Below are 57,671 nucleotides of genomic sequence, written 5' to 3'. Positions count from 1 at the left end.
TGCACATTCTCGGTGATCTGGGCGACGACAAGGCCGGGCAGATCGGAATTGATGCCGGTGATCAGGCTTGCAGCGATCACGCTACCGGCCATGATCTGATAGGGCGAAGCCGGCGTCTGCAGTGCATGCGGGTTGTAGATCCCGCCGGTGTTCCGTTGATCGATGAAATCGAGCTTGCGCTGTTGATTGTTCTGGTCGCCCTCGGCCGGCGCGACGGAAGCTCGCTGGCCTTCGGTATCTGGCTGCGGAGACGCCGTCTCGAAAGGCGAACGTCCGCCCTGCCCGTTGCCAAAAGCTTCCGTCTGCTGGGGCCGGTTTTCGATGCGGAAGAGGACTTGCGACTCGCGCGCCTCAATCGCTTGTTGTGCAAGCCGCTGCGCCTCGGCGGAAACGTCTTGCCCAGGTGCGATGCCAAGCTGGCGCTGGTGCTCGAGAATAGGACGGCCGAGATCCCCGGGCAGCGGCGGTCCAAGCACCGGAGCCTTCGGCTTGCTCCCGGAATAGTCCTTGGGCAGCGATTCAAGTCCCTCGGCGGTCGGGTTGCGGTCGGTGCTGTAAAGCTCTTCAGCCTGCTGCTTCAGGCGCAGTGCCGGCCCCTGCAGCGCCATCATCGTGACGCCAAAGATGGTGGCGGAGCCAACAGCTGCGATCGCGACGATTATGCCGCGCTTGAAGCGCACGGCCCGGCGCGGTGAGGCCCGCAGCTGCAGCTGTTCGGGATCGAGTTTGGGCGGAACATTTGGGCGGGACGTGTCGGTCATGAGCCTCCCCTCACCTGCCAAAACGCGAAAAGAGCGATATCCGCCGCGGCAGTTGCCGTCCGTCGGTCCTGGTGATGCGCACCACCTGCTGCTGCTTGGCGCCGAGACGGAGTTCAGCCGCGGCAAAGAGGCGCTCGACGATGTAGTAGTTGCCGTGCATCCGATAGTTGACGAGCTGGTTGTCCCCGTCAGCACCGACGATGAAGAGCGGTGGCGCCTCGCCCTGATCAATGCGCTTCGGGAACTCTATGTAGACCTTGCTGCCATCATCGAAGGCGCGCGTCGGTCTCCACGGCGGCGTGTCGCCGGTGATCGAATAGCGGAAGCGGATGTTTTCGAGTGCTACGTTCGAGGCCGCGGGCATTTCAGCCTCTGCCTGAGCATTGCGCCGCCGAAGCGCCACGAGTTGGTCTTCGCTGTAAATCCAGGAGAGCGCCGCCATGGCAGTTTTCTCAGTGCTTTGAAGCTGCAGGTGATAGGATCGCCTGTCCGTCGTGATGACCAGATTGGTGGCAAGCCCCGGCGCGAATGGCTTCACCAGCACATGAGTGCGCTGGTCATCGCCTGAGCCACTAACGGTGTCACCGATCACCCAACGGACCGTATCGCCGGCTGAGACCGAGGTCAGCTTCTCGCCCCGCTGCAATGAGATATCGGTGACGCGCTCCGGCGCGGCGTAGAGCTGGTAGAGCGCGCCGTCGGCAAAGGGGTAAACCTGCACCGCATTGACATAGCCAAACTTGGTGGGTTGTTGCGTCGCCGCCTTGTTGGCATCGGCGACCTGTTCTTCCGGCGAGCGCTTATCTGGGGCGGGCTTGCCGGGTGCGGGCATCAACTGACCAGGCAACGGTAACGGTTTCGGCACTTCCACGACCTTGACCGGCTTCTCCGGCGCCTTCTCGATCGCGGCTGGTTTGAAGTCCTCGTGGTCATAGGAAATCTGAGGCGGCGGCACTGGCTTCGAGGCACAGGCCGAAAGAACCGCAGCAGACGCCGACAGGATCAAGGCAGCACGAAGCAATGGGGCTCTATTTGTCATTGGCGGGCTCCTTAGGGGAAACGGGGGTTGGCGCGGCGCTGTCGAGCTCGCGCGACCAGTCGATGGCGTTGATGAAGACGCCGAGCGGGTTCTTGCGCAGCTGCTCGGTTGTCCTAGGCGGGCGGATGAGGATGGTGAGGATCCCGATCCAGCGCGTCGTGCTGGCGAGGCTGCCGCGCTCGAACACCTGCTCGGTCCATTTGACCTGGAACGAGCTGTCGGAAGCCCTGACCACGCTGGTCACCTGCACTGACACGCTGCGCGTGCCGATTTGGCCGAAAGGGTCGTTCGCCTTGGCATATTCGTTGAGGAAGAGCGCCGCTCGGTCGGTGGCAAAGTCGTAGGCCGACAGCCAATTCTGCCGCACCAGAACCGCATCGGTGGAAACCGAACGGACATTCTGGATGAAGCGGCTGAGATGCCAGGCGATCTGGGCATCGTCGGGCTGGTAGTTTTGGACTGCCGGCGCGACCGCGTGCGCCTCGCCAAAGCGGTCGACCTCGACGACATAAGGCACGACGCGGCCCTGCATCGACTGCCACAGAAGCCCACCGGAAAGCCCCGTCGTCAGAGCCAGGCAGCCAAAGGCCATGAAGCGCCAGTTCTTGGCCTGGACGCGCGCCGTGCCGATGCGCTCATCCCAGAGTTGGCTGGCCTTCTGGTAGGGTGTTACGGGTTCGGGCGTCTTTCCATAACGCTGAACGGGTCGCTTGAAGAGCATCTAGTCTTCCTTGTCATTGAGGGAGGGATTGGCGCCGCTTCCGCCCCGATCTCCATCGCGCACCGCCTGCGTGGCAGCATTGCGATGGGCGCGTGCGGTCTGTTCGGAACGCAGACGCCTTGCCCAGACCGGCGCGGGGTCAGAGGCTGCAGCGGGCGAGGTTCCTGTCTTTGACGCGGTCGGCATGCCGCCGGTCGCGGTCCAGCCGGCATCGCGACCGGCGTCGGCACTACGGCGGAATGGTTCTGCTGCGGATCGCATTCCCCGCATCGCGGCGCCGCTAGCGGCACTCGCAACCCCATGCAGCCCAGCAGCTACCCCGGACAGCCCGGACTCGGGCGATGTCGCGCGCCCCGTTTGCCAAGCGACGGTGGCAGCGGACCCCATGGCGGCGCCGGCACGGACTGCGGCGAGGCCGCCGCCTGTTGCCATGCGCGCGCCGGCAAACGCAGCGCCTCCGGCAACGAGCGTTGATCCAGCTGCGGCCGCCGTTGTTCCAAGTGCCGCGCCGGCGCCAAGCTGCGGCGCGCCGGAAACAAGACCCGAGGCAATCCCGGGGCCGAAAATGCCGAGCCCAAGCAGCGCCAGCGCACCCAGTACCTGAGACATGGCCGCCGCCAGGTCCGGCTCCTGGCCCTGCAGGGCGGAAGCGAACTCGCCAAAGAGCGTGGAGCCGATGCCGACGATGACGGCAAGCACCATCACCTTGATGCCCGACGAAATCACATTGCCGAGCACGCGCTCGGCCAGAAACGCCGAGCGGTTCCAGAGCGCGAAGGGCACCAGGACGAAGCCGGCCAGCGTGGTGAGCTTGAACTCGAGGATGGTGATGAAGAGCTGGATGGAAAGAATGAAGAAGGCGATGAGGACCAGGAACCAGGCCAGAAGCAGCACGAAGATGGTGAGCGCGTTACCGAAGATCTCGGGGAAGCCTACTAGCTGGCTCGCTTGATCGAGGAGCGGCCAGGCGCCCTCGAAGCCGGCCGCGGCAATGCGGCCTGGCCGCAGGAGACTGTCGGCGGACAGGTTGCCGGGCGATGCGTTGATGCCGAGACCGGCAAAGGAGCGGTAAATTATGTCGGCGAGGTTCTTGAAATTGTTCAGGACGAAGGCGAAGGCGCCGACATAGAGCACTTTGCGAACAAGCCGGCCGAGAATGTTGGGCTCGCCGCCGAACGCCCAGACCAAGCCCGCGAGCGTGATGTCAATGCCGATCAGAATGGTGGTGAGAAAGGCGACGTCGCCCGAAAGCAGACCGAACCCACTGTCAATGTAGCGGGTAAAGGTCTCCATGAAGCGATCGATGACTCCGAGGTCGTTCATGTCGCCGCCTTCCTCGTTGTCTTGAAGAACTGCCGCTCAGTTGCCGGGATAAGCCGTGCCGGTGCCCAGGAAACGCTTCGTCGTCTCGCGAGCGGCTTCCTCAGACTGCGCCTTGCGCGCCGCATCCTCGGCTTCGGCCCGGAACTGGGTCGCAAGCAGCGTCTGGATCTGCATCTGCTGCTTGGTCGAAAGCGCGATCAGCTGATTGGTAGCCTGGCTTGCCTCGAGGGCACCTGCCGCGCCCTGACTGCGATTGACGAGATCGGTAAGCAGGTCGCCATCGGCCTGCACGTTCTCGACGATCTGCGACTGCGCGCTCATGGTCTGGCGGAACGCCTGCATGGCGCTCTGCCAGCGCTCGCGCGCGGCGCTCGCCACATCGCTGACCTTGATGGTGGCGTCGTAGCTTTCCGGATATTGCTGGCGCCACTGGTCCTGCAGCTTGTCGAGATCGAAGCTCAGGCCGCTCGCCTGGGTCATCAGACCGTCAATCCGTTGGAGCGAGCCGGTAAGCTGGCCCACGGAAGAGAAATCCAGGCGCTGAAGGTTGCGCGCCATGTTCTGCAGCATGGTCGCCTGGTTCTGAAGCGACTGGATTTGGTTGTTGATCTGCTCCAATGCGCGTGCTGCCGACAGCACATTCTGCGTATAGTTGGACGGGTCAAACACGATGAGCGCATAGGCCGGCTGGACGTAGTCAGCCATCGGTTTGGCAATCAGGGAAACGGTGACCAGGCTAGTAAAAAGGCGGCGTCCGATCATGACGATTGCTCCTTGTTAGGTTGAGGAAATTGCTGGAGAAGCTCGGCAGCCCAATCCAGGCCGCGCGCACTGAAGAAACGGGCGGCAAAGCTGCCCTGCCCCTCTTCGGAAAGAATATTGTCGATCAGGGTCTGCGCGGCCGGGTCGGAGGCGCCGCAAAGCGCAAGAGCGATCGGGCCTAGCCCGAGCTCGAAGAGGCGATTGCCGCGGCGCGACTGCAGATAGTAGTGGCGCTTCGGCGTGGCGCGGGCGACCAATTCGATCTGTCGCTCATTAAGACCGAAGCGCTCATAGGCTGCCCGTGCCTGCGGCTCCACCGCACGATCATTGGGGAGAAAAATGCGCTGCGGGCAGCTCTCGATGATTGCGGGTGCGATAGAAGAGCCGGCGATGTCGGCAAGCGACTGCGTCGCGAAGATGACGGAGACGTTTTTCTTACGCAGCACCTTAAGCCATTCGCGGATGCGGGCGGCAAAGAGCGGGTTGTCGAGATAGACCCAGGCCTCGTCGAGCATGAGCAGCGTCGGCCGCCCGTCAAACCGGTCCTCAAGACGATGGAACAGATAGGTGAGCACAGGCAGCACAGCGCCTTGGCTGTGCATCAGCTCCTGGGTCTCGAAACACTGCACATCCGAGATGGCCAGCCGGTCGTCATCGGCATCGAGCAGGCGGCCGAATGGTCCGTCGAGCGTGTAGGGCATCAATGCCGATTTGAGCGCATTGGACTGAAGCAGGACCGACAGGCCAGTCAGCGTGCGTTCCTGCGCCGGCGCGGTGGCGAGGCTGGTGAGCGCCGACCAGATTGCCTCCTTCACCTCCGGGGTGACTGTGACATTCTCGTGGGCAATGAGGCCGGCTATCCATTCGGCAGCCCAGCTCTGTGTGGCCGGGTCGTCGATGTGGCGCAGCGGCTGGAAACCAAGCGCACCATTCGCACCCAACGCATGGTGGTCGCCGCCCATGGCAAGCGCGGCGGCGCGGGCCGAATTGCCTTTGTCGAAGACATAGATTTGCGCGCCAGCGTAGCGCCGGAACTGCAAAGCGATCAGGGCAAGCAGAACCGACTTGCCGGCACCGGTCGGCCCGACAATCAGCATGTGGCCGACATCGCCGATATGGGTCGAAAGCCGAAACGGCGTCGAGCCGCTGGTTTCGGCGAAAAGAAGCGGCGGAGCGTAATCGCCGGTGACCTCGGCAAGGTGCTCGTTCTCCGCTGGACCTGCCCACACGGACGACAGCGGCACGAGATGGGCAAGGTTAAGCGTGTGAACGAGCGGCTGGCGAACGTTGGCGTAGACATGACCCGGCAATGAACCAAGCCACGCTTCGACGGCATTGATGCTTTCGCGAATGGTGGTGAAGCCGAGCCCGTTGACGATCCGCTCGACGGCGCGAAGCTTTTCCGCGGCGGCTTTACGGTTCTGATCCCACACCGTCACCGTTGTGGTGAGATAGCCGAAGCCGACATGATCGCCGCCCAATGCCTGCAGTGCTGCATCGGCATCGAGCGCCTTGTTGTCGGCGTCACTGTCGACGAGAGGCACCGGTTCGTTGGTCACCACCTCGCGCAGAATAGCCGCGATCGATTTGCGCTTGGCAAACCACTGCCGGCGGAGCCGAGTCAGCGTCTTCGTGGCTTCCGCCTTGTCGAGTGGAATGAAGCGCGTCACCCAGCGATAGGCGAAATCCTGGTTATTGAGCGCATCAAGGATTCCTGGCCGGGTGACGTTCGGAAAGCCGAGAACTGTGAGCGTGCGCAGATGCTGCTCGCCCAGCATCGGCTCTAGGCCGCCGGTCAGCGGCGCGTCAACCAGGACGCCGTCGAGATACATTGGCGTTTCCGGCACGGCAACCGGATGACGGCGTGTCGAGATCGTGCCGTGCAGGTACGTCAGGCTCTCGGCATCGTCGAGCGCGCGCACCTCGGGCACGAAGCCCGAAAGAAGATCGAGAACGCGGTCAGTCTCGTCTCGGAACCGGGCAAGCTCCTGGCGCCAGTCTCTTTCCCCTCCCAAGTCATGCGAGTCGACGAGAGCACTTTCCGCGCGCGCTTGGCCATCGGGCCCAGGCATAAAGACCAAGGTCAGATGATAGATGCTCTCGAAATGCGCGACCTTGCCCTCGAAGGCCGCGCGCCGTTCCTCATCGATCAGCCATGAGGCAGCATCGGGAAGGGCCGAGCTCGCATAGCCCAGCGCTTCGATGCGCTCGGCCTCGAAGAATAATGCCCAGCCAGAGCCGAGCCTTCTCAGCGCATTGTTTGCCCGCGCGCATATGCCGATGAGTTCGGCCTCCGTCGCGCTTTCAAGGTCGGGGCCACGAAACCGCAATGTCCGTTGGAAGCTGCCATCCTTGTTGAGCACGATGCCGGGCGCGACGAGTGCTGCCCAGGGCAGATGGTCGGCAAGCCGGTCGGCTTTGCCGCGGTATTCGGAAAGCTTCAGCATGCAAGCCAGCCCTTTTGACGAAGATGACGGACAAGCACGCTGGCAAAATCCGGATCACGCCGTGCGGCAAAGACCGCGAGCGTGTGGCCGGCGATCCAGAGGATCAGACCCGCAATCCACTGCTGCAGGCCTAGGCCGATGGCCGCGGCCACCGTGCCATTGAGGATCGCCACCGCCCGCGGCGCGCCGCCGAGCAGGATCGGCTCGGTGAGCGCCCGATGGACCAGAACCTCGAAGCCTTCGATATGCTGCTCTCCGGTGCTCATCAGACGACTGCCCCGCCGCCAAAGGAGAAGAAGGAAAGAAAGAAGCTCGAGGCCGCGAAGGCGATCGACAGGCCGAAGACGATCTGGATCAGCCGGCGGAAACCGCCCGCCGTGTCGCCGAAGGCAAGGGTCAGACCGGTGGTGATGATGATGATCACCGCGAGGATCTTGGCGACCGGCCCCTGCACCGATTCCAGAATCTGCTGCAGCGGCTGTTCCCACGGCATGCCGGAGCCGGCAGCGTGGGCCTGGGCCGTGAGAAGAAGCGCGACGGCGGCGAACGAAAGAAAGCGAAGCTTCTTGCGCATGAGGTGACCTTTCAGAGCTGCTGGAGTTGCGGAAGTGTGAGCGGGGTGACGGCGTAATCGCCGCTGCCGTCGAGACCCGTGACCTCGGCGATCGCGTCAACGCGGCGCGCGGGTCCTCTTCCGGCAATAAAGATGACCAAGTCGACGGCATCGGCGATCAGCCGGCGGGGAACGGTGACAACGGCTTCCTGGGCGAGCTGCTCAATACGATAGAGTGCGGAGCGTGCCGAATTGGCGTGAACCGTGGCAATGCCGCCGGGATGTCCGGTGTTCCATGCCTTCAGCATATCGAGCGCTTCCGCGCCTCTGACTTCGCCGACGATGATGCGGTCGGGCCTCAGCCGTAAGGTCGAGCGTACGAGATCGGCGAGTGTGATGGAGCCCCGCCTCGTCCTCATGGCAACGCAGTCCTTGGCCGCGCATTGCAGCTCGCGGGTGTCCTCAATCAGGATCACCCGCTCATCGCATTCGGCGACTTCTGCCAGTAGAGCATTGGTAAGTGTCGTTTTGCCCGACGATGTGCCGCCGGCGACCAGGATGTTGCGCCGCTCGCGCACTGCCTTCCTCAGGGCATCAGCCTGCAGCGGGAGCATGACGCGATCGGCGACGTAGTTGGCCAGCGTGTAGAGTTTTGCCGCCGGTTTGCGGATGGCGAAGCATGGCGCCAGCACGACCGGCGGTAGCAGACCCTCGAAGCGCTCGCCTGATGGCAATTCGGCACTGACAATCGGACTATCTGCATGCGCCTCGGCGCGTACATGGGAGGCGACGAGCCGGATGATGCGTTCCGCCTCGGCAGGATGCATATGCACGCCTGTATCGACCCGGCCTTCTCCCAACTGGTCGAGCCTCAGCGCGCCGTCGGGGTTGACCATCACCTCGATGACGGTCGGATCGGCAAGGGCCTCGGTGATCGCGGCGCCCATGGCTGTGCGCAGCATGGCTCGGCGGCGGTGGTCCGCTGCGGGATGAGAGTTCATCCTTCGCCTCCGTTGCCATTGCCGTAACCAAGCGAGCGCTTCCCGGAGGCTATCTGGCGACCGACCTGCTCGACGAATTTGTCAAAGCGCTCTTGGGCGATCGCCTGTGTCGCCCGATCCGGAATTGGCGTGTGCGCATGAAGCGTGATTGAAAAGCGGATTAAGAGCGCCAGGCTCTCCAGAGTTATTTCGGCGTCGCGCCTGACATGGTCGAGATCGCGGGAAAGACGGTCCAGCCGCTTGCCGTAGCGCTGGTCGAGCTCGTTTTCACCACGCCGTTCGATGAAGGCCTCGACCGCTTTCGCGACGATTGCCGATTTCGTGGTCGACGGGTTGCGGCTGAGGGTTTCCAGCTTCTCGCTCAATTCGGGTTCGAGCCGAAACTGGTGGCGAATGCGATGGGGCTTCATACATCTCGTTCCGACTGGCCGGCGCTGATGCGCCGGCGGTGCGAACGAACATCGCCGATATCCGCAAAATCGCTTATGGGCGTTATCTACGCCGAGATACGCCTCAGTTGCGGAAAGCGTTCAGAAGCCGGGGATGATGTCCTTGTCGTCGCCCCTTCCCTCGTTGAGGCCGTAGGCGCTCGCCGCGGTAGAAACCCGGTCCATGACGCGCTTGTCTGCGAGTGCCTCGGCGTCATCGTCCGACAGATTGAAGAGGTCATCCTGATCAGGCTCCCGAGAGACGACGACGTGGTCTTCAGGCAGGCCGGGATGACGCTGCTGTTGCACGCCGCTCCCTTCTTCGATTGCCGCGCCGGCGTGTTCGTAATCGGCAGCGAGACGGCGGTCAACACTGCGGACTTGTCCGCTCCAATCGTCGGGGCGCGACGCAGGACAGTCCGCGTACAGACCGTCGCGCAACACCGGCGCCGGCAGCACCCGTTCGGTGAAATTCGGATCCTGGTAATAGCGCAACTTCTGGGCGCGGATCGGCGGCAACCCGGAAACAAGGATTAATTCGTCAGCTTGCGGCAACTGCATCACTTCGCCAGGCGTCAGCAGCGGGCGAGCGGTCTCCTGGCGACTGACCATGACGTGCGAAAGCCAGGGCGCCAGCCGGTGGCCGGCGTAGTTGCGCATGGACCTGAGTTCCGTCGCCGTACCGAGCGCATCCGATATGCGTTTGGCCGTGCGCTCGTCGTTGGAGGAAAAGGCAATGCGCACATGGCAATTGTCGAGAATGGCGTTGTTCTCGCCATAGGCTTTGGAGATCTGGTTCAAGGATTGCGCGATCAGATAGGCGCGGATGCCGTAACCCGCCATGAAGGCGAGCGCGGTCTCGAAGAAGTCGAGGCGACCAAGAGCCGGAAATTCGTCCAGCATCATGAGCAGTTGGTACTTGCGGCTTTTCTTCGGGTCACCTTCCAGCCGCTCCGTCAGTCGCCTGCCGATCTGATTGAGCACCAGTCGCACCAGTGGCTTGGTGCGCGAAATATCCGATGGCGGCACCACTAGATAGAGCGACATCGGTCGTTCCGCATCCATGAGGTCGGCAATGCGCCAGTCGCAGGCCGATGTTGCCGAGGCAACCGTCGGATCACGATAGAGCCCGAGAAACGACATTGCGGTCGAGAGAACGCCAGAACGCTCGTTCTCTGACTTGTTCAGCACCTCGCGAGCCGCCGAGGCCACGACGGGATGGACCCGAGGTGTGTCCGCCGTGCCGAGGTGGTTGGTGGTCATCATCCGCAGCAGTGTCGCGGCAAACGAGCGTTGCGGATCCGACAGGAAAGTGGCGACGCGCGCGAGCGTCTTTTCTTCTTCCGCGTAGAGCACGTGCAAGATGGCCCCGACCAAGAGTGAATGACTAGTCTTCTCCCAATGATTCCGCCGCTCCAGCGCGCCTTCCGGATCGACGAGAATGTCCGCGATGTTCTGAACGTCGCGGACCTCATCTGAACCCCTGCGCACTTCCAGCAGCGGGTTATAGCGCGCCGATCTCGAGTCGGTCGGATTGAACAGGAGGCAGAAAGAGAACTTCGACCGCCAGCCGGAAGTCAGCTGCCAGTTCTCGCCTTTGATGTCGTGAATGACGGCCGAGCCGGTCCAGGAAAGAAGCGTTGGAACGACCAATCCCACGCCCTTGCCCGAACGTGTCGGCGCAAAGGCCATGACATGTTCCGGCCCGTCATGTCGCAGATAGTGGTCCTTCAGTTTGCCAAGGAAAACGCCGGCCGGCTCAAACAGGCCTGCCTTCTCGATTTCCCGAGCCGCGGCCCATCGTGAGGAACCGTAGGTGGTGACCAACCCCCTCTGCCGCGCGCGCCAGAGGGAGCCAGCTATTGCGGCCGCACACCCCAAGAATCCGCTGGCTCCGGCAAGCATGCCGGCCTTGTCGAAGACCTCAGGCGCATAGGCGTCGAAGTGAAACCACCATTCGAACAGTTTCCACGGCTTGTAGATCGGCCGGGCCGCCGCGGCAAACCATGGCGCGCCAAGCTGCGGCTGATAGTCCAGCATGTGGGCGCACCATTGCGTTGCCGCCCATACGCCAACGATGACGATGGCGAACACAACTACGATCTGGCCGACAAGGAGCTTCGTCGGTGTCACGGGCACAGCCTCCACTGTTTGGTAGTAGATGGAAGCAGCATGACGTGACGTTCCAGAATATTGAAGATACCCAACATACGCGCCCGTGCGATGCAGTGAACGTTGCAGGCTTGGAAGATTGGGGGGCGTCAAGAAATGTCATCGCGAAGGCACGAGCGAATGACTTGTATTGGGCCGGTTGCTGTCGGTCCGCCACTGGGCAGATCTAGCCAGAAGCGGACATGCCGCGGATGAAGGGTAATGACCGAAAGTGGCCTCTAGTCGACGTCGGGAACGACTGCTCGTGGGAAGTCTAGTGACTGGGCTACATTCGTCGAAAGGTTCGAGTCAACGTCGAACAAGGTTGCGCTTCAAACGCTGCGGCAGGAAGAAGAAAGCCAAGCGGGCTACATGGGATAGCAGGACGACGCCACGCTAGGTGTGATCTCCCCTGGATCGCCTGCCGTAAAAGCATTTTGTCTACCGGCCATCGAAGCACCCCCTCGAGCCACCCTGCCTTGCGGAACAGGTTTGTCGGACTCCCCATCCGTCAAGAACTCTGCTCTGTCGCATTCGTGCCGGGCTGGCCGTTCACCAGCTTCAGTTCCGGATTGCCGAAGACCGTCATCGCCAATCCTCGCGCGGGATCTTGTGCAAAGCGCCCGTCAACAACCTTGTTCGCTTGAAAGTTCGCCTCGATCAGAGTTGCACCTGACGTCCATCGATCCAGAAACGTCGGTAGCCAGTGCGAGGGCACTCGAGCATCGAGCGGCCACGGAGATGCGATCACCGCTGAGCACCCCCGGTCCAGGATCTGCTTCGCTAGCCCGAGCGTGGTGTTTGCGGAGGGATGCTTATCCGCTCGCCCGCCGCTACACACAAAGAGCACGACGACGCCAACGTTGCGTAACGCATTGGCGAGATCAGCAGCTGTGACGCGAAGAACGCCTTCGTCCGACACGACTTGAAAATAGCGATCCTCGGGATGCACGCCGCCGTGGGCGGTGACCACGGCTAGCGTCGCTCCGGCGAAGGCACCTGGCAGCACCGGTCCATGGTCCACCGCGAAGCCGTGATCCTCGAAGGTCGGCTGAAGGCGTTCCGCGATCATCGGCAGGGTCTGACTGTCGCCACCAACCGCGGTTGAAATCCACGCGCACAACCGGCCGTCACCTGTGAATGCGGTCTCGCGGGCCCGCCCGAGCCACGCCAAGGACGGTGTCGCCGCCATCGGCCTGGTCCGACCAGCGAACTCGCCATCGACGAACAGAAGGTTCGGAGGGAACACCTGGAAGCTCGCGTCGGCGGCGACAACCACCGGCCCGTCCGGCAGCGCTGAAAGCCGGAGGTCCGCTGTCGTCGTATAGAACAAATTGGCTGAGACCTCGTCGATGCCATAGGCATAAGGGAACTTGGTCGCCCAGTGATTCAGTCGTTCCTTGAGGATAACGTCCGCCGGCTCCCTTACCGGCTCGCCGAGCTCGCCCGCGATTGTGGCCAACCGGACCAGATGCCCATCTTCGTCGAACCCGGCCTGAAGCACGTTGAGGCCTGCGCGTGAGACCGCGCGAGCGATCTCCGCCGTCTCACGGATAGACGCCGGGGCGGGTGCCGGAACAGCCGCCTCATCCCATCCGGGCACTGCGACGCCCCGGTCTGCCAGCAGGTCAAGAACGAAGGCAGTGTCTTTGGCGTCTTTGAGCAAGTCGTCTCCAGCAAGCGCGCGGCCGCCCGCAATCGCCAAGTTTCGCATGTCGAAGCCGACATCGTCGGAGTACCTCGCTGCACCGAGGGAACGCACCACTGCGAACAGCTGCTGGGCATCCGGCCTCGCCGCCGACATCGCGGCCAGCAGTTCGCCGAACGACCCTCGAGCGTGCTTCTGCAACTCCTTCAAAGTCGCTTCGGCGTCTGGCGGCACTGGAAGCCCTAGCAGGTGCGCGGTTCGGAGCAGCTGCCCGAGCATCGCTCCGGCAGGAGCAGTGTGGCCGTGATATCTCAGCACATCACACCCATTCGCGACGACATCAACCAGCAGCGCCGTCAACGCCGCATCATGGTCCCCCGCGGCCTTTAGTGTCATCTGCCGAAGCTGTAGTTCCAGGGTGTCGAGCTGATGCGCATAGTGCTCGTGCAGATCCATTCGATGGAGCAGGTCTCGTGCCTTATCGATCGCAGTTCGAGCCTGATCGTGCAGGCCACAGTTCCGGAACAGGCGAGCAACCCCGGTAATCTCTTGATAAATTTCCTCCTCGTCACCGCCAGTATCAGCTGCGAGCGTGCAGGCAATCGCCAACAGCGCTTCGATGGAGTCGCCTGTTCGAGCATAGACATCCGCCATTGCGAACCAGCCGAGGCGTCGTCGCCGCGCGGTCGCCGCGCCATTCATAAGCGCCTGCTCGGCCAAATCCCGCGCCTGCTGAACATCCCCTGCGCTCGCGAGCTTGCCGGCGACGAGGCGGATGAGGCGTAGATCGTAATCCGGATCGCTGGAATGGGGTGCGACCGACGCGCCGAAAGCCAGCCAAGTCAACATCGCGCTCGTGTCGTCGCTCGCACCCGGCGGCGCGTATGTCAGATAACTCGCGACGGCCGAGACCACTTCGTCGGCCGGCTCCGTCAAAAGCTCGACGGGGAGGACAGAGCGCCCGATGACAAGCGGCTCTTCAGTCTTCATCCAGTTGAAAGCCGCCGTTAGAAACGGCTTGCGCCCCATTAGCCATTCCATACCGGCTCGACCAGGAGCCCCACCTTTGCGCAGCTCAATGGGTCGGGACGCGAGCTGGAGCACCAGCACCGCCATGAGGGCCAAACCCGTCGTTCCGGCGACCCCGGGCTGCAAAAGCCGGACGAGCCCCACGCGAAGCGCTCGGTTGTCGGGGTTCGAGGCCAGCCTCTCGATAAGATCAAGGACCGCAGCCTGAAAGCGGTCACGATCGACAGGCCAACCGCCGTCTTTGCTCGACACCAGGAGCAGCGCCTCAAGTGTCTCGAGGAGCAATCTCTCGCCGTGACGGGCCTGCCCTGGCGTGGACGGTAGAGGTCTCACAAGCTCGAAAGCGTGCACCACAAGCTTTCGCACGAGTGCATCGCTCACGCTCGCCATCCTGTAGGCCTCCGCCATCGCAGCATCGCGACCAGCCTCGGCAATCAGAGCGTGATAGTCGGGCACTGGGTGACCTGACAGGCGTAGCGCGAGCGTGTCGAAAAACTCCGCACCCTTTTCGTCGGTGAGTTCCTCACGAGCGACCTTGGCCGCCCCGACATAGTCGCGTTTGCGCACCAGCTGCTTCAGCCGTCGACGCTGGAGACTGGCACTTCCCGGAAAGAGTGCTTCCAGACGGGCTGCCGTTCTTTCCTCCAGATCATCCAAGCCGGCATCGCTCGTCGTCGCGAGGGCGCTCTCCAAGTCTTCGCGGCTTTCAAGAGCGTCGATGATGGGAACAAGAAGCTGGCCTGCCAAACGTGACGCGTTTGCATCCTCCGCCACCCGAGCGAGCTTCACGCGTGCGCTGGGGTCGAGATCGGAGCCGACCTCAAGTCGCTCGCGAATCGCCTGCAGCGCACGCTCCAAGTGGCCGGCTCGATACAGCAGCTGAATGCGCAGATAATCCTTCTGCCGCTCCAGAGACGCCGGCAGCCTGTCGACATCCTGCAGCGCCTGACCAAGGCGTCCCTCACGGATCCACGCGTCCCACCGATCGACGTGCGTTGCTAAGATGGTCTGAGGATCGTCGTCACTGCTCGATCCCATCACGCCGCAGCCTTCGATCGTCAGAAGGAGATCGGCCAAGGCCTGACGGCGAGGGCTGAGCTCATCGGCGTCCAGGGCGACATAGAGTCGGTTCTCGCCTGCCAGGCTGGTCGCAGCGGAGGCTAGCGCGTGCAGCTGAGGAGCCCAAAAGTCTTCCGCCCGGAGCGGGCTTTCGGCTCCGGGTGCGATGTACGGGACCACCTGATCATCACGATAACTGGCGGCTTCCATGACGATGACCGCCGTCCTCTCCGGCTGTGCGTCGATGAGATCGAGCACGGACCGATGGCGCCGGTCATTTGCGACAACGACATCGAAGCGCGACCTGAGAGCTTCCAACTCCTTAGGTTGCAGCTCACGTTCTGCCAGCGCGTTGAAACTGTCACGGAATTGGGCCAATGCGGCCTCGACGGTGGTCGCCCTGTCGGTGCCGGGAGGCGCGATCACAACCCATCGACGTACCGCGGGTCGGCGCTCTTCGTCGAACAAACCCGTAAGTACAGATGCCAGCATGCCAGCACGGATGATCGGCGTACCGAAATCCAGGTTGAAGATATCGGCGCCCCCGAAGATGTTTGGGTTGCGTGCGATGAAGTCCTGGATTTCTCGACCAGCGACTGCGTGATCGTCACGCTTGATGTTCACAGCTCGACGCTCGTCAGACATTCGGTACAGCTCCAGTTGGTAGACGCCACTAAGGCGGGATTCGAGACTCGAATAATGCGGTGAGCAGGCTGCTTCTACCTCTAGTAGAGACCGGCCGGTTCTCTCACCGAAAATCCGCGTTGTGACCCCGATCGCCTCCAACGACAGGTCAGGGATGTAGATATGGCGCACCTTCGCCGGCCGTGGGTCTAGGTCGCGATAGTCCGGGCCGCCTCCGTGCTTGGCCTCGTCACAGAGCCTGCGCAGCAGCGGGAACGCCTCACCGCGATCACCAACGCTGCCGAGCAGCGCTCTTTCGGGCAGAGTCTCTCATCGGGCTCAAGCTGCCCGCGGAGGAATGCCGCTCGTGCTTGGCCAGGCGAATGTCCGCTTGTGGGCTAAGGGCTTGCATAATGCAACGACTGCGATGAAGCGCTTCACCGACGGCTTGCTTATGAACACAAGCAAAGTCGCGTAACGAAGATGCTCTTCACCGTTGACAACGCTATCAAAGCATTGCCTCGACTGCCTTATGAATGGCTAGCACGTCCGCTTTTACGCCCCACTCCATTTCCAGGCGCGCTGTCACCTTCGATTCTAGGTGCCCCGCGTCTATTCCGTTATTGCGAGGCGCGCTTTGAATGTCCCGGACGATCCAATGGACTGCGTCCTCAAGCGAGAGCGTGTCTGCCACGATATCGTCGACGTGCCGGAGACACACTCTGAGCAGGTTCATTACCCCCAAGGCCAAATCGGGCGTTAGCTGGATGCCGGCAAGGGTCCGGAAGTCGACCCCATGAAGATCGGTACGTCCATTGTTCCAGAATTTGTTGAGCGGGGTCCCGTGGGACCGAATGTAGGTCGCAAAAGCAGATGTTGGTTTGGCGTTCACATGGGCAAAGTGGTTGCGGAGATGTCTGAAGTAACCAAGCGTTTTGAAGTACCCAGATGTTGGATCAGAGCCCTTCCACCGACAGACCTTGAGGCGCAGTTGCTCTTCTTCGGCATCATCAAATATCGGGTCGCCGGATGTCGTGACGAGGCTCTCTCTCAGGTTTTGCACGTCGGACATGTAGGCAAGTAGGTGTTCGACGGATGCCACCACACCCATTTGAAGAGCAACCAGCTCGGCCTCACCTGCGAAGGTGGCGAGATCCGATACTGATCGAAAGATAGAAGCTGCGTACGGGTTATTGGGAAATGCCGCGGTTGAGAACTCCTTTGGGATTGCGTTGACCATTGGCGCGAGGCGATTGGCGAAATCCCACTGCTGAAGCGCGGAAAAGCAAATCTGATCGTTCACGCATATGAGCTGCTTGAGAAAGCGGCTCGCTAGCGGTGTCTTCTTCATCTGGACCCTCTGGCACGGCGGTAGCATTGTGAGCCTGGTTTAGCAAAAGGGGCGGCAGACGTCGCCGCAGCCCAGCCCAAGCTTGAAGCTGCGGGGAAGACCATGGTTTGGCCGCCATCCGCCGCCCCACTACCACATTCTGACGCGACTTCGTTCAGCCAACACGTACCCAGCGGCCAACTCGCTTCCAAGCCGACACTCAGGTCGCGTGTCCGCTTTCGAGAAATCCCCGGCGCACTTCGAACGACCGGAATGAGGCGCGTTCCCGCCTGGCAGCTTTGGGGCCGACTGCGGACTGTCCTCTTTCGGCTGTGAATTGGCGAATAGCTGCCATTAGATGCTGGTAGGAACCACCACTTTTGACCCCAAGTCGGATGCTTTCCTCAAGTTGTATCATGGTTTGATGATGTACCGCCGCCATCCCGTCTCTTTCCTCGAAGGCTAGTCGCCGCCGCCGATCGACAGACTGAAGAACATCGACGCAATCTTGCTCGCGGTTTCCCCAAAAGATATTGTCCAGCTGCGCCATTTGCTTGACCATTTCTGAAGCTGGACTTCCGTCTTCCTGCCGAAGGCATGCGACATTGGCTTGAACGAGACATCGCTGACCCCGGGGCCGAGCGGATTAGCGCAACGCCTTGAGCTCGCGGTGGGCAGGGAATTCGTCCAGTGCCGCGTCGATCACGCTCTCGCGCGAAATGCTGCCGCCACCGCCCAGGGAGATCAGGCGGAGCGCGGCGAACCACTGCGCTCGTCCGTTGCCGCTCAGCCTGAGGCGCGAGACGTCGCCCCCCGCCCGCAGCCAGATGTCCTGGTCCGTCGGGCCGAGCGGGAAGAGGTCCCCTCATGATCTGCTCGAGGTCCCGGTGGCGCTGATTGACGCCCGGCGAGATCGACTTGGTGCCGCCGAGCGCGAGTGCGACGGGGAAGTTCTCCTCAAGGTCGCTAGCCTTGAACACTGGGTGCTGCCTTCCCGGGACGGACTGCCTGACCGTCTCAGACACGTGGTTGAACAGGTCAAATACCCGATGGTCCCGTCGCTGGCGGCGGTGGCAGCGCCCTTGAGGCCGGAGAGCATCGCGGTCGTGAACACGCTGTTCCGCTCGCGTCTGAGCACCAGAGACGTCTCGGTCGCACGCGACGACGCGAGCACAACCCGGCCTGTCCCCCGCGCCAGTTTCCGCAGAGACTTCTCGTCGAACCCTTCGTCGTTCCCGTCCTGCCCATCATCGCCCAGGCCGGACTTAAGCGTGGCGGTGCCGGCGGCATGGCACGCGTCGACGACGAGGATGACCCGCGGTGCCTTGATGGCGGCGATCGCAGCGGACAGCTCGGCCTCGCCGAGCGACGTTCCTGCGACGTCCGTGAGCTTGCAATCGTAGGGGAGGAGCGCGCTCGTCGCCTCGGCGCCACTGCCGATGCGCGCCCCGTGGCCCGAGAAGAAGATCGCGACGGTGTCGTCGGCGGTCGCGGTCGCCGCGAGGTAGGCAAGCGCTTTGCGGATGTTTTCGAGCGTGGACGCGTCGTCGGTGAGGACAGTGACGTTCGCCTCCGGATATCTGCGGCGGTCTGGTGTTCCAGCTTAGCGATGGAAGTCGTCTCGTTCGAACCGTGGTTCCGATGGCCTTTCAATCAGCGCTTGCCGGGATCATGCTTGCCGCAGACCTGGTCAAGCATAGTGCGGGTTTTCCGATGAGTCGGACAACCAGCACTCGCGTGAATCTACTGCGCCCCCCTTGGTTCTCACCTCCATGATCCGAAAGCCAAAGATTCCAGCGGCCGCTGCATCTGCAGCGATGAGGATTTCATTGCCGCCTACAGGCTGAAACACGGCTGTGCCGTTGGACAGCTGAGCAACGGGTCCGCCTAAGAAATATCTGAAGTCTTCGTTACCGCGGACGGCGAGCTGTCAAGAGCTCACCGATGTTTTCGACCACGATCGAGTGCCTGATGAGAGTGCGGGCGGATACTATGACACGCTCGGCCCGCTGCTTGCCAATGTCAGGCCCAGAACCCACGACAGAGATCCTTGAGCGACGGCTCGCCGTTTAACGTTTTTTGTACTGTTATCTACGTTCGACCATATTCGTCGTCGAAGCGAACGATATCATCCTCGGCGAGATAATCGCCGCTCTGCACTTCAATGATAACCAGGTCAATTCTGCCTGGGTTCTCGAGCCGATGCTTATGGCCGCAGGGGATGTAAGTAGATTCGTTTGTCCCCAGGAACAACTCCTGCTCGCCATTGACGATTTTGGCGGAGCCGCTGACCACGACCCAGTGCTCCGAACGATGATAGTGCATCTGCAGGCTCAACTGGCGACCGGGCTTCACCTCGATGCGTTTGATCTTGAAGCGCTCGCCTTCCTCCAGAACCGTATAGGTACCCCAGGGCCGGTGTACCGTGCTATGGACCAGATGAGCTTCATGTCCCGAAGCCTTGAGGCCCTCGAAGAGCTTCTTAACGTCCTGAACGCGGTCGCGGGATGTGACAAGCAAAGCGTCCGGAGAATCCACGATCACCAGATCGCTTACGCCCACCGTGCCGATGACGCGCTTGTCGGAGCTCACATAGGTGCCGGTCGTGTCGACCATATGCACATCGCCGCGTATCCTGTTCCCGCTTTCGTCGGGGGCGATCAAATCGGCCATTGCGTTCCAGGATCCGATGTCGTTCCAATCCATGTCGCAGGGAACCACGGCAAGTCTGTTAGTCTTCTCCATGACAGCGTGGTCGAGCGAGATTCGCGGCGCGGAACCGAAATGCTCAGGCGCGAGTTCGATTTTGGCAAAGCCTTGGCATTGACTGGCGCGGCCGTTCTCGTAGCTGTCGGCGACGGCCTGGAGCACCTCGGGACAATGCAAAACCATCTCGTCGAGCATGGTTTGCGCACTGAAGCAGAAGATGCCGGCGTTCCAGAAGAAGCATTTGGACGCGACATAGGCTTTGGCTGTCTCCAGATCCGGTTTTTCAACGAAACGGACGACGTTCTCACCATCTGCTTCGATGTAGCCGAATGCGGTTTCCGGTCTGGTTGGGGTGATGCCCAATGTGGCGATCCGCCCGAGCTTCGCATGTTCCATGGCCAGGCCCATGACGTCTAGAAACGCAGGCAGGTTGCTAATCAGGTGATCGGCCGGGAAGACGCACAGGATCGCGTCAGGGCCTTGCGTTGCCCTCGCATGGATCGCGGCTGCAGCCACGGCGGCGGCCGTATCCCGAGCTTCGGGCTCGAGCAGAAAGGTGCGTGGCAGGACCACGGAATCCAGTTCGTCAAATTCGTCCTTGGTCAGGAAGAGGTGGTCCCCGGATGTCACAGCGACGAGTTCCACGACACCTTCTATCGAAGCGGCGCGCAGCACAGTGTGCTGAATGAGAGAATATCCATCCGCTACTTTGAGGAAAGGTTTGGGGTGCGATTGCCTTGAGGCGGGCCATAGCCGCGATCCGGCTCCGCCGCTGATGATCACGGGAATGACTTTCATAACCAACCTCAATCTCGTCTCTGGAGTGATCGCCCGCGTTCTTTCGAGCGTCAGCGTCACGATCGCCGTCGCTCTGGCTTGTCTGCGGCCCCCGCGTAACAGCGAAGTTCTGGCGCGTTGCGGGCGGCGTCAGATGACGACGCTATCGGTAATGTACGACGCCTCCACTGGCGTCGGTGAGAAATGCGCATTCAACTATGCCTGTTGGTTGCGTCTGCCGAATTGCGCAGGTGGCGGGTCATAACTGAGATCAGAGACTTGGCTGTCTTCTATCAAAGTCAAACGACTTGGCTCTTTCAGATCGAATTCAATTACCCGTGGTGCGAAAAGGCGTGCATATCGTGTAAAGGCGCTCGTCGGGGGAAACCGAATTACGGTATCGCAGCGCCCGAGAAGATACATCTCAACGAGGGCGGAAATTCCGCCGTCAATCCCGAGTGCTGCAGTGTGTAAGGGGCCAGCTTGATTGGATCCGAAGTGCTTCGGGACAGTGAGCAGATCGGGAAACCTGGCCGACAGAAGATCCAGTATCCGCGCGCTGTCCGTGCATAAGAATAGCCGCACAGGCCTGGGGTGCGGTAACGCCTTAGCCTTGTCAATTGCAGCGCACACTTGCCGAACGGCGAGCTCCGGATCGGCCCAGTAGGGCGCATGCTCCATGATGTCTTCACCGTTACCGTGCCGAACATGAATCCCGATGATGCTGTGCCCCTCAAAACGTTCCTGATAAATGGCATCTATGCGGGCCTGAATTTCTGGCCGAGGCTGGACACTCTGGAACACCTGCCGCTCTGCATCCTCATCGCACCGCCACATCAGACAAGCGTCACACACTACTGTGTTCGCTTCGACATCGTGTTCGGCCTGAAAGAGCTCGCCCAACTCATCGCGCTCTTGGAAAATCTGCTCATCTGGCCGGTAAAGGCACTCGATCGCCGGCCTGTTCCACCACTCCGGGAAGAATGGACCAGGGAAGGAAACGTCGTTGATCCGGTCGTCGGAAATAGCCGGCACGCCAGCGATGTCATTGATCGGCTGGAAGAACACCGGAAACGCATTTGTGAAGGGTTGGTCGAGGTAGCAGGCCCCCCGCCAGTCGATGACTAGAGTTCGTCCCGACCGCTGCGCGTAGCGCCAAGCGGCCGCCAATGACCACAGACAATCACCGAACCCCGTACGCCTCCGAGAGACGACGAACCGGCGCTTTTCCAATCCACTAACATGCATTTTCGGAAATCTCGTTCAGAGAGGAGGTTGCCCGGTTTTGTATCCTTAGTCGACACGTAGACCCTGACGCCGGGGCTTGGCAGAGGCCGGGCCATAGGGCAGAAGAGCTCACTCAGCACTGCCCACTAATCCCGTGACGCTCGCACAGCTTGAAGCCGATGCCCTCGCTTCCGGTTCCGCCTTCTCTACTGGGCCTCCGCGGCATATGTAAAATCTATTGAGTGGATGCCGGCCATCCATGTGTTGGATGCCATGATGAAGGGACTCGGCTGACGCGGGCCCGGCCAATAGAGCCGAAACAGCCGGGAAACGCTGCGACACTGCCTGCCGGAGCAAATCGTTCCGTCGACGCCATACGCCAAGGGTGCAAGGCTGCATACAGCAACCGGTACCGGGCGAGATGAGGTCGACAGCTCGACGCGCCTGGAACCAGCTGATCGACAGAATCTGCAGTCTGCTCCCAAAGTTCTGCACGACCTGTGCCGGATGCTGTGGTGAGGGCTCGCGGCCACGAACGTCGTCCTCGCCCCGAACGGAAGCTCGCGCCTACGACTCCGGGCCGGCGATGCGCCCCCGCTGCTCGGTCGGACCATCCATTCTGTGGATGCACTTTATCCAAACAATCGATTTCACTGATCCAAACAATTCCCATTAGAAGACGCTGAAGCAAGAAAGAAAGGCGTCCTCACTCGCTGATGGATGAGCAAATCAGCTGCAAGGTGCTGGGAGTACATGTCGCTCACGCCGTGAGCTGAGCGGCACTCAGACCGCATGTACGAAGCCGACAGGTTAGCGGCGCAACTCTATTTTGCTGTGACTCCAAGCAAGAGGTGTGCTCGGCTGGCGGACTGTCAATGACGAGCTTCGCGCCGCATCTGTCGAAGTGCTCCATAGCGCACGGGGCTGGCCGCACATTCTGTCGGCCTGGCGAGCCGGAGCCGAAACTTTAAACTTTAATAGAGCAGGAATAGAATGGGCGATAGCAGGAAAGTTGCTCTTATTACGGGCATAACTGGACAGGATGGTGCCTATCTTGCCCGTCTTCTTCTCAAAAAAGGCTACATCGTTCATGGGATTAAGCGACGTTCCTCTTCCTTCAACACGGGTCGTATCGAAGACCTCTACCAAGACCCGCACGAATCCGATCCGCGCCTGATCTTGCATTACGGTGACCTCACTGATTCGACTAACCTCATCCGCGTGGTTCAGGAATCTCAGCCAGACGAAATTTACAACTTGGCTGCTCAGAGCCATGTGCAGGTGTCGTTCGAAACACCTGAGTACACAGCAAACGCGGACGGTATCGGTACATTGCGACTTCTTGAGGCGATTCGCCTCCTCGGTCTGACGGACAAGACCCGCTTCTATCAAGCCTCGACTTCGGAGCTATACGGCCTCGTGCAGTCCGTACCGCAGAACGAAACGACGCCCTTTTATCCGCGCAGCCCTTACGCCGCCGCCAAGCTCTACGCCTACTGGATGGTCGTCAATTATCGCGAGGGCTATGGTATGCACGCTTCCAACGGCATTCTTTTTAATCACGAAAGCCCCCTTCGTGGCGAAACTTTTGTGACGCGCAAGATCAGCCGCGCTGCCGCTGCTATCTACCTGGGCAAGCAGGACAAGCTTTATCTCGGCAATCTCGATGCTCAACGCGATTGGGGCCATGCGCGTGAGTACGTGCGAGGTATGTGGATGATGATACAGCAGGATCAACCGGATGATTACGTGCTGGCTACGGGCAAAACGACTCCTGTCCGCCAATTCGTCGAGTGGGCTTTCGAAGATATCGGCGTCGAGATCGAATGGCGTGGCAAGGGTGTCGGCGAAAAGGGCTATGATGTAGCGAGCGGCAGATGCCTAGTCCAAGTGGACCCACGCTACTTCCGCCCCACGGAAGTCGATCTTCTCCTGGGTGACGCTACCAAGGCGAAGGAGAAGCTCGGCTGGGTGCATGAGACATCCGTGCGCGAGCTTGCTGCGGAAATGGTACGCGAAGACCTGAAGGTCATGCAGACATCTGTAGTCATGAAGGAAGCGTAATGTATGATCTGAACGGAAAAACCGTGTGGGTCGCTGGCCACAAAGGTATGGTGGGCAGCGCTGTTGTACGCCGACTCGCGTCTGAAGACTGCAAAGTTGTGGCCGCCCCTCGGGGAGAGCTAGACCTCAAGCGACAGACCGAAGTTGAAAACTTCGTGGCAGTGATGAAACCGGACGCTATCGTTATGGCGGCGGCAAAGGTAGGTGGTATTCTCGCGAACGCCACCTATCCGGTCGACTTTCTTTACGACAATCTGATGATCGAGGCCAATATCTTCGCGGCAGCCCACGAAAACAACGTCGACCGCGTCCTCTTCCTCGGCTCGTCTTGCATCTATCCGAAGATGGCACCACAGCCCATTCCTGAAAGCGCGCTGTTGACCGGGCCACTAGAGCGCACCAACGAATGCTACGCCGTCGCCAAGATCACCGGCATCAAAATGGCTCAAGCCTATCGCCAGCAATATGGCCGTGACTACATCTCCGCTATGCCGACGAATCTCTACGGGCCAGGCGACAATTATGACTTGCAGTCAAGCCACGTCATCCCAGCGCTGATCCGGAAAGCGCATGAAGCTAAGCTCATAAGTGATAAGCAAATCACCATCTGGGGCACGGGCACACCACGTCGGGAATTCATGCACGTCGACGACTGCGCCGACGCATTAGTCTTCCTTCTGAAGAACTACTCTGACCATGATCACGTGAATCTCGGCTGCGGACAGGACATCACGATCCTAGAGCTGACCAGAATGATCTGCCGTGTAGTCGGATTTGCCGGGGAGATCGCGCATGATCACTCTAGACCTGACGGTACACCGCGAAAGCTGATGAGCGTCGACAAGCTGCGCACTTTGGGATGGGCAGCAAAGATCACTCTCATGGAAGGCATCGAGAGTGTCTATCATGCATTTCTGAACGGGAGCTACACCGAACGGCGATAGATAAGAGGATTTGCTGCGTCTCAGGCCTGTACGCGTTTTCGGGACCCAGAGCTAATGTAGACTGAGACAATCACTCGATGACGATAGCGCTCATGTGAGCAAGCCGCGAGGAGCCCTGCCGGACCCGGACCCCATCCGCTCCAACCTCGTCGCCGTGAAGGTCACGGTGCGCTGCCCACGCCGGCGCCGACTGCGTCAATCCTCACAAGGGTAACCGTCGAGAACCGAACGCGTCTACGGTAACCGAATGTACTTCTTGTTCTCGTCCGAGGGATCTGTCGATGGGCATTCCGGACGAGCCAAAGTTTGAGCATGTTACCTTCAAAACCCGGTTAGCAACGTCGGATTTGGTATGAAATTCGGAACAAGTGGATTACGGGGCCTGGCGACAGAATTGGCAGGAGCCGCCTCTGCCCTATATGCAACGGCATTCGCGACATTCCTGCTGGAATCCGGCCTGGCCAGAATTGGCGACGAGATACTCATAGGGCGCGACTTTCGCGCCTCGAGTCCGGCCATCGCCGCCGTCTGTGCGGCGGCACTGTCTGCACTCGGCTTCATCGTAGTCGATTGCGGCGCAGTCCCCACCCCTGCCCTGGCACTGTATGCTCAGGCGCGTAAGAGTGGTTGTTTGATGATCACAGGCTCGCACATTCCGGCCGACCGTAATGGAATAAAATTCTATCGACCCGACGGTGAGATCGACAAGGGTGATGAGCGGGAGATAACGCGCATCGCCCTGCAGTTGGAGAAGCGCGGATACGTCCTTGAAGGTGCTGTTGCACGTCGGCAGCACCGGGAGGCCGAATGCAAGGCCTTTTTCATGGCGCGCAATCGAAAGCTTATGGAGATTAATGCTCTAAAGGGCTTAACGGTGGGCGTATATCAGCACAGCACAGTCGCGCGCGATCTTTTGGTTGACATTCTCTCATATCACTGTGCGACGGTCGTAACCCTGGGACGTTCGGAAGGTTTCATTCCTGTCGACACTGAAGCGGTTTCTGACGAGACTGCTCAACAGTTCAAGCTCTGGGCCAAAGAGCATCGGCTTGATGCGGTCGTCTCGGCAGATGGCGATGGTGACCGCCCACTGGTAGCTGACGACCACGGAGACCCCCTTCGCGGTGATTTGTTAGGCCTGATTACGGCGAACTTCCTGCAAGCGAAGGCAGTCGTCACGCCGGTCACATCAAACTCTGGTATCGAGACCGCAGGTTCTTTTAAAGTCGTGCGTACCAAGGTTGGATCGCCATTTGTTATTGCTGCCATGCTCGATTTGGTTGCGTCGGGTCACGAGCGCGTGGTTGGTTTCGAAGCAAACGGTGGTTTGTTGACCGGCACGGACTTTGACCCGAACGGAACTAAACTGCCAGCGCTACCTACACGCGACAGTTTTCTCCCCATCCTCGCGGCACTTTCCCTTGTAAATACAAGTGGGCAGCCACTGTCGGAGATTGGCAGTTCCTTTCAATTGCCGGCGGCGGCGGCGGATCGCTTGGAAAATTTTTCCGTCGAAAGCAGCACTCGCCTCATGACATACCTTCGTACAGCGGAAACTAACATCGCCGCCTTCGTCGGGTCGATTGGAGTGGTAAGCAAGGTTAGCGATGTTGACGGACTTCGTATCACTCTCGCGGATAAGCGTGTCTTGCATTTGCGTCCATCCGGAAATGCCCCGGAAATGCGGTGCTACGTCGAAGCCGAAAATCGGGAGGACGCGGAGCTTTTGCTCCAGACTGGATTGGATCGAATTCGTAATTGGGCGCAAGGCTAAATAAAAGCCGCCTCCCTGCGTATTCCCAGGTGACCCTGGGGGTCGCACAAGCTACTCAAGCGCGATCAGAACGTCCACAGTGTCCCGGCCCTGTCCGCTTTGAAGCGAACCGGAACGCCCGTGGAAACAGCCGATCCGTACCAGCCACGGAGCATCCGGTCGCTCATGGTCAAGGCAGCGCCTTCCGGTAGCGAACAGCCGGTCCCGCACTGACCGCCTGCGCCGCATGTACGATGGCGTTGGTGTCCAGGCCGTGGTGACGGTATAGGTCCGCAATAGTCCCCGTCTGGCCGAACTGCTCGACCCCGAGCGCCTTCACGCGATGCCCGTTAACCCCACCGAGCCACGCGAGCGTCGCCGGGTGGCCGTCGATCACGGTGACGATGCCGCAGTCACGCGATAGCGGCGCGAGCAGCCGCTCGATATGACTCAGGGCGCCAATCGCGCCACGCTGCCGGCCACGTTCCGCCGCCTGCCAGCCCGCATTAAGCCGGTCCGCGGAGGTGATCGCGAGCAGCCCGACATCGCGCCGGTCCTCCGCCAGAAGACCCGTCGCGGCAATCGCCTCCGGCGCGACGACGCCTTGATAAGCAATGACGACACTCGCGTTGGGCCCAGGCGGACGCAGCCAATAGGCGCCATTGACGATGTCCCGCGCGAGCGCCGGGTTCATGTCGCGCAGCGGCTGCTCGAGCGGCCGGGTTGACAGGCGAAGATAGACCGATCCTCCGGTCTGATCACGCAGCCACGTCGTCTCATCCGGATCCCCCTCGCCATTACGTTGCATGTAATCGAAGGCAAAGCGCATGATCACGGACAGTTCGTCGACGAAGGCCGGTTCGAAGGCGCAAAGCCCATCCTGCGCCATGCCGATCAATGGGGTGCCGATCGACTGGTGTGCTCCGCCCTCGGGCGCTAGCGTCACGCCCGAGGGCGTTGCGACCAGCATGAAGCGCGCATCCTGATAGCAGGCGTAGTTTAGCTGGTCGGCCGATCGGTAGATGAAGGGATCATAGACTGTCCCGATCGGCAGCAGGCGCACGCCATTGATCGAGTGCGAGAGACCGAGTGCCCCGAGCATGATCATCAGGTTCGACTCGGCGATCCCGAGCTCGAGGTGCTGCCCCTTCGACCCAAATTCCCAGGTAAAGGTCGACGGAATGCGTTCGGCCTTGAAGGTGTCCGCCATGGTCTCCCGGGCGAAAAGGCCGCGCCGGTTGACCCAGCCACCGAGATTGGTCGAGACCGTCACATCGGGCGAGGTGGTGACAATGCGGTCGGCAAGCAGACTGCGCTCGCGTGCGATGTCGTTCAGGATCTGGCCGAACCCCATCTGGGTCGAGAGCGGCTTGCCGGGCTGCCCCGGTGACGGAAGGGTTTCAGGCACCGGCACCGACGGCGCAGACAGCCTCCTACGCCCCTCACTGAAGAACGGCGCCTTTGCGAAGAAGGCGTCAAGTTCCGCTTCCGGCAAGGTGGCGGCCGCCCATTTGTCCCACTCCTCACCCCGCTTTACGCCCATTTGCAGGCGGTAGTCTTCCATCTGCGTGGGCGTCATCTGCCCCGCGTGGTTGTCCTTGTGTCCGGCAAGCGGCAGACCGTAGCCCTTGATGGTGTAACAGATGAAGCAGACGGGACGGTCATGCCTGGACGCCGCCTCGAAGGCTTCGAGGAGGCTCGGCATGTCATGCCCGCCAAGGTTCGTCATCAACGCCTGCAACTCGTCGTCGGAGCGGCGTTCGATCAGAGTGGTGACCGGCCCTTGGTCTCCGATCTCGTCGAGCAGCCGCTTGCGCCAGGCAGCACCCCCTTGGAAGGTCAGCGCCGAATAGAGCTGGTTCGGACAGCGCTCTATCCACTCGAGCAGCTTCTCGCCCCCCGGCTCGGCAAAGGCAGCCTCTTGCAGAGCGCCGTGGCGCAGGACCATCACGTCCCAGCCGAAGTTGCGAAAAATCTGCTCGAAACGCTGCCAGAGGCCCTCCCGGATCACGGCGTCGAGCGACTGGCGATTGTAGTCGACCACCCACCAGCAGTTCCTGAGCCCGTGCTTCCAGCCTTCGATCAGGGCCTCGTAGATGTTGCCCTCATCCATCTCGGCGTCGCCGATCAGGCTGACCATTCGGCCCTCGGCACGCTCCTTCATCCAGCCGTGACCCGAGACGTAGTCCTGCACCAGCGACGAGAACAGCGTCTGAGCAACGCCGAGACCCACCGACCCGGTCGAGAAGTCGACATCGTCGACATCCTTCGTCCGCGAAGGGTAGCTCTGCGCGCCCTTGTAGCCGCGGAAGTTCATGAGCTTTTCATGGGTCTGGTTGCCCGCCAGATACTGAAGTGCATGGAAGATCGGCGCCGCATGGGGTTTGACCGCCACCCGATCCTGCGGGCGCAGGACCGAACCGTAGAGCGCGGTCATGATGGTACTCAGCGACGCGGACGAGGCCTGATGCCCCCCGACCTTGATCTCATCGCCCTCGCGGACGTGGTTGGCGTGGTGGATCGTCCAGGCTGCGAGCCAGGAGACGCAGCGCTCGATCTCGTTCAGATATTCCAGTTTCCTCGTCATTCAGTTTCCCGCAAATCAGCTGCCGGTCTCACAGGACCCCCGCCCAAATGGTCAAAGATCGAGTTTCAACACACCTGTCGCGCGCGACACACAGGGGATGAAGCGGTGGCCGCGTGCCTCCTTGGACAGGACGGCATCCCGATGGATCGGCTGTCCCCCCAGCATTGCGCATTCGCAGGTCCCGCACACCCCGTTCTCACACGAGGCCATCAACGGCACACCGGCCGCACGCAAGGCGGCCAGTGCCGTGGTCTCAGCCGAAACCTCAACCACCCTGCCCTCAGCCAGTTCTATGACGAACGGTTCCGGTGGCGCGCCATCAAACTCGCGAGGCTGGAAAGTTTCGAAATGAACAGTACCCTCGGGCCAGTGTTGAGCCGCGCGCCCCACAGCCGCCATGAAGCCAGGCGGTCCGCAGTAGTATGTCTGCGCGTCGTCCGAACGGTTCGCCAGCAGCGCGGCGATGTTCTGCCGGGTCTGAGGCTCGTCGTCGAAATGGATCCGCACATTGCCGCCAGGAAGATCGCTCCCGATCGCCGCCAAGAGTGGCGTGAGCGCCCGGCTGCGGGTGAAATAGTGCAACTCGAAGGGCTTGGCCTGCCGGGTGAGCGCGCGCGCCATGGCCAGAATCGGGGTGATCCCGATTCCCCCTGCCAGCAGCAAAGTCGGCCCCTCGCCTGGCTTGAGCGCAAAATGGTTGCGTGGCGCGGAGACAGGCAGTGTGGAGCCGACGGCAATGGTTTCGTGGATCCACGCCGAGCCGCCACGGCCGTCATTCTCGCGCTTCACCGCGATGGTGTAGCGGCCAAGCTCGGTCGGGTCGCCGCAAAGTGAATACTGACGCACCTTCCCTTCAGGCAGATGGACGTCGACGTGAGAACCCGCTTCGAACGCGGGCAGCACAGGTTTGCGTGGGTGTTTCAGGTCGATGACCAGCACGTCGCCCGGCTCCTTGCGGGCGGCGGTCACGGTCAGCTTCATGATGATGCGCGGCGAGGCCATGGCGTTTCACTCGTCGATGGGCAAGATCAGATCACCGGGGCGGATCACGCCCCCGACCTCGATTGTGCAGTTCAGGCCGGAGCGGTTCAGAAGCCCCTCGTAGAGACCCGGAAGCCCGAGCAACTCCTCGATATACTTGCACGGCACATTCATCCGGGCGGCCCTGAGAATCGTTTCCCCGACCCGGAAGCGTTTGCCGACAAGATGGCTAAGCGGAACGCCTCGTGTCGTCAGATTGCGCCGGTGATCTTCGGGTGCGAGTTTGGCCTTGAAGCCCGGAATTCTGGGTTCGCCCTGCGCGATGGCGTCCAAGACTTCAGCTTCGATCAGCGTCACTTCGCGAACGTCAGGACGCGCGGAATAGGTCCCCGTCCCCAGGTAGTAGCGGTCTCCGACAACGCCTTGGCCGGCAATAAGCTGCGCCTGCGCCAGCTCCTCCATTTCATAGGAGGCGGCAGGCGCGATATGGACGTGAAGCAGCTTTCCTCGCCAGGTCATCATCGCTCTCGGAAATTCGTCTCGTGGAAACCTGCTGCAAAACTGGCCTGATCAACAGCACCAGTTGCATGGCATTTTCCCGGTCCAGTTGGCTGTTTGGAAAGAAATACGGGGGGCCCGCGGACCGTTTTCAGCGCCAGCTTTCGGCGTCGCCCCGGCTCAGTTGTTCCGCGCCGGCATCGCGTCTTGCACCTGCTTGACAACCTCTCGCAGGACCTCAACGCCCTTCCCGATCTGCCGAATGCTCAAGGCGGCATAGCCCATGACAAGTCCGACGCGATCGGTGCGGCCTTCGTCCGATGGCCGTTCGTAGAGCGGCGAGATAAGGTGTAGCCCCAGGCCAGCGTCGCGGGCGGATTCGACCAAGGCCGTTTCCCGCGATCGTGGCAGGTCATTGAACCAAACCGCGACGTGCAGTCCCGCATCTGCTCCCTGGACAGTGATGCGATCCCCGAAGCTGTGCTGCAAGGCACCCAACAACGTTTCCCGACGCTCGCCGTTCAGCCTGCGCACACGGCGCACATGGCTTTCGTAGCCGCCGCTCTCGATCAACGATGCCAGCGCTTCCTGTTCAGCGACCGGCGAATGCCGGTCTGCGAATTGTTTGGCGGTTGCGAAGACCTCCTGCAATTCGGGCGGGACGACGAGGTAGCCGATGCGCAGCATCGGCGAGAGCGTTTTGGAGATCGTGCCGAGGTAGATGACAGCCCCGTGGTCCTCGAGACTGTGCAGCGGAGGGACCGGATTGATGTCGTAGCGATATTCGCTGTCGTAGTCGTCCTCGATCACATAGGCGTTGTTGTGCCGCGCCCATTTCAGAAGCTGATGGCGGCGCGCGATCGGCATGACGCCGCCCAGCGGAAACTGATGCGATGGCGTCACATAAGCCAGTCGTGCTCCGATCCCCGCCAGCAACTCGGTCCTCATCCCGTCTTCGTCGACGATGACCGGGATGGGCGAGGCACCCGTACTGGCAAAGACCTGACGCGCCATCCTGTAGCACGGATCCTCGATGACGAAACGGTCGGCGGGATCGAGAAGCAGGCGCGCGCACAGATCAAGGCCCTGCTGCGAACCGTTCACAACTATGATCTGGTCGAGGTCGCAGCTCAGGGTCCGGGCGCGCCAGAGATAGCCCTGAAGCGCCTGGCGAAGCCGGCGCGAGCCGCGAGGATCGTCATAGGCAAGACGCAGCGGGCGCTGCCCCATCGCCTCGTTCATCGCGCGTTTCCAGACCAATGAAGGGAAATCCGACGGCGCGAGGTCGCCATAGCGGAACTCGACCTTCAGCCCAGTCGGCAGATAATCTGGCCAGGGTGACGTCGCGCGCAGCCGCTCGCCATATGCGGACAGGTGGATTGGGCCGACCCGTTGCGCGTGAGTGCGCCCCGTCCCATGGCCCATCAACGAAGACGCAACGCGAGGTCGTGCGCCTTGACGGACTTCGATGAAACCCTCCGCAGCCAGTTGTTCATAGGCGACCGTCACCGTGGTTCGCGAAACGCCGAGGTCATTTGCCAGGGCCCGGGAGGATGGCAACTGACTGCCGGTTTCGTAGACGCCGCCGAGGATTTGCTCGCGAAGGGCTTCGTATATCTGGCGTGCACCCATCGCGTGCGAGCGCGCTGCAGACCCGGCACTTGAAGACTGGACCATCTCTTTCATCGCCAACTGGATATTTCACATTGGCCAGGTTGCCGTCAATCTTTCGGAACCCCAAGAGAGATCGCAGAGGCCGAATGACCAGCTCCCATCAATCCGAAACCGATGCTCCCACGGGGTCGCTCAACCGCACCAGCCCCGGATTTGCCACCCGGGCGATCCATCATGGCTACGATCCGGCCGGCTTTTCCAATGCCGTCCAGCCGCCAGTGTTCCTGACGTCAACCTATGGGTTCGAAAGCGTGGCAGCAAACGATGCCGCCGCCGCCCTTGGTGGAAGGCTCTATGCGCGCGAATACAATCCCACGACCGAGATCCTCGAGCAGCGGCTCGCGAATCTGGAAGGAGCCGAGGCGGGGCTGGTTGTTGCCTCGGGGATGGCGGCCTTCGGCACTCTGATCCTGTCGCTCCTGTCCCAGGGCGATGAACTCATCGTCCACAAGACGCTTTATGCGAACACGCTTGCCATGGTCGAACAGGCGGTCCCCCGCTTCGGCATCAAGGTCGTCGCGGTCGATCTGTCAAATCCCCACAATCTCGATGCTGCGATCACCGAGCGGACGCGGCTGGTTTTCTTCGAGACGCCGGTGAATCCGCTGAGCCGCATCCTCGACATAGCGGCAATTGCCGAGCGCGCTCACGCGCGCGGTGTAATGGTTGCAGTCGACAGCACCTTCGCCTCGCCCGCGCTCCAGCGACCGCTTGAGCACGGGGCGGACATCGTGCTCCATTCGATGACCAAGTACATCAATGGTCATGGCGATGCCCTTGGCGGGGCGCTTCTCGGCGACGCCCAAACGCTCCGTACGCTGCATGAAACGGGCCTGCGCTACATCACCGGCGCAGCGCTCTCGCCCATGTCAGCTTTCCTAATCCTGCGCGGTCTCAAGACGCTGACGCTGCGTATGGAACGGCACAGCGCCACAGCCCTTGCGGTGGCTCGGGCGCTGGAAGCGCACCCGGCGGTGGCATTTGTGAGTTATCCGTTCCTCGACTCGCACCCTGATCAGGTGACGGCGCGAAAACAGATGTCCAACGGATCGGGCATGTTGGCCTTTGGCCTCCACGCTGGATACGAAGGAGCGCGCCGGATGATGGACCGGCTCAACCTGATCATTCGCGCCGTCAGCCTCGGCGATGCCGACAGCCTCATCTATCATCCAGCAAGCCTCACCCGTGCTCGGCAGCCGATCCGCAAGGATGCCCATTTGGCCGATGGAGTCGGCGAGGATCTCATGCGTCTCTCGGTGGGGCTTGAAGACGCTGATGACCTGATCGCCGATCTGCGGCGGGCTTTGGACGTCTTGTAATGACCTGGCGTGCGGCCACCTCTGCGCTCACACATAGATCTGGAGCCTTGCCATGGCATTCCTGAGCGGTCTTTCCGCGTTCCCCATCACCCCGACCAATCGTGACGGCAGCGTCGATAGCGTTGCCCTGCGCAGGCTGATTGCTCGGCTTGGCATTGCTCAGGTCGATTCCATCGGTCTTCTCGGCAGCACCGGCACATACATCTATCTGTCGCGCGAGCAACGGCGGCGGGCGCTCTCCGAGACCTTGGACCAAACGGCGGGGCAAATGCCGGTCGTGGTGGGTGTGGGCGCGCTGCGCACCGATGAAGCCGTGGGGCTCGCGCAAGACGCCAAGGCCCTTGGAGCAGCTGCGGGTTTGCTTGCCGCCGCCTCCTACACCCCGCTTACTGATGACGAGGTGTTCAATCATTTCTCCACTGTGGCGCGCGAAAGTGGCCTGCCGATCGTCGTCTACGACAATCCAGGAACGACGCATTTCCATTTCAGTCCACCCCTTGTCAGCCGCCTGGCAAAGGTGGCTGGGATTGTCGCCATCAAGAATCCGACAGACAAAAGCGATGCGATCAAGAACCACCTGACCGCCCAGAGGCGCACACTGCCGGAAGGGTTCTCGATTGGTTACAGCGGCGACTGGAACGCCGCCGAGGCCATGATTGCCGGCGCCGACACATGGTACAGCGTCCTCGCGGGCATCCTGCCCGAGGTCTGCATGACGATCGTCACAGCGGCGCAACAGGGCGATGCGGCCGAAGCGCGACGGATCAATGCCGCGCTGGTCCCGATCTGGAGCGTCTTCAAGGAGTTCTCGAGCCTTCGCGTCGTCTATGCACTCGCTGAATTGCTCGACATTTGCAGTGCCGAACCCCCGCGTCCCATCCTGCCTCTGCCCCCAGCAGCGAAGCGCCAGATCGCCGCCGCGTTGAAAGGTTTGCCATCGGATGCCAGCCGGTGAACAGCAAACCCCGTTCGGCAAGTGAAAGGTATTTACCCGCTCATTTCGAGAACTGATCGAAAACAACGCACTCCGCGTGCTGATAGCCATGGCTGGAGCGGTCTCGACGCCAATCACACCCCCTTCGAACTCGACAATCGACTGCGGAGGTACAGACTGCGCAGGGCACTCCGCCCATGCCGCACCGTTCGCCTTCAAACTAGGAATCGGTGGTTTATCCATTGGAATGGCATCGAGCCGGCGCTTTACTTCCGGCCCGGTGCGCGCATTGAAGCCGGTGCCAATGCCGCCGGCGAACACCAGATTTCCGTCCTCGACATTCGCCAGAGCACGCTTCCCGACCGCCGTAACTGTTGCCGGGTTCGCAGCCGATGACGATGAACTCATCACTCAGCACGCATTTTGTCTCACCCATTCTTGGCGCCGGCCGGATCGATATGGACTGACACGCAGCTTGGAGACGATGCCCTCGAGGCCGAACTGGGAGACTTGCGCGAGAATGTCGCTGCCGCCGCTGATCTCGTCGCTCAGAACGATGCCGTTTGGCGGCGTCTCAGCAGGTTAACTAGCGCTTTGCGCCGATCGACGAGTGGCCGATCGCGAAGACCCTCGCCGTCGATCTTGAGCAGGTCGAAGCCGGCAAGCATGGTCCTGACGTCTCCCGCCGCGGCCAAGAGCCCGCTGAAGACTGGGAATGCGCGACAAGCCTTCTGGTCAACGACGAACGCCTCACCGTCTATTATCGCGTCCGAGGCGCCGAGCTCGGCCACCGCCCGGGACGATAGCCGGAAACCTGAGGGTCCAGTCGTGGAGGTTGCGGGTCGAGGTAGGCCCCCATCGATAGTCGTCCCATTTCATTTCGTGTAGCCAATCAGGGCCCTGCCGGACGCGGCCGACCAGCGGTCGATGTTCGCGACGACCCGAATGTCCAGTCTCGTGTAACCCAGCCTAAAGCGGCCTGTCCGCCCCAAAAAATGACATTCAGTTGCCTCCAGCCTTTCGACACGACCCACTTCACGATCTCGTAACTCGCCAACCTAGCGGCTTGTTGCTTGAGCTGCGCGTTCCTAGGGTGTGGTCGCTAGGCCTCAGCAACAAGAGCTCGGTTGCCAGGCGGGCGGAGGCTCAACGAGATAGCCAGCTCAGGACAAGGAGAGCAAGCAATGGTCGCTTTTACCCTCAATGGCGAGGCGCGAACACTCGACGTCGATCCAGAGATGCCGCTGCTCTGGGCGGTCCGTGACGTCATCGGACTCACGGGAACGAAATTCGGTTGCGGGCTTGCCCAGTGCGGCGCTTGCACGGTTCACGTTAACGGCATGCCGACGCGCTCGTGCCAGACCGCAGTCGGCGACATCGAAGGAGCCTCGATCACCACCATTGAGGGTGTGTCGGGCAAGATAGGCGAAACGGTCCAGGCCGTGTGGGCCGAGTTCGACGTACCTCAATGCGGCTATTGCCAGTCTGGCCAGATCATGTCGGCCGTGGCCCTCCTTACAGAAACGCCTAAGCCGACGGACGATGATATTGATTCGGCGATGAGCGGCAACCTCTGCCGCTGCGCCACCTATCATCGCATCCGCGCGGCCATCCACGAGACCGCCAACCGGCTGGAGACTTGAGGCATGTCGCAGTTTCTCTCGAAGCATACTGCCGTGCGGCCCACGCGCCGCTGGTTCCTCGTCGGCGCGGGCGTCACCACCGGCGGCCTCGCAGTGGGCTACCGGCCAGTGCTGGCCGCGCCCGACATCGCACAAACGGCCCCTGCAAAGGTTCAGGCGAACCCCTTCCAGACCTATGTCGAGATCACAAAGGAGAACCGAATCATCATCCACTCCTCGCAGTTCGAGATGGGACAAGGCTCCTATTTCGGCATCGCCACCCTGGTTATGGAAGAGCTCGACGGCGACTGGGCGCAGGTGGACGTGGTCGGCGGATATGGCAATACCGCGTTCTACGGCAATCTCGCCTGGGGCGGGGCCGCACAGGCAACTGGTGGCTCCACGTCGATGGGCTCGTCGTGGGAACGCTACCGCAAGGCGGGTGCTGCCGCACGGGCCTTGCTGGTGGCGGCCGCGGCGCAGCGGTGGGACGTGCCAGCCGGCGAGATCAAAGTCGCTTCCGGGGTCGTGTCGCACGCCTCAGGGATGCAGGCGCGCTACGGTGACCTGGCTGAAGCCGCAGCGGGAATGCCGGTTCCCGACGACGTGCCGCTAAAGCCGCGCGACAAGTGGGCCCAGATCGGATCGGACAGCCTCAAGCGCTACGATTCCGCCGGCAAGACCAACGGCGCGCAGACCTACACGATCGACCTCATGATGGAGGGACTCCAGACGGCCGTTATGATCCATCCGCCGAAGTTCGGCGCCGAGATCGAGAGCTTCGACGCAACCAAGGCCAAGGCACTCGACGGCATTGTCGATGTCGTCCAGACGCCGCGAGGCATTGCCGTGGTTGGCAGGGACACCTGGACGGCGCTGAAGGGCCGCGACCTCGTGGAGGTGACCTGGAACGAGGAGAAGGCCGAAGAGCGCGGCACGGCCGAGATCATGGCCGAATACAACAAGGCAGCAGACGATCTGGGCGCGGCCACCGCGCGCGACGACGGTAACACTCCCGCAGCGTTCGCCAGTGCTGCGAAAATCATCGAGGGGCACTACGAATTCCCCTATCTTGTCCATGCTTCGATCGAGCCACTCAACGCGGCCGCCCGAATCAACGAAGACGGCACCATCGACGTCTGGGGCGGACACCAGATGCCCGACCTTTATCAGGCGGCTGCCGCTCAGGTAGGCGGCACCACGCCGGACAAGGTGAGGCTGCACGTGATGAAGACCGGCGGCAGTTTCGGCCGCCGCGCGGTCTTGGATGCAGATGTCATTATCGAAGCTGTTTCCACAGCGCGTGCACTGGGACGCGGCAAGCCAGTGAAGGTGCAGTGGACCCGCGAGAATGACATGCGGGGTGGGCGGTACCGGCCGGCCTATGTGCACGCAGTCAAGGCGGGGCTCGACAAGAAAGGCAATGTCGTCGCTCTCCATGACCACATCGTGGGCCAATCGGTCTTGGGCGGTTCGACCTCTGCGGCGATGATCAAGAACGGCATCGATCCAACCTCCGTAGAGGGCGCCACCAACCTGCCCTATGCGATCCCGAACCTGAAGGTCGAGCTGACCACCACGGACGTGAACATCCCGGTGCTGTGGTGGCGTTCGGTAGGCTCCACCCACACCGCTTACGCGGTGGAAACCCTGATCGATGAGCTCGCCGCCGCTGCGAACCGTGATCCGGTCGACTTCCGCTTGTCAATGCTCGGTCACCATCCACGGCATGCCGCCGTGCTTAAAGTGGCTGCTGAGAAGGCAGGCTGGGACAAGCCTCTGCCGGAAGGCCGTTTCCGCGGCGTGGCCCTGCATGAAAGCCTCTCGACCTATGTCGCCGATGTGGTGGAGATCACCCTCAACGATGAAAATGGTTTCAAGGTCGACCGCGTCGTCTGCGCGGTAGATTGCGGCACCGCGATAAATCCTGACCAGATTCGCGCTCAGATGGAGGGCGGTATCGGATTCGGGCTAGGTGCGATCCTCCAGGAGGAGCTGACCCTGAAGGGCGGTGTCGTAGACCAAGAGAACTACGATACCTATACACCGCTCAGGATCGAGCAGATGCCGCGAGTCGAGGTGCACATTGTGCCGTCCGAGGAGCCGCCCACGGGAGTTGGTGAGCCAGGTGTGCCGCCGATCGGCCCGGCCGTCGCCAACGCGCTACGGGCGGCGACGGGCAAGACTATCCGCAAGCTGCCGATTATAAAGAACATGTCAGGAATGACACCATGAAACAGCCGCGATGAAGATCGCGCCGTTTTCGAACGCCTCCTGACAGGCGCTCATTTCCATTGGTCAAATTCCGGCGGCTGCCCGCTCCAATATCCGGTTTGGAGACGGCACCCCGTGTTCTGAACGACCACAGACGGGCCTTGGCGCCGGTTCCACTGAAGAACCGCTTTCGAGACGCAAACGCGTCCACTCCATGAAGAGCACAACCGTATAGCACCAGGAAGGCTAGCTATCTCCATCGCTTCGGAGACCCAGGCACCCTCAGAAAACCGAACCTCCCGAGCTCAGAGGCGCTCGTGATCACAATCGCGCTGGTGCGTGGATCATTGTTCAAGGGTTTGTCAATAGGCAGGCGAGATGGCCGATCGACATGATCTTCGCCCGAGGCCCTACAAACACAATGCCAGCCGCTGTCACGGAGTCGCGAAGACGAAGGCAATGAGGGTCGACGCCGATACTCATCGTTTGGTTGACAGAGCGCTTGGAATGCCATGCGCTTCACATCGGAGTAGCCATCCGGGAAGCCTGAAGCGCTTTGAAAACGCATGTGCTGCGGCTGTTATTCATAGCGTGGATGACTTTGATCAAAACAATCGATTTCATCACTCTTCCGGAATCGTGCATGGACAAAAAAGAGCCTCACGCACCAATCACACGCTGCTCTATCGCGTGACGAAAGCTGCCTTAGGAATAATCCAAAGGAGAAAATCTTCGATGCGCCCTGACGTGCAGTGGAGGTCGTGCCGAGAAAGTGAGTTGCAACTGGCCGACAATGTCGGGCGGTGCGACCATGGTCGCTTCGGAGAATGAAATCGGGCCAGTTCACGGGGGCGGTACTGTTATCGTCGACGGCCGCCCTTCCCAAGACAGGCGGCATCGCAAGTTGGTTCTGCCGATGAAAACAACATCGCCGGATACATGTCAGCAGCCGCTCAGGATTGGATGATCCAGCCAAGCTCTCGGCGTGATGGCACTGTAGGCGTCACAGTCGAAGCATCTCATTGATCGTTTATGGGGCTTTCTTCGATGCCGCTGATGCCTGACGGGCGGTCGCAGCTGCAGGCGACAACACGGCCTATTTAGTTGGAAACAGTCGAGGTAAGCCAATTTGGCTTCCCGTTACTATCTGGAGAAAGAAATGCTGTGCCTAGGAATCAGCGGCGGACTTGACCAAGTCCATGAAAACCGATTCGAGCGTCCGAACGCCTTTATGCACGATGGCGCCGCGGTGCTCGTCCGAGACGGAAAGGTGATAGCCGCCGTAGAAGAGGAACGCCTCAATCGAATCAAGCACTCGAACAAGCTGCCAAGTGGTTCGATTCAATACTGTCTCTCGACGGCCGGGGTTCAGCTCAGCGACATTGATCGTGTCGCGGTCTACGCCAGCGAGCCCTATGCCAACGCCATGCTTGAAGGTATGTCCGCTTCCCAACCGGACATTCTCTCCACTCCGTTGGATGCTAAAATGTTGGTGCAGAACCTGTTAGCGCGTGAGTTCGGCACTAAGTTGGACAGTTCGCGTATTTCATTCGTAGGTCATCATCAGGCGCACGCCGTGAGCGCCTTTGCAATGTCGGGCTTCGAACAAAGTCTCATTCTAGCGATTGATGGCTGTGGTGATTTCCTGTCGGGCCTTGTGGCGGTAGGGTCTGGCACAGAAATTACGCAAATCGAGGCTTTCCCGGAGGACAATTCTCTTGGGCTGTTTTATCTCGAGACGATCCGCTGTCTCGGCTACGGCATGTTCGACGAGTATAAGGTAATGGGACTCGCGCCCTATGGCGACCCCGCTCCCTATCGCGAGCTCTTCGAGCAGTTCTACGAGCTCTCCGCCAACGGTGGCTACCGTGTTCACCTCGACCGCATCGGTCCGGCGTTGCTCCGCAACATCGAGATCAGGCGAAAGGGAATGCCTTTCACCCAGCAGCATCGAGATGTGAGTGCGTCACTGCAGGAAGCGCTTGAGCGGATCGTGTTCCACATTCTCCGGCACCACCGTGAGGCCACCGGCATGAAGCGGTTGTGTCTGGCGGGAGGGGTAGCCCACAACTGCACGATGAACGGCAAGCTGCTGTATTCAGGGCTTTTCGAAGACATCTTCGTGCAACCCGCGTCTCACGACGCTGGCTGCGCATTGGGAGCTGCGCTGATAGTCTCTAACGAGATGGGCCGCCCCGCGCCGCGTGAGCGACTGCAGGAGGTCTATTGGGGTCCTGATCTCGGGAGCGACCGCGCCGTGGAACAGGAACTGAATGCATGGTCCGGACATCTCGAGGTTGAACGCTCTTATGACGTAGCGAGCAGTGCAGCCCACTGGATCACCAACGGCGCCGTGATCGGCTGGGTGCAGGGTCGTTCGGAGTTTGGGCCACGTGCGCTGGGCAACCGCAGCATTCTTGCCGACCCTCGGCCCGCTGCAAACAAGGACCGGATCAATGCCATGGTCAAGAAGCGCGAAGGCTATAGGCCTTTCGCACCATCTGTGCTGGAAGAGGATGCGAGCGAATTTTTCGACCTCCCAGACGGTAAGCACGAATTTCCATTCATGAATTTCGTCGTTCGCGTGCGTGACTCAAAGCGCGCCTTGTTGGGTGCCATTACGCACGTCGACGGTACGGCTCGGCTGCAAACAGTATCGCGCGATGCCAACCCCGCTTACTGGGAGGTCATCAATGCGTTCAAGAAGCGGACAGGCACTCCAATTCTGCTCAATACGTCCTTTAACAACAATGCTGAACCGATCGTGGATACGGTTGCAGACGCGATTGCCACATTTTTGACGACAGAGCTGGATGGACTTGTGGTCGGGCCCTTCCTGGTAAAAAAACGGGCTGCAACGCTGCAGGATTGGACTGCGCTTGCGATTTCATTGCCTCCCTCAGTCTCCCTCCATCAAACCCGTGCTTACACAGCGCGAGATCATCAGGAGACTGTCTGCGAGATTATTCCGAACCACTCCAGCATTGACAGTGTGCGAATTTCAAACGACCTGTTTAATCTGCTGATGCGGATTGAGGGCGAAGCCGTGTTAAGCGATCACCTCAATATAATTGCGCCGGATCAGGCTGAGCATGAAGCTCTGCTGGAGGACCTGCGAAGACTGTGGGAGCAGCGCCTGGTTCGGCTGCATCCCTCACAAGCTGCTCGGATGGATCATGGGTCCGATAAAACGCCGGACCAGCCTAATAGGCTATCAATGTGATAGAGATGCCGCTCAAGCTCGGCCAATCAATAGTGTTCATCGACCCCGCCTGCGAGCTCACCGCTGTGATTTGGGGGGGTCGAGGTCGCCCTGGTCAGTATGCTTAGGAATGCTTTGAATGGGTCGTGTGCCTGGGTTGGAAAGGCGGGTCTGGCCTCACCGGACTTCTGTGTCGAGAGGTCCAGCCCGCAGAACTTTAGAAACTGGCGATGATGACCGAAACGGCGAAGATCGCCGGCTTCGGCAATGACGGTCAATGCCTTGATCGGTCCGATGCCGGGATTTGTCGCAGGAGCTGATAATCCTGGCTGTGCCGCAGCAGATCGTCGGCCTGTGCTTCGATCTCATTGCGTTGCCGGATCAGGCTGCGTGCTTCGTCAATGACCATCCGGAACATGCGAATGGCAGGCGCATCAAGTGGCAGCGGCAATCCGATCGATGGGCGCGCCGTCTCGAAAATCCATTAGAATCTGTGTCTTGCTGACCTTGCGGCCGACGACATCCCAAGCTGCTGCCACAAACTCCTCCTTCGTCAGCGCCGTGATGCTTGCTGGGGTCGGAAAGGCATGGAGGAAGGCAAAGAACCAATCGCTGCGGCTGTTTCCCCGGAAGCGATCGATCTCGGGAAAATACAGCGGCAGGTAGTGTGTCAGGATGCAGTGCTGGATCTCGGTCTGGCCCTGGCGATCGCTTCATGTGTCTTCGACAGTTCCTGCACGTCGTTGATGCCGGCTCGCAGCGGATCATGGTAGACCTGCGTCGCCTGGATCCTGAGCATGTGTAGGATCACCTGGGCATCGATCTTCTTGCCGAATATGACGCCGAAGGCCTTAAGAAGCCCAGGCATCTGTTCTCGATTTTGCCTGCTAGGCTGACGAGAAGGTCGCGTGCCGACAGCAGCACCCGCACGACAGATCTGAGCAAGGCCCGCCGCTCGTGGCGGCCCGATTTGTTCGGCACCATCGAGAGGGCGGCGCTTGACACGATCGGAAGTCCGCGCTTCGTTAACTCGTTCCAGAGCCAGATCGCAAGCGGTTACGGCTCCATGCCGATCCGCTCCGTCTCCGCATTTCCACAGTCCCGCCCGCATCTCCCGGTCGGGCCCGGGTAGCCATTGCGCTGCAAGGCGGGTCTGATCGCTACGGCGGCGCCCGCCACCATCTCCATCAGTCGGTTCGGCGACATAGCCAATCATCTCCCGTAAGAGAAGTGCTTTCAGGCAAGTTCCGCAGGTTCAAGGAGATCGTTGACGGCGCCACTTGGGAGCTGCGTCGAGTGCATGGTCGAGCTTGCCGCCCAAGGTACGTGGCTTCGAAACGCGTGCGATTGCGCCTCATTCAAGACCGGTAGCGGGTGGTCGCCGACATACAACGGGGCGCAGGCGACTGAAACGAACCCGTCGGCCACTGCGGAGCAATCCTGCCGCCTGACCAGGCGCGTGGAAAAGTATCACAACGGTGACCACAGCGTCGCTTCAGGCCGTCAAAAGCTATTGCCGTGCGTCAAGGCGGGCTAGGTGACCCGTCGGAGGCCGGCACCAGCGGCTTTGTCGGGACAAGACACATGCTATTGGGATTTGGCCGCCGCAGCCGCGAGCATCGCTTCTCCCATCGCAATGGCCCCTTGGGCACGCAGCATTTCACCAGGGTTCTGAATGTCGCGCAAGTCTTTGTTCTGGCTGAGTTTTGATTTTCCAACCAGGCCGGTGATCTCGATCTCCAGGGCGACGATTGCCTTAACCATCGTGTCGATGAAGTCCTTCGGCGCGTCGCCCATCTTCCACGGGGCAGGCTGCGAGGCTTCTTGCATATGAGTGAGCTTCGCCACGTTACGGCGTACATATCGCTCATCATCCCGGACAGTGATGCGTCCGTGGGCGTGGACGACGAGATAGTTCCACGTCGGCACCTGCTTGTGGAGTTCGTGCTTGCTTGGATACCAGTTCGGCGAGATGTAAGCGTCGGCCGCACGGAAGATTACGAGAACCTCATCGCCATTGGCGACTTCCTCCCAGACTGGGTTCTTGCGAGCGACATGGCAATTGAGAACGCCCTTGTCTCCCTTCGAGCGGTCAAGCTCGAAGGGGAGGTGGTTCGCGTCCAGTGTGCCTTTGCTTTGGGTGACGAGGATACCAAGCGGGTGTTTCTCGATAAGCTCGAACAGGGCGTTCTGATCAGGGACGGCAAAATGAGGCGGAACGTACAACGGTTTATCTCCTGTCGCGAATGTGCGGTTGCTAGTAATCGGCGGAGCCTTACGGAACGGGCTCCTGAATCTTCGCTGCCGTCGACGAGTGCCCCGGATCTCGGTGTCCACCACGCTCAAGAACCGCCATCGAGAAATGGGCGGGCACATCAGATGCCGCCGCGTATGAGTGCGGTTGGTCAGTGACAAGCCGCGCACTCTCGCCTTCGCTTAAAATGACCACATGGGTACCTACCACAACGCTCAGGGCACCCTGACTGACCGAGATCAACTCGCGCGTATCCGGACTATGAGCATCTGCGGAAAACACGTCGCCCGGCATAATGACCCAGCTCCACAATTCGAACATCGTGCGCCCCGAGGTCGATGAATGAAGTTGTGCAAAGCTTCCCTTGGCGCTTGTCCAAAGCATCCTCGTCTCCGTCCGCTCAATAGGGAGGCGAACTATGGAAGGATCGTCATTCAGCAAATCGGCCACGGAGAGCGAAAACGCCCCCGCCAGTCGGCAAAGTATGCCGATACTAGGGTTCGCCTTGCCTTGCTCGAGCGAGACGACGGTTCCCTTGGACAAGCCGCTCAGTTTTGCCAGTCGATCCAGGGTCAGATTTTGGTCGCGCCTCAAGTCTCGTATTCGAACCGCTATCGCTTTGCCAAGCACCTGCTCGGAACCCATCGCTGTCGTAACATCGGTCATTATATTGACTTAGGACCTCGGCTCACCTATTGCGGTCAGTATAATGACCGGGGCGAAATTGCAACTGCCCGTTAGGAAGGAAATAACCGATGCGTTTTGAGACGAAGGCGATCCACTGCGGCCGAGGGGTCGACGCGTCCACGGGGGCCGTATCCATGCCGCTGCACACCAGCACGACGTTCGAACGCGGCGTCAACGGGTCATTTCCGTCCGGCTTCGAATACACAAGGGATGGAAATCCTACACGCAATGCGTTCGAGGCGGCCATGGCGACGCTTGAGGGAGGGGAAGACGGCATCGCCTTCGCTTCGGGCATGGCCGCAATCGCTGCAGTTTTCGAGAGCCATCCGTCGGCGGGTCGGATCGTTCTGCCGGATGACATGTATTTCGGCATTCGTTCGCTGATCGAAGAGACCGACATTGGGTCTCGCTTCGACTTTGCCCCAGTCGACATGCGCGATTTGGACGCTTTGCGCGCCGCGGTGACATCGAAGCGGACTGGCCTCGTCTGGATCGAGACGCCGTCAAACCCGATGATCCGCGTTGTCGACATTGCGGCCATCTGCGCAATCGCGCACGAGGCAAACGCCTTGGCGGTGGTGGACAATACGTGGGCTACCCCAGTGCTTCAACTGCCACTCGAAATCGGGGCAGACGCAGTGATGCACTCGGCGACAAAGTACATTGGCGGCCACTCGGATTTGATGGCCGGTGTCGTCATTGTCCCAAACGCGTCACCCCTCGGTCGCCCATTGCGGATGGTCCAGAAACACAAGGGCAGCGTCGCAGCGCCCTTCGACTGTTGGCTGGCGTTGCGGGGCCTGCAGACATTGCCGGTCCGCATGCGCGCCCATTGCGAAGGCGCCCAGAAAGTGGCCGAGGCCCTGGCGTCTCATCCGCGCGTCGAAAAAGTGCTCTTTCCTGGTCTGCAAACTGACCCGGGACACGATCTTGCTACGCGGCAAATGAGCCATTACGGAGCGATGCTATCCTTTATCGTCGAGGGCGGAGCCGATGCTGCAATGGCCGTGGCCGGCCGCCTGAAGATTGTTGTCCGGGCGACAAGCCTTGGCGGGACGCATTCTCTGATAGAGCATCGCGCATCCGTTGAAGGTGCGAAGTCCAAAGCGCCAGGCGGATTGCTGCGAATCTCTGTAGGGCTTGAACATCCTCAGGACATTATCGATGACCTGATGCAGGCCCTAGGCGAAACCTGCAAAGCGGGAGTCCAATGACGGGTGCAAGACTCTGGCGCCGCTTTATGTGGCGGCTGGCGCAGCCGACGATCGGCAGAACAATGTTCCTGCTGAGTAGAAAGCACGTCCTCTGGTGAACCGCTACCGCCGTGTCGCATCGTCTCGGGCGCGTGGTCGCATGGGTGATGAACGTCTTCGGGTTTCTGGACGATGGCCACGCGCCCGACCGGAAGCGGAAATACCCAGATTTGCCGTTGACCTCCTGCTGCTCGACCTCGTCGGAGATCGCGGTCAACAGATGGGATGGATGTGCTGGCACTACGGCAGTTTGACAAGCCGGCCATCGGGGCGCTAGCACCGTCCAAAGCCAAGAGTCACAGGGCAGAACTGACCGCACCAAGCGGGCTGCGGGACCCATCAGCTAACGGCCAGGTTGGTACCTCAACGCGCATCAGCACCGTGGATGCCACATTGTCCTTGTTGCGAGCGCGATCTCGGAACTTCGTTGTGACGCAGTCAGTGCACAGAGCGCTGTAAGCAAATGAGCGGAAGAACGACACCCAATGGAGGTGAGAAGTGATGCGGCGTCAAGATCCTCCGCGCTTTGCGGCAAACACACTGATCCCTCTTCACAACCCGGTCTTTCGTTCTATCTGGACAGCCACGCAGATATCCAGCCTTGGCTGGCTGGTGCAGAGCGTGGCTATAAGCTGGCTCATGGCCACGATTTCAGCCTCCGATCTGATGGTTGCGCTCGTACAGGCTGCATCGACACTGCCCGCGTTCTTCTTGTCGATCCTTGCTGGAGCCATTGCAGACAGCTTCAGCCGCCGTGGCGTGATGCTTGCCGGACACTGCCTGATCGCACTGGCATCCACGGCGCTGGCACTCTCTGTGGGACTGGGCTTTGCTAGTCCATGGCTAATCCTGGGACTGAGTTTCTTGGCCGGATGCGGCTTTGCCTTGAACGATCCAGCCTGGCACGCCTCGGTCGGCGATATCCTGGAAAAGCGCGACATACCCGCTGCAGTGACGCTGATGTCGGTGGGGTACAACGTGGTTCGGAGCATAGGACCGGCGCTGGGCGGTGTAATCTTAGCTTTGCTGGGCCCCCTTACGGCTTTCGCCCTCGCTGCGCTAAGTGACCTGGTCCCGTTGAGCGCTGTTCTGCGCTCACAGTGGCAAGTTCGCTCTTCGCCTCTTCCGCGCGAGCGGATGACTACGGCCATTCATGATGGCATGCGATTCACGGCGATATCCTCAGAGATCAGAGTGGCGATCGTACGTGCAACCCTGTTCGGGCTATCAAGCATCTCGATCCTTGCTTTGCTCCCCCTCCTGGTTCGCGACCAGCTGGCGGGAGGGCCAATTGTGTACGGCGTGCTATTGGCCGGCTTCGGCACAGGCGCCTTCATCGCCGGCATTGGCAGCAGCTACTTGAGACGCATCACGTCCCAGAACCGATTGATCACGCTCGCATCCGTTGCTTGCGCAACGTGCTGCCTTTTGATGGCCCTCACATCGTCGGTGGCTGTGGCGGCGATCGCGCTTGCAATCGGTGGCGCTGGCTGGGTTGTCACCTGGACCGGAACCGACGTGTGTGTGCAGTTGGCAAGCCCAAGGTGGGTCGTTGGTCGCACCCTGTCCATCTATTACGCCCTGACCTACGGCGGCATGGCAGCGGGTAGCTGGATCTGGGGTGCTGTCGCGCAGTACTATTCGCTGACGTGGGCTTTGGAAGGTGCTGCAGCGGCACTGTTGCTGGTCGCGGCTGTGGGAAAGCTATTGCCGGTGCGGCTATGGGAGGAATCGGATCAAGCGGCCGTCGACTTCAGGCCACCAGAACTGGCCCTCCCTTTGAAGCCCAGGAGCGGTCCGATCGTGATCAAGATGGAGTACTCGATACTCGAGGAGAGTATCGATGAATTTCTGAGCTGCATGCGCGAAAGGCGGCGCGTTCAGAGCCGCGCCGGTGCGCGGGACTGGACCCTCCAGCGCGACCTTCAGAAGTCGACGCTTTGGACCGAGACATTCCGCACGCCGACATGGACGGACTATATTCGTCTAAACCATCGACTAACGGTGAATGACAGGGACATAGGCGAGCGCCTTGCCGCTCTGCACATGGGTGATTCTCCGCCTCGCATCTCACTTTCAATCGAGCGGTCGACAAGCCCCGCCCCCGGAAGCCAAGTCCAGCCTGTGCCTTTTGTATCGCGCCCGTGAGAAAACCAAGACTTGTCTGGGCTTGGACACGGAACGAGCTACTCCTTAATTTGTTGAGCCTGCCCGGATTGCAAATCGTTCCGGCCGGTTAGGCGAGCATGAGGATTCGCGTGGCAATTATGTCCATCACGGGTCCATGTTCAGCCCGAGACCCCCCTCTCTGCCGCCAGATCGGCTTGAGCACGGATTCAGGTCGCCTGTCCTTTGCATAGCGGCGGGCAACGAATAGCAAGGGGGCGGAGGGTATCCCGTCTGCGAAGCGGGGCAGAGGAGGAATCCGCAAGGCGGGTTGCTGGGGAGAGGGGCCGCGCGCCTCTTTCCGCCTAGTTTTCTCCGTTACAAAGTCCTCCCGGGACGGACTGCCAGTTCACGCCAGGGCCAACAGCATGGTTGCTCGCACGGGCGACCGCCGCGTCTGCCGGTCCTGCGAGTAGAATAAGATCGGGAAGTGCGCTTCATCCTCGATGCCAGAGCTCGCGTCGCCGTACCGCGGCCGCCAGAGCCCCTTGCGCTGTCACGAGTCAGCCCACCTTTCTAGCTGGCAGCCATCGGGAGCCGATCCGCAGCACCTGTCGGCGCGCCTTCCGTGTGAACGCAGAACATGATGCATATTCCCAGCGCTTTTTGACGGAGCGAACTACAAAATGCAGAACACTGACTCTCCGCCAAATGAATGCTGCGAGCAAGCAGCAGGCGGAGGAACTCCGTCTGGGCTGAGTACCTGTTTCAACGCGGACAAATAAATTGTAGCCAGTTCACGAAACGCCGGGCCCGCTCCTCTGGCGTCCGATCGTCCAGGAAATCCCCTCGGCGCGCACCACGCCAGACACCTCCTTGCCGATATGATGCTCAAGCACCGGCCGCCAAGGCACCAGCGTGAACTCGCGCGATTTCTCGATGACACCGTATTTTCCGCCGGCGAGCTCGACGCAGCAGCGCAGCGTACCGTCTATTCGATTGCCATGCTGCGCTTCAGAATACGAGAGCCCGAGTTCGTCCGAGAGCTGACTGGCAACACGGTTCAGCTCTCGTTGGCGCAGCATTGAAAGCATGTTGGCGCGATAGATGACCCGATCCTGCGCATCATGGGCAAGACCTTGCGCGATCAGCCACTGCTGTCGGCGGGCCTGGACCTGACGTACTTCGCGACCGAAGCCAGAGTCGCGCAAGGACTCAGGGTGGGCTGATACCAGCTCCTGGTCGATCCAGGTGGCGCCGTCGAAGCCTACTTGGCTCTCCAGCGGCATTGATGAGAGCTTGTCAACGACAACAGGCTGGGCCCTCGCTCGCTGACGCTCGTAATCCGCGACGCGGTTGAGATGGTCGGGCGCGACTGTCCATGTGCCGTCCGGCTCGCGCTCGACGCCACCGGTCGCACGGCGGATCGCCTCCAGTCGCCGCACGTGCGTTTCGGCAAAGCGTTCGGTGGCCGAGGGGTCATGCTTGAGATGTATATCGATGCTGTAGCGCCCGTCGTTGACCGTCGCGATGCCGGCAATTGTGCGGTCGACTTTTCTTGGCCCGGTGTCCCTCGGCTTGACCCGCACTATGCAGCCCTCTGGTGTCGGTTGGGTGGCCTCGCCTTTGCCGATATCAAAATAGTGGCTTTTGCCGTCCACGCCGTCGACGACGAGGTAATGGCGGTCAGTCATTTCGTCGGCCAGCCCGCGCCCGACGACACGTCCGACCACGGTTTGAGCCGACCCGTCGCATCGATCGTGGATAAGATGGTCGGCGGCACTGCGGACGAGCCCCTTGCCGGTCAGCTCGCGATGGATGGTCTTGACGATGTCGCCGCGCGCGCCGATGCGGCGTAGCGTGGCTTCGAGCTCATCCTCCAGGCGCCAGCGACCCGCAGGCATCTCCTCGGCGAGGCCCATCCGCTCGAGCTTGCGCAGGCGGCCCTGGTGCAGCGTTTGGCGAAAGGTGTCTCGGCTGGCCAGTGAGACACACCCCTCATCGTCGCGCATGCGCATCAGCTGCCGGTCGATGCTGGTGAAGCGTTCCTGCTCCATCTCCTGGCGCAAGCGCTGCTCGATCTCGCGGTCGGTGCGCGGGCCAAGGTCGAGGCTAACCAGTTCGGCTGCGCGCTCGCGCAAGCCAGAGGAGATGTAGTCCCGCGCTATGACGAGGTTTTCGCCGTGATCATCCCTGCCGCGCACGATGATGTGGGTGTGAGGATGGCCGGTGTTGAAATGGTCGACGGCCACCCAGTCTAGCCTGGTGCCGAGGTCTTCTTCCATTTGCGCCATGAGGCGCCGGGTGAGCGGCTTCAGGTCATCATACTCGATTCCGTCTTCAGGGGCGACGATGAAGCGGAACTGATGACGGTCACCGTTCGAGCGATCGAGAAAGGCCCTGCCGTCCGCGCGGTCATTGTCGGCAGCGTAGAGCTCGCCACGCTCGCCTTCCCGGGTGACGCGGTCGCGCTGGAGGTAGCGGAGGTGCGCCCGAGCCCCGTCGACTCCCTTGCCGGCCAGCTTGACGATGCGTGCCTTGACGACTGCGCGCCGCTGCCGAAACGCCGCGTGGCGGTCGCGCGCTCTAAGAACTGTGGCAGCGGCCCCGCCGCGCCCCACCCGGCTTCCGATGAAGCGGCTGCAGCGTCCGCTCCTGCCGCCTGCTCGGTTGATCGCGGCCTGCACCTGGCCAGCGTAGCGTTTGCCCGCCTTCGAGCCGCGCGAGCCAATTTTGCCGAGCTTCGGCGTGAATTCGTCATCCTGCATGCGGCCTCCGATGAACCAGCAGCAAAATCAGAAGCTTGCCCGCCAGACCCTCCTGGACCCGGAGGCAACCTCCTGGGAAAAGGATGTGCAGACAAACACTTCGCCGCCTCCAGGAGGCGCTGCCTTTATCTTGCCTTCCGCGGACCTGCCTCCCTGGCCCCCGCCCTAACCACGGTAGCCGCTGCCCTCACCTGCGATCCGGCCGGCCTGACCTTGCTCGCTCCGATCCGAGCGGCACCAGGAGTTGGCCATTCGGGCCGGTCACGGAAACACCGTTTCGGAGAAAAAACAGCGACTGCCCGGACGGGATTCCCGGCGCGCTTTTGGAACGGGATTTGCCGGTGAGCGCGTCCATATCGGCGGCCGAAATGCCCGCCGCCTTGATCTCTTCCAGATACGAAACCGTCTCGCTAGGCAGCGGTCGCCCGCGCTGCAAATGCTGCTCGTAGCGCTCCGGCCCGGCGTTATAGGCTGCAAACAGGCCTGGAAATCCGAAGCGGTCATACATGGCGCGCAGATAGGCAGTGCCTGCCAGAATGTTGTCGCGAGGGTCGTGCGGGGCGGCTCCCAGGCCAAGCTCTGCGCGCAACTCCTCGTAGGTGCCTGGCATCACCTGCATGAGGCCAATGGCGCCGGCGCTCGACGTGACCGGCCGCCCATTGAGCGTCGTCTGCCCCCGGCTTTCGGCATCCATGACGGCATAAATCCAGGTTTGTGGAATGCTGAAACGCCGGCTTGCTTCGGCTACGAAGGGCTGCCATCTTGCAAGCTGCGGACTATGGGAGATGACGACCGGCTTCGTGTTGGTCGCGGCGGAACAGGAGCATGGTGCGAGACACGCCATGCTCAGCATAAGGAGGGTCACTCGGTCCATAGCGGCACGAGCCTCCCGATGATGTTTTCGGTCGGCACCGGCCCGAAATAGCGGCTGTCGAACGAGCGATCTTTATCGCTGCCGAGCAGGAAAACCTCGTCGGCGGCGAGTTTTCGGCATGCATTCCACCAAGGCAGCGGACGGTGCTGCGTGTCGGTTGCAAGCCGGCGCGCGGCTATCTCGCCGCCGATGATGATGGCGTTGCCAAAGGTGCAGACATGCTCGCCGGGCAGCGCCGCAAGGCGCTTGATCAGCGGCACGTTGCTGGGCAGATAGAAGCGTTCGGCGGCGAGATCGGCGACCGGTCTTGGCGGGTGGACGAGTACGAGATCACCACGAGCGGGCGATCCGGATGCGGCGCGATAGAGGCCGACCGGCGCACTCGCCGAGGCGTTCCAGACCAGCCAGGGAGATGGTTTGCCGAAGGCGGCGAAGCCGATCAGGCCAAGTCCGATTGTGGCAACGACGATCGTCTTGCGGGGTCGAATGCGCCGCAGACGGCTGCCGATCAGACGGATGGTGGGACGCCGGCTCATGAGCGGCCTCCCTCACCGGCCGAGCCGGATTCGTGCGCGCCATCCTCGGGCGCGGTCTCCTGCGCTTGCCCCTTCGACCAGTCGTCGAGTTCGTCGATGTGATAGCGGACATAGCGGCCGTGCTTGCGGAATTGTGGGCCACCGCCTTTGAGGCGCATCTTCTCCAGCGTGCGCTGGGACAGCCCGATATAGAAGGCCGCCTGCGCGGTGTTGAGAAACGGACTGCCCTTCTTGGCGCGGGCTGCGCGTTCGTTTTCGTCGTCCATGATGATCCTCGGTTCGTTACGGGCAAGCGAGGCGAGGATCGGCGAGCGAGATCGTTTTGGGGACGGGCGAAGAGTGGGGGGCGAGTTTTCGCCGCCCCTTCGGCGGCCTCACGGGTCCTGAGAGAGGCCCTGCGCCGGTTGGCGGCGCAGGGCTTTGCGGGTCGGCCGGTCAGTCGACCGGGTTCCAGATGATGGCGTAAGTGTCGTCGTCATCCTGGCCGGCGGCGCGGCCCAGATTGGCGTAGAGCTTGCGCGGGCCAAACTCGGGGGCCGCAATCGACAGGCTCACATAGTCCTTGCCGGAGGTCTCGCCGGTGCGGATCCAGGCCGCACCCACTTCGACCCCTTGCGTCAGCACCCGGAAGTCGGGATGGGTGTCGGCGCTCTTTGCCTGATTGGGCACGATGTCGATGTCGGCGCGGACGCTGAGCGTCTTGAGCTGGCCCTTGTAGCCGCCGTTTTCCTGTTTGGTGACGTATCCGATTGCGGTCATTTTCAGTCTCCTCTTGGTGCTCGCAGGGGACCATTCCCCTGCGATGGCGGACCGTGATGGGCGCGTCCGGACCGCCGGAACCGGCACGGCCGCAGCGATAGCGGAGGACCCGAGCGGGGAGCTTTTTTGAAGCGAAGCGGCGCGAGGAAGCCGCCGCAGGCGGCGGGGAAAAAAGCTGCCGGCGAGGGTTTCGGGCCGGCCGGATCCGCCCATAGGTCGTCAAGCCAGGCGCAGGGGAATGGTCCCTGAGACACAATGGAGACAGGTTGCGCGATCGGGGGCACAATAAGCAGGCGGCACTATGCAGGGGGCCGGCGGCGCAGGCTCTCTCGGCAACCGGATGTACAATTGGCCCCATGCGCCTGGCGCCTCAGCAAGCAATCCGGGGCGGTGCGGGGCTGCCGAAATGGGGGCGAATTGGCGTTGGAATTTATCGCACGCGGCACTGGCTCGGCAAGACGATCAATCGGAGCCGGCGCGGCCCGGAGCGGCGCGCGCGTCCTCAGCGGCAGTACTCGAGAAAACGCCGCTCGGGCCCTGATCGACTATTCGCGCACGAACAGCGACTGCTTCCTTGCGCACAGATCGGCGAATAGGAAGGCCTCGCGGCTGGGCAGCTTTCGGCCGGGAATTTGATCCAGCGCGGCAGCCAGGCCTCAACCTGAAGCGGCCATTCTCGACGCCAGGGTAGTCTCGGTTTGGGACTCGACCTTCCAGGCGAAATTGCTGTCGGCGACATGCTTGAAGCCGATCTCGGTGAGCATCGAATCGGCGATTTCCTCGTCGCGCAAGCGATCGAAAAGCCATCGTCCGGTTGCCACCATATGCCCACGACGCGCACGAGATTGTCGTCGCAGAGCGCCCACCTTGCGCGCGAACATGCCGGCGGCAGCAAGGGGTCGCGATTGCCGCCGGCCACCACGCTATTCTCGGTCCGGTGATCCGAGCAGGGCCAACAGCTTGTGCCGCATTTGCCGAATGCGGCGTCAGCCTTGCAGCCGGCAAGGCTGGCAGTCACTGTCTCGTTGGCTGCGCGCTGCGGCTCGGGGCGCACCTTGGCGATGCAGATCGGCATAGTTCTGCATCCGGGCGGGTGAGTCCCGAGCGCCGTCGGGAATGGGCATCTCCTCGCTATCCGGCGTCGGCTCGGTCGTGGCCAGTTGAGCATCGGGCATCGTCATGCCGCAGTCCCTTCTTGCGCCTCGCCTTCCGCATCGGCCTGAAGGCCAAGCAGGAAATCGGCGGCCTTCGAGGCGAGGCTGGCGGCACGGAAAATGGCGCGGTTGTCCCCGCGCAGCACCTTCAGCCATGAGCCGATGTAATCGGCGTGACGCACGGTCGGCTCGATGCCGAGATTGCTGCAGACGAAGGCGGCAGTGATTTCGGCGACCAATTCTTCACGCGCGTAAGCCTTGGAGCCGAAGGAGCCGGAGAGGTCGCGAGCAAGCCGCGTCGGGTGGCCGGTCCAGTGGCCAAGCTCGTGAAAGCAGGTCCGGTAATAGTCGATCTGCTGATGGAACGCCGGCTGCGGCGGCACCTGAATGTGGTCGCTGCCCGGCATGTAGAAAGCGCGATCGCCGCCGACCCTGAAATCCGCACCACTGGCGCGAATCAGGGTTTCGGCCTGCGGCACGATCTCGCACTGAGGCCACGGCTCGGCGGGGGCATGGAGGGGTTCCGGAAGATTGTCGCACTGCGCGACATTGAAGACGGTGAAGCGCTTCAGAAAAGGCACGGCCTGTGGTGCATCGCCCTCGTGGCGTGCGCGCTCCTTCTCGTCCTTGGGGACAAAGCGGTCGGCATGCACGATGGTCGTGCCGCGCTCGCCTTTCCTGACATTGCCGCCCAGGGCAAGCGCCTGCCGGAAGGTCAGCCAATTCTGGCTGGGATAGCCGCGCTCGATGACGGCGCCCCACAGGATGAGGATATTGATGCCGGAATAGCTGCGCCCCGTGGACGCATTCCTCGGCAGGCCAAGGCCTGCTTTTGCGCTGCCCCATGGCTTGACCCATGGCACGGTACCGCGCTCCAGCTCGGCAATGATGCGGTCTGTGATCTCCTGATAGAGGCTGGCGCCCGGGCGCCTGCCCTTGCCTGCGCCAGCCTCTCCGCTGGTGGTACGCTTGCTGTTTGCATGCATCGTTTCATCCTCCGCTCACCAATCGCCGCGCCTTTCCCCGGAAGCGGGGTGGGCGGCGAGTCGCGACCAGAAAGGCCCGCCGTGGTAGGCGGACCGCATCCGAAGGACCGGAACGAAGAGGAGGACCCTGACCGGCACGCGAAGGGTTGCGGGCTGCCGCGGCGGGTCTAGAAGGGAGTGCCGCCCACCCCGCCGCCGGGAAAGGCCAACAGACAAACCGCGCCGCCCGCAAGGGCGGCGGCCGTCACAGCCCGAAGGGCTGCCCACGCCAAGGGGCGAAGCCGAATGGCCGAGACCCCCTGAGCTTGCCGAAGAAAAGCGGGCTCGGTTCACGAGCACCTGGTGCGCGTCGTCAGGCGCGCGGGCGCGCGCCAAGTTTTTTCGCACATGGTCAGGCGGCGCAGTTACGTCGAGAACCCAAAGGCACCGCCGCCGTGCGCGCGGCTTCCTCCGAAAACCAGCGCTCGCCTTTCAACAAATTGAGGCATTGTCCTAGACAATATTCCTGTCCGGATCATGATAGATGCGGCGCGCCCGCTAGGACCGGAGGCTGGACAGAATCTCGCACGGATCAGCGTCAATGGCCGCAGTTATGTCGAGAAACTCGATGACGTCGAGACGCCGCTCTGCGCCCTCGTACTTGGCCACGAAGGATTGGGGACGACCAAGCTTGTCAGCCAGCTGCTCCTGGGTCAGGCCTTTGGCCTTGCGCAGCGAAACCAGCTGGGCCAGAAACCGCTGGTGGCGGGGCGATCGAAGGGATTTGGGCATGGAGGCGAACCGGTCGGGTAAAGACCGGATCAGCGACTAATCCCGGTTTCGGATTATCCCATTTTGGGATATACTGCGTGCGCTCACAGGCGAGGTTCGCAGGCATGAATGGACCAATGGGAACGGATGAGACTCGAAGCTCAACTTTGAGCGATGAAGTCCCCTGGTCGGAGAACCTCACGAGCTACGACAGGGAGCATTTCACAATCTACCTGCGGATCCTGGATGCCTGCGCCGACAATGCCAGCGAAAAGGAGATGGCCGAGCGCATTCTCGGCATCGACCCGTCCATTGACCCGGTCCGCGCCCGCAAAGCTCTTCGCAGCCATATCGACCGTGCGAACTGGATGGTGACGACTGGCTACAAGGAACTGTTCGCCGGCTGATGCACAACGCCCACTGCCACGTGTTTCGAGCAGGCAAGTCTCTGTAGCCAAATTCGGCAGCGCACGGCCGCGACGGCCGGCGCGGCGGGAGCGGTCACAACTGGTTCGCGTGCTGTTTGACTGCCACTTCCAGTGCTTGCATCAAAGGCACAGCCTTGGAGAAGAGGAAGCCTTGAGCGGTTCGGCAGCCAAGCTTGTGCAGGGTTTGCCGATCCGCCTCTGTTTCGACGCCCTCGGCCATGACCTCGATCCCGAGCATGTCACCGAGTTCGATGACCGATTTGACAAGCAGTCGGTCCTCTCGGGACTTGGCCAAGCCGCGAATGAAGCCCTGGTCTATTTTCACCTTGCGTATCCGACGGTCCTTGAGAGATGCCAAGGTAGAAAAGCCGGTGCCGAAGTCATCGAGCGCGATGGAAATACCGGCATGTGAAAGCCGCCCGAGCTTTTCATCCACTCTGTCCGGGTCCACCGGCGATTCTTCGGTAATCTCGATTTCGAACATCGTCGCAGGCAGGCCTCTTGCCGCCAGACCATCCAGAACCATGTCGTCGATATCGCCGGCTTCCAGTTCGCGAGGGGAAACATTCATCGCCACACGAATGTCACGACAGTCAGCTTTCACCAAGCCGTCGATAAAAGCACAACAGTCGGCGAATACGGTTTGCGTCAGCAGCTGAAGCATTCCGGTTTCGCGTGCGGCCGTGATGATTTCGGGTGGAGAGATGGCACCATGCGTCGGATGGGACCATCTCAGCAAGGCTTCAAAACCGACCACGGTCTCGGTTTCGAGTTTCACGATCGGCTGGAACCAAGGTTGCAATTGTCCCGTCTTTATCGCCGAATGAAGATCCCGTTCGATCGACTGGCGACGTTGCAGTTCCCTGTCGAGTTCGGCATCGAACAGGCAAAATTCGTTCCTGCCATGGCGCTTGGCCGTATACAGGGCGATATCCGCCCGCAACAACATTTCAGTCAGGCTCGGCGTCTGCGCCAAGTATATCCCTATCGATGCCCCGACCCGAACGGACGCGACCTCGATATAGGGGCGAGCAATTTTGGCTATGATATTGGAGGCGAGATCACTGGCAGAAAGCGAAGCTCTCGTTGAGGGAAAAACCAGCACGAATTCATCGCCGCCGATACGAGCGAGCGTTGAGCCTTCGGGTGCTTCCTGCTCTATGCGGCGGGCGATCATGACAAGCAGTTCATCACCGGTCCTGTGACCGTAGGTGTCGTTGACAGATTTGAAGCCGTCCAGATCAATCAGCATTGCCACGAAGGGGCCATCCGTGGTCTTGAACCGACCGATGGCGTGTTCAAGGCCCCGCCTGTTGAGAAGGGCGGTCAGATGGTCCTCCCTGGAGTTGCGCTCCATTTCCGACGCAAATCGCTCTGCCTCATGTCTCAGGCGGCTTGCTTCGCGGAAGCGCGCCTGCCCAACAAACGAAGCTCGGACCAAGCCGCCCATGAAGAGCAGAACGGTGAAAGCCAGAATGTAGCGTTCAAAATTGCCTTTCGCCAAAAGGCACGCCACCGTGATGAGGAGTGGAGGTGTGATGAAGCTGGTCGCCGCCGCGGCATACGAACTGCCATATGTAACCGCACCAGCTGAAATGCCCGCCAGTATGACCAGATGCATCGGTGCTTGTGGTGTTGTGTATCCAACAGTCAGCACGGCCGGGAAGGACCAGGCAAACCCTGCCAGAAGGGCAAGGACGCCAAACATGCGAAGGCGCGGCAAAACGCCAAGCAA

General features: G+C 61.2%; 44 protein-coding genes and 2 pseudogenes (2 of these 46 cut by a window edge). 11 read left to right on the top strand and 35 right to left on the bottom strand.

Annotated features, from left to right (window positions below; translation table 11 throughout):
* From NKJ04_RS15965 to NKJ04_RS15880, 18 genes and pseudogenes are all read right to left on the bottom strand, one after another.
* Positions 1-761: the 5' portion of a TraB/TrbI/VirB10 family type IV secretion system protein gene (locus NKJ04_RS15965; RefSeq protein WP_023729046.1), read on the bottom strand. It extends 457 nt beyond the left edge of the window; the window shows 761 of its 1,218 coding nt (coding positions 1-761); the start codon lies at positions 759-761; its stop codon lies beyond the left edge, outside the window.
* 10 nt (positions 762-771) lie between these two features.
* Positions 772-1,800, bottom strand: a complete 1,029-nt coding sequence (gene trbG / locus NKJ04_RS15960; protein ID WP_023724107.1) for a P-type conjugative transfer protein TrbG — start codon at positions 1,798-1,800, stop codon at positions 772-774.
* Positions 1,790-2,521 (bottom strand): conjugal transfer protein TrbF, encoded by a 732-nt coding sequence (trbF, locus tag NKJ04_RS15955; RefSeq protein ID WP_023724108.1) that lies wholly within the window; start codon positions 2,519-2,521, stop codon positions 1,790-1,792. Before trbF ends, trbG begins: the two co-directional genes overlap by 11 nt.
* Positions 2,522-3,844 carry a P-type conjugative transfer protein TrbL gene (gene trbL / locus NKJ04_RS15950; protein WP_352676212.1) on the bottom strand — a complete coding sequence of 441 codons (1,323 nt, stop codon included), beginning with the start codon at positions 3,842-3,844 and terminating at the stop codon, positions 2,522-2,524. It lies immediately after the preceding gene.
* Between the two features lie 36 nt (positions 3,845-3,880).
* Positions 3,881-4,606 carry a P-type conjugative transfer protein TrbJ gene (gene trbJ, locus NKJ04_RS15945; protein WP_023669263.1) on the bottom strand — a complete coding sequence of 242 codons (726 nt, stop codon included), beginning with the start codon at positions 4,604-4,606 and terminating at the stop codon, positions 3,881-3,883.
* Complete coding sequence (gene trbE / locus NKJ04_RS15940; protein ID WP_352676209.1) at positions 4,603-7,053, bottom strand: conjugal transfer protein TrbE; 2,451 nt, start codon at positions 7,051-7,053, stop codon at positions 4,603-4,605. The genes trbJ and trbE overlap by 4 nt, the downstream gene beginning before the upstream one ends.
* A complete protein-coding gene (locus NKJ04_RS15935; RefSeq protein ID WP_023689361.1) occupies positions 7,047-7,319 on the bottom strand; it encodes a VirB3 family type IV secretion system protein in 273 nt (90 codons plus the stop codon). Before NKJ04_RS15935 ends, trbE begins: the two co-directional genes overlap by 7 nt.
* Positions 7,319-7,627 carry a TrbC/VirB2 family type IV secretion system protein gene (locus NKJ04_RS15930; RefSeq protein WP_023669260.1) on the bottom strand — a complete coding sequence of 103 codons (309 nt, stop codon included), beginning with the start codon at positions 7,625-7,627 and terminating at the stop codon, positions 7,319-7,321. Before NKJ04_RS15930 ends, NKJ04_RS15935 begins: the two co-directional genes overlap by 1 nt.
* An 11-nt stretch (positions 7,628-7,638) precedes the next feature.
* Positions 7,639-8,607 (bottom strand): P-type conjugative transfer ATPase TrbB, encoded by a 969-nt coding sequence (gene trbB, locus NKJ04_RS15925; protein ID WP_023776463.1) that lies wholly within the window; start codon positions 8,605-8,607, stop codon positions 7,639-7,641.
* Entirely contained in the window at positions 8,604-9,017 is a 414-nt protein-coding gene (locus NKJ04_RS15920) for a ribbon-helix-helix domain-containing protein (RefSeq protein WP_352676206.1), read from the bottom strand. The genes trbB and NKJ04_RS15920 overlap by 4 nt, the downstream gene beginning before the upstream one ends.
* A gap of 120 nt (positions 9,018-9,137) precedes the next feature.
* Complete coding sequence (locus NKJ04_RS15915) at positions 9,138-11,168, bottom strand: conjugal transfer protein TraG (RefSeq protein WP_352676203.1); 2,031 nt, start codon at positions 11,166-11,168, stop codon at positions 9,138-9,140.
* A 529-nt stretch (positions 11,169-11,697) separates the two neighbouring features.
* The gene (locus NKJ04_RS15910) at positions 11,698-15,567 is read right to left on the bottom strand and encodes a CHAT domain-containing protein (protein ID WP_352676200.1); all 3,870 of its coding nucleotides are present in this window, start codon (positions 15,565-15,567) and stop codon (positions 11,698-11,700) included.
* 487 nt (positions 15,568-16,054) lie between these two features.
* Positions 16,055-16,897: a hypothetical protein gene (locus NKJ04_RS15905; protein ID WP_352676197.1), complete on the bottom strand. Its 843-nt coding sequence runs from the start codon at positions 16,895-16,897 to the stop codon at positions 16,055-16,057.
* A gap of 199 nt (positions 16,898-17,096) precedes the next feature.
* Positions 17,097-17,426 carry a hypothetical protein gene (locus tag NKJ04_RS15900; RefSeq protein ID WP_352676194.1) on the bottom strand — a complete coding sequence of 110 codons (330 nt, stop codon included), beginning with the start codon at positions 17,424-17,426 and terminating at the stop codon, positions 17,097-17,099.
* A 96-nt stretch (positions 17,427-17,522) separates the two neighbouring features.
* Positions 17,523-17,726: pseudogene (locus tag NKJ04_RS15895) on the bottom strand (caspase family protein); the annotation flags it as partial.
* A gap of 15 nt (positions 17,727-17,741) precedes the next feature.
* Positions 17,742-18,401 (bottom strand): caspase family protein, encoded by a 660-nt coding sequence (locus tag NKJ04_RS15890; RefSeq protein WP_352676304.1) that lies wholly within the window; start codon positions 18,399-18,401, stop codon positions 17,742-17,744.
* Between the two features lie 566 nt (positions 18,402-18,967).
* Positions 18,968-20,383 (bottom strand): mannose-1-phosphate guanylyltransferase/mannose-6-phosphate isomerase, encoded by a 1,416-nt coding sequence (locus NKJ04_RS15885; RefSeq protein ID WP_023776443.1) that lies wholly within the window; start codon positions 20,381-20,383, stop codon positions 18,968-18,970.
* 195 nt (positions 20,384-20,578) lie between these two features.
* Complete coding sequence (locus tag NKJ04_RS15880; RefSeq protein ID WP_352676191.1) at positions 20,579-21,610, bottom strand: nodulation protein NodZ; 1,032 nt, start codon at positions 21,608-21,610, stop codon at positions 20,579-20,581.
* A 972-nt stretch (positions 21,611-22,582) separates the two neighbouring features.
* Here NKJ04_RS15880 and gmd point away from each other — a divergent pair.
* From gmd to NKJ04_RS15865, 3 genes are all read left to right on the top strand, one after another.
* Complete coding sequence (gene gmd, locus NKJ04_RS15875) at positions 22,583-23,653, top strand: GDP-mannose 4,6-dehydratase (protein WP_023692482.1); 1,071 nt, start codon at positions 22,583-22,585, stop codon at positions 23,651-23,653.
* Complete coding sequence (fcl, locus tag NKJ04_RS15870; RefSeq protein ID WP_352676188.1) at positions 23,653-24,597, top strand: GDP-L-fucose synthase; 945 nt, start codon at positions 23,653-23,655, stop codon at positions 24,595-24,597. The genes gmd and fcl overlap by 1 nt, the downstream gene beginning before the upstream one ends.
* A 352-nt stretch (positions 24,598-24,949) precedes the next feature.
* Positions 24,950-26,371, top strand: a complete 1,422-nt coding sequence (locus tag NKJ04_RS15865; protein ID WP_352676185.1) for a phosphomannomutase — start codon at positions 24,950-24,952, stop codon at positions 26,369-26,371.
* Positions 26,372-26,540: 169 nt separating this feature from the next.
* On the opposite strand, the gene NKJ04_RS15860 is transcribed toward NKJ04_RS15865, so the two are convergent.
* From NKJ04_RS15860 to pdxR, 4 genes are all read right to left on the bottom strand, one after another.
* Entirely contained in the window at positions 26,541-28,937 is a 2,397-nt protein-coding gene (locus NKJ04_RS15860) for a transketolase (RefSeq protein ID WP_352676182.1), read from the bottom strand.
* A gap of 51 nt (positions 28,938-28,988) precedes the next feature.
* Complete coding sequence (locus NKJ04_RS15855; RefSeq protein WP_352676179.1) at positions 28,989-29,939, bottom strand: PDR/VanB family oxidoreductase; 951 nt, start codon at positions 29,937-29,939, stop codon at positions 28,989-28,991.
* 6 nt (positions 29,940-29,945) lie between these two features.
* A complete protein-coding gene (locus NKJ04_RS15850) occupies positions 29,946-30,437 on the bottom strand; it encodes an MOSC domain-containing protein (protein WP_023704114.1) in 492 nt (163 codons plus the stop codon).
* A gap of 159 nt (positions 30,438-30,596) precedes the next feature.
* On the bottom strand, positions 30,597-32,102 hold the full coding sequence (gene pdxR, locus NKJ04_RS15845; RefSeq protein ID WP_023697829.1) for a MocR-like pyridoxine biosynthesis transcription factor PdxR: 1,506 nt from the start codon (positions 32,100-32,102) through the stop codon (positions 30,597-30,599).
* A gap of 74 nt (positions 32,103-32,176) precedes the next feature.
* Here pdxR and NKJ04_RS15840 point away from each other — a divergent pair, with 74 nt between their 5' ends.
* A complete protein-coding gene (locus NKJ04_RS15840) occupies positions 32,177-33,409 on the top strand; it encodes a trans-sulfuration enzyme family protein (RefSeq protein ID WP_352676302.1) in 1,233 nt (410 codons plus the stop codon).
* Between the two features lie 52 nt (positions 33,410-33,461).
* Complete coding sequence (locus tag NKJ04_RS15835; protein WP_352676176.1) at positions 33,462-34,364, top strand: dihydrodipicolinate synthase family protein; 903 nt, start codon at positions 33,462-33,464, stop codon at positions 34,362-34,364.
* 527 nt (positions 34,365-34,891) lie between these two features.
* Here the strand turns inward: NKJ04_RS15835 and NKJ04_RS15830 are convergent.
* Positions 34,892-35,134: an ATP-dependent DNA ligase gene (locus NKJ04_RS15830; protein WP_023766628.1), complete on the bottom strand. Its 243-nt coding sequence runs from the start codon at positions 35,132-35,134 to the stop codon at positions 34,892-34,894.
* Between the two features lie 393 nt (positions 35,135-35,527).
* Here NKJ04_RS15830 and NKJ04_RS15825 point away from each other — a divergent pair, with 393 nt between their 5' ends.
* The 3 genes from NKJ04_RS15825 to NKJ04_RS15815 all read left to right on the top strand — a co-directional run bounded on the left by NKJ04_RS15825 (position 35,528) and on the right by NKJ04_RS15815 (position 41,402).
* Positions 35,528-35,986 (top strand): (2Fe-2S)-binding protein, encoded by a 459-nt coding sequence (locus NKJ04_RS15825; RefSeq protein WP_023689394.1) that lies wholly within the window; start codon positions 35,528-35,530, stop codon positions 35,984-35,986.
* A gap of 3 nt (positions 35,987-35,989) precedes the next feature.
* Positions 35,990-38,200, top strand: coding sequence for a xanthine dehydrogenase family protein molybdopterin-binding subunit (locus NKJ04_RS15820; protein ID WP_352676173.1), 2,211 nt, complete (start codon positions 35,990-35,992; stop codon positions 38,198-38,200).
* A gap of 1,138 nt (positions 38,201-39,338) precedes the next feature.
* Positions 39,339-41,402 carry a carbamoyltransferase family protein gene (locus NKJ04_RS15815; RefSeq protein ID WP_023796259.1) on the top strand — a complete coding sequence of 688 codons (2,064 nt, stop codon included), beginning with the start codon at positions 39,339-39,341 and terminating at the stop codon, positions 41,400-41,402.
* Positions 41,403-41,551: 149 nt separating this feature from the next.
* Here the strand turns inward: NKJ04_RS15815 and NKJ04_RS15810 are convergent.
* The 3 genes and pseudogenes from NKJ04_RS15810 to NKJ04_RS15800 all read right to left on the bottom strand — a co-directional run.
* Positions 41,552-42,201, bottom strand: a pseudogene (locus NKJ04_RS15810) (transposase); the annotation flags it as partial.
* 767 nt (positions 42,202-42,968) lie between these two features.
* A complete protein-coding gene (locus NKJ04_RS15805) occupies positions 42,969-43,607 on the bottom strand; it encodes an FMN-binding negative transcriptional regulator (protein WP_023783766.1) in 639 nt (212 codons plus the stop codon).
* Between the two features lie 49 nt (positions 43,608-43,656).
* Positions 43,657-44,301, bottom strand: a complete 645-nt coding sequence (locus tag NKJ04_RS15800; RefSeq protein WP_352676170.1) for a helix-turn-helix domain-containing protein — start codon at positions 44,299-44,301, stop codon at positions 43,657-43,659.
* Positions 44,302-44,390: 89 nt separating this feature from the next.
* On the opposite strand from NKJ04_RS15800, the gene NKJ04_RS15795 reads away from it, so the two are divergent.
* Together NKJ04_RS15795 and NKJ04_RS15790 are read left to right on the top strand one after the other, a co-directional pair.
* The gene (locus NKJ04_RS15795) at positions 44,391-45,536 is read left to right on the top strand and encodes a trans-sulfuration enzyme family protein (protein ID WP_023740430.1); all 1,146 of its coding nucleotides are present in this window, start codon (positions 44,391-44,393) and stop codon (positions 45,534-45,536) included.
* Positions 45,537-46,076: 540 nt separating this feature from the next.
* Complete coding sequence (locus NKJ04_RS15790) at positions 46,077-47,723, top strand: MFS transporter (protein WP_352441151.1); 1,647 nt, start codon at positions 46,077-46,079, stop codon at positions 47,721-47,723.
* Between the two features lie 755 nt (positions 47,724-48,478).
* Here the strand turns inward: NKJ04_RS15790 and rlxS are convergent.
* The 8 genes from rlxS to NKJ04_RS15750 form a co-directional block, all read right to left on the bottom strand.
* The gene (gene rlxS, locus NKJ04_RS15785; RefSeq protein ID WP_352676166.1) at positions 48,479-50,449 is read right to left on the bottom strand and encodes a relaxase/mobilization nuclease RlxS; all 1,971 of its coding nucleotides are present in this window, start codon (positions 50,447-50,449) and stop codon (positions 48,479-48,481) included.
* 187 nt (positions 50,450-50,636) lie between these two features.
* Positions 50,637-51,293 carry a lytic transglycosylase domain-containing protein gene (locus NKJ04_RS15780; RefSeq protein ID WP_502897934.1) on the bottom strand — a complete coding sequence of 219 codons (657 nt, stop codon included), beginning with the start codon at positions 51,291-51,293 and terminating at the stop codon, positions 50,637-50,639.
* 17 nt (positions 51,294-51,310) lie between these two features.
* Positions 51,311-51,859, bottom strand: a complete 549-nt coding sequence (gene lepB, locus NKJ04_RS15775; RefSeq protein WP_352676163.1) for a signal peptidase I — start codon at positions 51,857-51,859, stop codon at positions 51,311-51,313.
* Entirely contained in the window at positions 51,856-52,125 is a 270-nt protein-coding gene (locus tag NKJ04_RS15770; protein WP_352676160.1) for a helix-turn-helix transcriptional regulator, read from the bottom strand. Before NKJ04_RS15770 ends, lepB begins: the two co-directional genes overlap by 4 nt.
* Before the next feature lie 169 nt (positions 52,126-52,294).
* Positions 52,295-52,618: a DUF736 domain-containing protein gene (locus tag NKJ04_RS15765; protein WP_023762782.1), complete on the bottom strand. Its 324-nt coding sequence runs from the start codon at positions 52,616-52,618 to the stop codon at positions 52,295-52,297.
* Between the two features lie 656 nt (positions 52,619-53,274).
* Positions 53,275-53,499: a hypothetical protein gene (locus tag NKJ04_RS15760; protein WP_155923851.1), complete on the bottom strand. Its 225-nt coding sequence runs from the start codon at positions 53,497-53,499 to the stop codon at positions 53,275-53,277.
* 296 nt (positions 53,500-53,795) lie between these two features.
* Positions 53,796-54,758, bottom strand: a complete 963-nt coding sequence (locus NKJ04_RS15755) for an ArdC family protein (protein WP_352676157.1) — start codon at positions 54,756-54,758, stop codon at positions 53,796-53,798.
* Positions 54,759-55,295: 537 nt separating this feature from the next.
* Positions 55,296-55,529, bottom strand: a complete 234-nt coding sequence (locus tag NKJ04_RS15750) for a helix-turn-helix domain-containing protein (protein WP_023735803.1) — start codon at positions 55,527-55,529, stop codon at positions 55,296-55,298.
* Between the two features lie 104 nt (positions 55,530-55,633).
* Here NKJ04_RS15750 and NKJ04_RS15745 point away from each other — a divergent pair, with 104 nt between their 5' ends.
* A complete protein-coding gene (locus NKJ04_RS15745) occupies positions 55,634-55,915 on the top strand; it encodes a DNA -binding domain-containing protein (protein ID WP_081731037.1) in 282 nt (93 codons plus the stop codon).
* 94 nt (positions 55,916-56,009) lie between these two features.
* Here NKJ04_RS15745 and NKJ04_RS15740 read toward each other — a convergent pair whose 3' ends face one another.
* Positions 56,010-57,671, bottom strand: the 3' portion of a protein-coding gene (locus NKJ04_RS15740) for a putative bifunctional diguanylate cyclase/phosphodiesterase (RefSeq protein WP_352676154.1). Its footprint extends 249 nt past the window's final position; 1,662 of the gene's 1,911 nt are visible here — the last part of the coding sequence; the start codon falls outside the window, past its right edge; its stop codon occupies positions 56,010-56,012.

It is taken from the genome of Mesorhizobium sp. M0618 (assembly GCF_040320765.1).
In the GTDB taxonomy this organism is placed as follows: domain Bacteria; phylum Pseudomonadota; class Alphaproteobacteria; order Rhizobiales; family Rhizobiaceae; genus Mesorhizobium.
Note: the sequence above shows the minus strand (reverse complement) of the source record. Positions and strands in the feature narration are given on the sequence as shown.

Bases quoted from the DNA above. Each gene is read 5' to 3' on its own strand.
- NKJ04_RS15840 (WP_352676302.1), top strand. From the start codon at position 32,177: ATGACCAGCTCCCATCAATCCGAAACCGATGCTCCCACGGGGTCGCTC.
- NKJ04_RS15850 (WP_023704114.1), bottom strand. From the start codon at position 30,437: ATGACCTGGCGAGGAAAGCTGCTTCACGTCCATATCGCGCCTGCCGCC.
- NKJ04_RS15885 (WP_023776443.1), bottom strand. From the start codon at position 20,383: ATGAAAGTCATTCCCGTGATCATCAGCGGCGGAGCCGGATCGCGGCTA.
- NKJ04_RS15820 (WP_352676173.1), top strand. From the start codon at position 35,990: ATGTCGCAGTTTCTCTCGAAGCATACTGCCGTGCGGCCCACGCGCCGC.
- NKJ04_RS15795 (WP_023740430.1), top strand. From the start codon at position 44,391: ATGCGTTTTGAGACGAAGGCGATCCACTGCGGCCGAGGGGTCGACGCG.
- NKJ04_RS15910 (WP_352676200.1), bottom strand. From the start codon at position 15,567: ATGTCTGACGAGCGTCGAGCTGTGAACATCAAGCGTGACGATCACGCA.
- trbL (WP_352676212.1), bottom strand. From the start codon at position 3,844: ATGAACGACCTCGGAGTCATCGATCGCTTCATGGAGACCTTTACCCGC.
- NKJ04_RS15860 (WP_352676182.1), bottom strand. From the start codon at position 28,937: ATGACGAGGAAACTGGAATATCTGAACGAGATCGAGCGCTGCGTCTCC.
- NKJ04_RS15800 (WP_352676170.1), bottom strand. From the start codon at position 44,301: ATGACCGATGTTACGACAGCGATGGGTTCCGAGCAGGTGCTTGGCAAA.
- NKJ04_RS15765 (WP_023762782.1), bottom strand. From the start codon at position 52,618: ATGACCGCAATCGGATACGTCACCAAACAGGAAAACGGCGGCTACAAG.
- NKJ04_RS15835 (WP_352676176.1), top strand. From the start codon at position 33,462: ATGGCATTCCTGAGCGGTCTTTCCGCGTTCCCCATCACCCCGACCAAT.
- NKJ04_RS15790 (WP_352441151.1), top strand. From the start codon at position 46,077: ATGCGGCGTCAAGATCCTCCGCGCTTTGCGGCAAACACACTGATCCCT.
- NKJ04_RS15780 (WP_502897934.1), bottom strand. From the start codon at position 51,293: ATGGCGTGTCTCGCACCATGCTCCTGTTCCGCCGCGACCAACACGAAG.
- trbG (WP_023724107.1), bottom strand. From the start codon at position 1,800: ATGACAAATAGAGCCCCATTGCTTCGTGCTGCCTTGATCCTGTCGGCG.
- trbB (WP_023776463.1), bottom strand. From the start codon at position 8,607: ATGAACTCTCATCCCGCAGCGGACCACCGCCGCCGAGCCATGCTGCGC.
- NKJ04_RS15935 (WP_023689361.1), bottom strand. From the start codon at position 7,319: ATGAGCACCGGAGAGCAGCATATCGAAGGCTTCGAGGTTCTGGTCCAT.
- NKJ04_RS15880 (WP_352676191.1), bottom strand. From the start codon at position 21,610: ATGCATGTTAGTGGATTGGAAAAGCGCCGGTTCGTCGTCTCTCGGAGG.
- lepB (WP_352676163.1), bottom strand. From the start codon at position 51,859: ATGAGCCGGCGTCCCACCATCCGTCTGATCGGCAGCCGTCTGCGGCGC.
- fcl (WP_352676188.1), top strand. From the start codon at position 23,653: ATGTATGATCTGAACGGAAAAACCGTGTGGGTCGCTGGCCACAAAGGT.
- NKJ04_RS15905 (WP_352676197.1), bottom strand. From the start codon at position 16,897: ATGAAGAAGACACCGCTAGCGAGCCGCTTTCTCAAGCAGCTCATATGC.
- NKJ04_RS15745 (WP_081731037.1), top strand. From the start codon at position 55,634: ATGAATGGACCAATGGGAACGGATGAGACTCGAAGCTCAACTTTGAGC.
- NKJ04_RS15750 (WP_023735803.1), bottom strand. From the start codon at position 55,529: ATGCCCAAATCCCTTCGATCGCCCCGCCACCAGCGGTTTCTGGCCCAG.
- NKJ04_RS15900 (WP_352676194.1), bottom strand. From the start codon at position 17,426: ATGGCGCAGCTGGACAATATCTTTTGGGGAAACCGCGAGCAAGATTGC.
- NKJ04_RS15930 (WP_023669260.1), bottom strand. From the start codon at position 7,627: ATGCGCAAGAAGCTTCGCTTTCTTTCGTTCGCCGCCGTCGCGCTTCTT.
- trbE (WP_352676209.1), bottom strand. From the start codon at position 7,053: ATGCTGAAGCTTTCCGAATACCGCGGCAAAGCCGACCGGCTTGCCGAC.
- trbJ (WP_023669263.1), bottom strand. From the start codon at position 4,606: ATGATCGGACGCCGCCTTTTTACTAGCCTGGTCACCGTTTCCCTGATT.
- trbF (WP_023724108.1), bottom strand. From the start codon at position 2,521: ATGCTCTTCAAGCGACCCGTTCAGCGTTATGGAAAGACGCCCGAACCC.
- gmd (WP_023692482.1), top strand. From the start codon at position 22,583: ATGGGCGATAGCAGGAAAGTTGCTCTTATTACGGGCATAACTGGACAG.
- NKJ04_RS15815 (WP_023796259.1), top strand. From the start codon at position 39,339: ATGCTGTGCCTAGGAATCAGCGGCGGACTTGACCAAGTCCATGAAAAC.
- NKJ04_RS15855 (WP_352676179.1), bottom strand. From the start codon at position 29,939: ATGGCCTCGCCGCGCATCATCATGAAGCTGACCGTGACCGCCGCCCGC.
- NKJ04_RS15825 (WP_023689394.1), top strand. From the start codon at position 35,528: ATGGTCGCTTTTACCCTCAATGGCGAGGCGCGAACACTCGACGTCGAT.
- NKJ04_RS15760 (WP_155923851.1), bottom strand. From the start codon at position 53,499: ATGTTCGCGCGCAAGGTGGGCGCTCTGCGACGACAATCTCGTGCGCGT.
- NKJ04_RS15865 (WP_352676185.1), top strand. From the start codon at position 24,950: ATGAAATTCGGAACAAGTGGATTACGGGGCCTGGCGACAGAATTGGCA.
- NKJ04_RS15770 (WP_352676160.1), bottom strand. From the start codon at position 52,125: ATGGACGACGAAAACGAACGCGCAGCCCGCGCCAAGAAGGGCAGTCCG.
- NKJ04_RS15755 (WP_352676157.1), bottom strand. From the start codon at position 54,758: ATGCATGCAAACAGCAAGCGTACCACCAGCGGAGAGGCTGGCGCAGGC.
- NKJ04_RS15920 (WP_352676206.1), bottom strand. From the start codon at position 9,017: ATGAAGCCCCATCGCATTCGCCACCAGTTTCGGCTCGAACCCGAATTG.
- pdxR (WP_023697829.1), bottom strand. From the start codon at position 32,102: ATGAAAGAGATGGTCCAGTCTTCAAGTGCCGGGTCTGCAGCGCGCTCG.
- rlxS (WP_352676166.1), bottom strand. From the start codon at position 50,449: ATGCAGGATGACGAATTCACGCCGAAGCTCGGCAAAATTGGCTCGCGC.